This window comes from Paenibacillus kobensis NBRC 15729 (assembly GCF_004000825.1).
Taxonomy (GTDB): domain Bacteria; phylum Bacillota; class Bacilli; order Paenibacillales; family Paenibacillaceae; genus Paenibacillus_T; species Paenibacillus_T kobensis.
The window spans coordinates 1-57671 of the sequence record NZ_BILZ01000034.1 but is presented as its reverse complement, the minus strand read 5'-3'; the positions used below and the strand labels follow the sequence as shown (position 1 = coordinate 57671).

Below are 57671 nucleotides of genomic sequence, written 5' to 3'. Positions count from 1 at the left end.
CTAATCAGTAATTCGGAATCGGAATCAACGATAGTAAATACGTGCTACGAGAAAGCTGTATTCGGGGCTTTCTCGAGGTTATTAGGAGCGCATATGGATGGAATTATACTCTAGCTTTATATTTGGGGACATTGCTGTTCAATATTGGAAGGAACCGATCAATGGGCAAGTCGGATTGACTCTTATACCAAGCACGTTAGTCGAGCAGGTATCCTCCGAAAAAATATACGCTATAGATCCATTAGTGCAAATAAAGCTGATTGGCGATGATTATTCCGGCGGGTTCGCGCAAGGGATAACGATGAGGAACTCCGCGTCGGTATCCCATTTCCGGATGAAGCAGCAAGTGGTGCTGAGCAATGAAGCCGGGGATCAGTTCGTCGTCTCGAGATTCGGTCATGAGCATATCCTTGGGCTTGAACTGGAGCATAAATTGAGCTTCTTTAAAGGCTGCGCTGCGTTGGAATCGCAAACGGTCATGATGAACGACAGCCGGGAGAGCGTACAGCTGGAGATGATCTCCAGCTTCTCGATCGGGGGAATCACTCCATTCGACCAAGGGGATGCTCCCCATACTCTTCTTATGCATCGAATGAGAAGTAAGTGGAGCACGGAAGGAAGGTTGGAGTCTCGTACGATAGAAGAGCTTCAGCTGGAACCATCCTGGTCCAAACACGGGGTGAACAGCGAACGCTTCGGCCAAGCCGGATCGATGCCCGTACGCGGTTTTTTCCCTTTTGTGGCCATTGAAGATAAGACTCGGCAGGTCATTTGGGCGGCGCAGCTAGCTCATCCGGCCTCATGGCAAATGGAAGTCTATAGACGGGATAACGCTCTCTGTCTGTCAGGCGGATTGGCAGACCGCGAGTTCGGACATTGGGTAAAGCGACTCGAACCGAAAGAAAGGTTCTCCACCCCGTCCGCATACTTGACCGTCGCCGAGGGAGATATCGATAACGTATCGCAGAGACTTACGCAGCTGCAAGCCCGGGCACTAACCGGCCTTCCTGAGCGCGAAGAAAAGTTGCCTATTGTATTCAATGAATTTTGTACGACATGGGGTGAGCCATCCCATGACAATCTCGTTCGAATTGCCCGGCAGTTAGAAGGCTTGCCCATTGAATACTTTGTTATCGATGCAGGCTGGTATGCAGCGAAAGGAAAAGGCTGGGTGGGGAATGTGGGGGACTGGGTGATTTCACCTGAGTTATTCCCTTCAGGACTCGAGGCAACGGTAAATGAAATAAAAAAATGCGGTATGATCCCAGGCATTTGGTTCGAACTGGAAACCTGCGGTCCGCTTGCCGACGCCTATCATTGGAAAGAGCATTTGCTGCAAAGGGACGGTATTCCGATAACTTCGGGGCAAAGAAGGTTCTGGAATTTTCGTGATCCATTCGTAATCGATTATTTATCGGAGAAAGTGATTCAGTTCCTTAAACGTTACGATTTCGGATATTTGAAGATCGATTACAATGAAACGATAGGGATTGGCTGTGACGGAGCCGAGTCGCTTGGCGAGGGATTGCGCCTGCATTTGGAAGCGGTTCAAGATTTCATAAAGCGAATCAAGAGGGAGCTTCCTCATCTTGTGATTGAGAACTGTTCGTCGGGCGGGCATAGATTGGAGCCCTCGATGATGGGCATTACGTCCATGGCTTCATTCTCGGATGCCCATGAAGAGCTTGAAATTCCGATCATTGCCGCGAATATGCATCGCGTTATTTTGCCAAGACAAAGCCAGATTTGGGCCGTTTTGCGCAAGGATGATACGATAGCCAGGCTGCGTTATTCGATCGCGAATACGTTTCTAGGCCGAATGTGCCTTTCCGGAGACGTTTGTGACTTGAATGTTGAACAATGGCGAGTCGTTGAAGAGGGCATAAGCTTTTATCAACGAATAGCAGACCTTATTAAGGAGGGGATCAGTTATCGATACGGGACTCCGATCGATAGCTACCGCAGCCCTCTTGGCTGGCAATGCATGGTGCGAATGAATGATGAAGCGACGAAGGGGGTTGCGATCTTTCATACCTTTGGCGGAGCACTGCCGGAGCGTGTGGACATCGAATTGCCAGCGACTGCTCCGTTCCATATTGAGAGTATTTATTCTGATAGCAACGGTGATGTCGAGATGAAGCACGGTATGCTCTCGTTTCGTGTAAGAGGGAATTTCACAGCAACCGCTGTATGGTTGAAATCTTCTTAATATAATGATAGATCAATTTTCGCTTTGGATACATCATTGTTTTGAATGCGGTAATAACATATGATCTCAATATGTAAACGCTGTCACTAGTTTGGGCTCCTTGGATAAGAGAGAAGAAAAGTTCAATTTTTGTTAGTGAATTTGTATGGACGATACATTGCCAAAAAGTTTGAAAGGTGATGCGGTGCATATGAAAAACAGCAGCAGCTTGAAAAGGTTGTCCGTTCGGAAATTTCTTTATATCCTTCCTTTTATGATTCTACTCGGTATCTTCGCTTATTATCCGCTTTACGGATGGGTTTATGCTTTCTTCGACTATAAGCCGCCCATTCCTCTATCCCGTTCTGAGTTCGTTGGTTTCAAGTGGTTTCATTCCTTGGTAGAGAATCAGGTCAAAATCGATCAGTTGCTTCAGGTCATCAAGAACACGTTCGGCATGAGCGGCATGACTTTGCTCTTTTCTTGGCTTCCTATGATTTTTGCAATCTTCCTGACCGAGATCAAAGCTGTCCGGTTTCGGAAGTTCATTCAGACGGTCACCACTCTTCCGAATTTTATAAGTTGGGTTCTGGTCTATTCGCTGGCGTTCTCCATGTTCTCCAGTGAAGGGATCATCAACGGATTGTTGAACGAATTGGGATGGATCGATTCTCCGATTCTATTCCTGCAAAAGTCGGACCATGTGTGGTTGACGATGTGGATGTGGACCACATGGAAGGCTTTGGGTTGGTCGGCCATCCTATATATCGCAGCGATTATGGGAATTGACGATTCGCTTTATGAAGCTGCCCATGTAGACGGCGCAACGAGAATGCAGGTGATACGGCATGTGGTATTGCCGAGCATGCTCCCAACCTATTTCGTACTGTTGATGTTGCAAATCGCAAGTTTCCTGAACAATGGCCTTGAGCAATACTTCGTATTCCAGAATGCATTTAATAAGGAACACATTCAGGTTCTGGACTTGTACGTGTACAACCTGGCAATGGGTGGCGGCAGTTACTCTGTGTCCGTCGCGGTCAGCATGCTTAAGAGCTTGATTAGTGTCGTTCTTCTCTTCTCAGTGAACGGGTTATCCAAATTGACAAGAGGAGAGAGTATCGTATGAGGACCTACCGGCTAGGAACAACCGACAAATTGATATCCGTATTGGTTTATACTTTGTTTTCCTTGTTCGCTCTCGTCTGTCTGTTTCCGTTCTACACCATCATCATTAATACCATTAGCGCTAACGATATTAGCGCTAGAGGCGATGTGTCGTTTTTTCCGAAACACATCCACTTTCAGAACTATGTAGATGTGTTCAAAATACCGGGACTTTGGGACGCTGCTCTCATATCCTTGGGAAGAACGGTGATCGGAACGACTCTAACGGTAGGGGCTTCGGCTTTTCTCGGCTTCATGTTCTCCCAGGAGGATATGTGGAAACGGAAATTTTGGTATCGATTCACGGTTATAACGATGTTTTTTAATGCGGGGATCATTCCGTGGTATTTGACCATGAGATCCCTTCATCTAACAAACAATTTTTTGGCCTATATTCTGCCGACCATCGTCGCTCCCTTTTTTATCATCTTGGTCAAGACATTCGTAGAATCGACGCCGAAGGAATTGCAACAGGCGGCCAGCATCGATGGCGCCGGGACGATGACGGTCTTCTTTAGGATCATGCTGCCGATATGCAAGCCGATATTGGCGACGGTTGCCATATTCGCGGCGGTAGACCAGTGGAATTCGTTCCAAGATACGTTGTTGTTGATGACAGACAGCAAACTCTATAGTTTGCAGTTTATTCTCTACAACTACATCAATCAGGCAAGCTCGTTATCGACAATGGTCAATCTGCAAAATGCCGGTTCTACGGCCTTAACCAGTCTTGCGACCAAGCAGACGACGACTTCCATCCGGATGACGGTAACCGTTATTGTCGTCGCGCCTATTTTGCTGATCTATCCAATATTCCAACGGTTCTTCGTCAAGGGGATTATGATCGGTGCAGTGAAAGGTTGATTGCGCCATTATAATAGTTTCACCGTTTAGATCAACTCTGATAGAATCTTGGGGGGATTACGAATGATCAATATTGGAAAATCAGGAAAGAAATCCATGTTGGCGTCGGTGGCAGGTCTTCTCTTAGTGTCAGTCGCAATAGCCGGGTGTAATAGCGGATCCGACGATAAGTCGACGTCATCCGGCGAGCCGACAAGCTCCAATACGGGAGCTTCTGCATCCGGGATCGATCACAGTAAGCCGCTTACCATTACCGTGTTTGACAATGCGGCGAACTATCAAGGGGAGCAGACGGGGTGGTACGGCAAGTTAATTAAGGACAAGTTTAACATTACGTTGAACATTCTCGCTCCTCAGGTAGCCGGCGACCAGCTGTACAAGACAAGATCGGCTGCGGGAGATCTTGGTGATCTTCTCATTGTGGATAACAGTCAGTTAGAAGAACTGATTCCGGCCGGACTGGTCATGGATTTGACGGATAAGCTCAAAAATACGACCTACTTGTCCAAATACGTAGACAATCATTTCAAACCGTTCAATGCCGCCTTCGATAAAGTGAATCCGGAAGGCAAGATTTATGCGATGCCGACGTTCGAAGCGGACACTTCGCCTACGACCTTCTCGGAAGAAATTCCTTACTCCAGCCCGATTATGCCATGGGATTACTATAAGGGTGTAGGGGCTCCAAAGCTGAACAATTTGAACGATCTTCTGAACGTGCTGAAGCAGATGCAAGAGAAATATCCGAAAACCCCGGACGGAAAGCCGATCGTACCGATCACCCTGTGGAAGGATTGGGACGGCGGCACCGGCGCCATGGAAAACGTTCGCTGGCTCAGCAACTGGTACGGCTATGAGAAGCCGGACGGCACAACGACGATCCAACTGAACGCGAAGGGCGATATCGTGCCGATCATCGACGACAACAGCATGTACAAGAAGATTCTGCAATTCTTGTTCGACGCCAACCAAATGGGATTGGTCGATCCCGACTCTCCATCCCAGGATTGGAACAAAGTCGCCGAAAAACTGACCAATAAGCAGGTTCTTCTCTTATGGTACTCCTGGCAAAGAGGTTTTTATAACTCCATTGAGAGAGGCCAAAACGGCGACGGCAACGTATCCGTTCCGATTGCGGACTCACGAATCATTCAGACCAGCGATGCTTACTACGGAAACGGCAGAGTATTCGCCGTCGGTTCGAAAGCGAAGAATCCTGAGAGGATCGTAGAGTTCATGGACTGGCTCGTTTCTCCGGAAGGAATGCGTTACTATACGAACGGCTTCGAAGGTTTTAACTATGAGAAAACGACGGACGGCAAATTCAAGCTGACCGAGGTCGGTCAAACCGCATTCCAGAAAAATACCCCTGTTCCGGATCAGTACGGAGGCGGCGGATATCAGGACGGCCAGAGCAAGCTTAATACGATGATCATGAGCGATTTTTCTGTAGATCCGGATACGGGAGAGTTCTATAACAGCACGTACTGGAACTCAACCCTTGAAGCGAATAAGACGGCTCTGACGAAGGATTGGCAACAGACCTATAATGCAACGAACGCTACCGATTATTACTTGAAAAACAAGATGATCGATATCGTGCCGAATATTAATACGAGTCTCGGATCCGATTCTTCCGACATTAAAGACAAACGCAGCCAGATTTCGGATTATGTTAAGAACACGTCCTGGAAAATGGTATTCGCCAAAAACCAAGGGGAATTCGACCAGCTGTGGACGAAAATGCAGAAAGACGTAACCGGCCTCGGTTGGAATGAGGTTTTAGCCGTGGATACGGAAAAAGCGCAGAAAATCGTTAAAATGCGCGCGGATGCTTTAGCCAGCAAATAATAGTATAGGTTAGATCCTATAGCCATGAGGGATATGTATTCTCCACATATCCCTCTTTTTTTAATTCATACTCGGAGGAAAGCGGCTAAGCAGGATTAGAATCGTATCGGTTCTTCTGGCGAGGCATTTCTATGAGTGACGTGAGTTTTGAACTTTTTGGGTGTGAATCCGGTCGTTTGTTTGAATTGCCGACAGAAGTGTTCAACATTGTGGTAGCCGCATTGAAAAGCGACTTCCGCGATGCTTTGGGTGCCATGAAACAAGTATTCTTTAGCCAGTCGAATTCGGCCGTTAATGACATCTTCCATGCAGGAAATTCCGAATTTTTTTTTGTATAGGATCTGCAAATAACCTGGGCTAATGCGGAGAATATCCGCCATCTTCGAAACCGTCCAAGAGTCGCTTGGGTTATTCTGAATGGCTGAGCGAAGTCTTAACAGACTGTAATATTGGGACGTAAAGCCGTTATGAAAATAAGATTCCAAAAGCTTGTTGAACAGCGTTCGCAGCAAGCTATCAATGGAAGAGTTCTTATAGTCTCTGTTAAAGGTATGCTCAATGACCAGAAGCTCGAATAGCTTGTGGCAATAGTCGGGATCATCCAAAGAAAACGGAACGCCGAAAGGCAGAGAGGTTTTCGAAATATAAGGTTCGTCGGATTCGAATCGAATCCAGTTATTGATGTACGTATCAGAGCAAGCCCGATAATAAATCTTTTGATTCGCTTGATAGAGAATAGCGCTGTGAGCTGGATATTCCTTCAGTTCTCCATCGACCCAGAATTGGGCTGGCGTCTTGGTGCAGACGAGGAGCCAGCAATGATGGCCTTGAGGAATGTCGAATACAAAATTGTTCGCGTGCGCAGCATCGCATTCCACATAGTAAATATGGTTCATCCGATACGCTCCTTCTCTCCTGCGATTACATCTTATTGCTAATTATAATAGGAAGAGGATAGAGATGCGAGATCGTTAACATACGCCTGACAGCAAATGCGGAAGGAAGGGCTCTAATGGAATGGATTTCGCAAGCGTTCGACGGGATTTCAATCAAGAACAAAATCTTTATTACGAACATCGCGATTATCGTCATTGCGGTCTCCACGCTTGCCGTATTTGCGAATGTCGTTTCACAGAAAGCGATCATTCAGAAAGCGATCAATATCTCGTCGAGGGAGCTCGTTCTCATCAACAACAACCTATACACGTTGATCACGACTGTGGAAGACTATTCCAAAATATTGGCGACCGACTTTCGTCTGCAGAGCGAGCTTTACAACGATTTTCTCGCGAATAACGAATTGTCCGATTCGGGGTCGACGAAGGATTTGCAAAATTTATCGATGAACAAAACGCTATCTGAAGTCATCAGCAACATCGTCGAACCTAATACCAACATTAAGGCGGCAAGCGTGCTTACCTCGAACCATCAGTGGGTCGACGTTGGATTTGCCGACAACGATTTTGCGTCGAGCGTATTCGGCTCCGGCCTTGAACTGCCGGATCGAACGAATCTGCCGGTCTGGACGGATTTGATCCATTTCAAGTTTCGCTATGAAGGGTTTCACGACATATTCGCCGTGCGTAAATCCGTCATTCATAAGGACTCTGGCAAAACGGTAGGCATGGTCGTTCTCTATATCAAAGAAGCCGTAATCGCATCAATATACGAGAGGGAAATGAATTACAAGGGCGGGGAATTTTTTATTCTGGATGACAAAGGGACAATCATTTCCTCGCAGAACAAAGCGAACCTGTACCATGACTTCATCGAGGTTTCATCCATCGCGAATCTGGACTTGAAGGGCAAGAACGAAAGCTTTATCCGAGAAAGCGGCAGCGAGACGGTGCTCATATCCACGCAGCGGTTCGAACCGTTGCAATGGACGATCGTAAGTGTGATTCCGATCGATGAGATCACGGCGGAACGCAAGAAAATTAACGAAGTGATCCTGCGCGTCGGCTTGCTATGCTTGCTGCTTGCGCTTGTCGTCTCGTTCCTATTGTCGCGTTCCATCACGAAACCGATATTCCGGCTTTCCAAGACGATGAGGGACATTCGTACCGGACGCCTGAACGCCAGAAGCTCCTACCATTCCGCGGATGAAATCGGCTATCTAAGCGAAGGATTCAATAACTTGATGGATCAGATCGAGGCGTTGATGGCCGAGAACGTGGAGGAACAGCGGACGAAGGCGGAGATCGAATTCAAGTTGCTGCAAGCTCAGCTTAAGCCGCATTTTCTGTACAACACCATCGAGACGATCATCTCGTTAGTCAAGCTGAATATGAAGCCGGAAGCTATGGCTGCCGCGAGAGAATTGGCCCAATTCTATAAGATTTCGCTAAGCAAAGGCAGCGATATTATCACGATAAAAGATGAGATGCAGCTAACGCAAAGCTACTTGCAAATTCAGCAGCTGCGGTATGTGGAATATATGGAATCCAGTATGTCCATCGACGACGAGATTCTGGAATGCCCGATTCCGAAGCTAACGTTGCAGCCGATCGTGGAAAACGCCATCTATCACGGTCTGAAGCGGAAGACGGAAAAAGGCTCGTTACGGATAACGGGATACCGCAGCAATGGGGAAGTGCGAATCGAAATATACGACGACGGAGCAGGAATGGACGAATCGCTAATCAAGGCCATATTCAGAGATACCGGCGGTCCGGGGGGGCAGACGGGCTTCGGCGTCAGAAGCGTGCATAATCGCATCAGAATGCTCTACGGAGATCAGTACGGCTTGGAAATGGAAAGCGTAGTCGGCTCTTATACGAAGGTTATTATTCATTTGCCGTTCATCAAACCGTCCTAGGAGGTTCGTGATGTTCAAAGTGATGATCGTTGACGACGAATATTATTTCAGGCAAGCGTTGAAAATCTCGCTTCCGTGGGAGGAGTTGGGCTTTCGCATCGCGGGTGAAGCAAAGAACGGAGAGGAAGCGCTGGCGCGATGGGACGAAATCGATCCGGATATCGTATTGGTCGACATCAATATGCCCATCATGGACGGCATAGAACTGTTACAGAATGCCAAGCAAAGGGAGCATGCGGCGAAATTTATCGTACTGACGGGTCATAGCGAGTTTACATATGCCAAGCAGGCGATGCAGCTCGGCGTGTTCAATTACGTGCTCAAGCCGATCGACGAGAACGAGCTCAGGAGCTCCCTGATCGACGTGAAGAATCTCATTTACAAGGAGCGCGCGATCCGGCTCGAAATCGAGCAATTAAAACAGCAGGAACAACAATATATCCCCGTGCTGAAGGATCGGTTTCTGAACGAATGGCTTCAAGGCGGCGCCTCGGATCCTTCTTCAATTGATGAGCGGATGCGCCATTTAGGTATCGAGCTGAATGCGCCGGGCTATGCGGTCGTTGTCATCGACATCGATGCTAGCGAGGGGCCGGCGTCCGAAGAAGAACGGAACATTCGAAAGCTCGCCATTCGGGATATCGCCCAACAATTTATGCAAAGCTGCTTTCCTCATGCCAGCTGTTACGATCCGCATGATCGGCTAGTCCTTATTATTGGCTGCCTGGACGGATCCGCCGATAAGCTGCACGCGCTTCTGGCAGCTGTCAGGAACGCGGTGCGGACGACGCATAATTTTTCGGTTACGATCGGCGTCGGCAATGTATGCCGGGACTTCGAATCGATTTCGGTATCCTACAAGGAAGCGGTTGTCGCCCTGAAGCATCGGTTTGTTCTGGGAGGAAACCAAGTCATTCCTCATGCGATGATCGCAGATTCGGGGATGAAGCGAAGCTTATTCTCCGTCGAGAAGAGAAGCAGTCTCCTGATGTACATGCGGGTCGGGAACGGATCCGAGACGGAGGAATGGCTCGCGGCTTTCTTTCGCGATGCCCGGGCCAAGAACGCGTCCATGGAGATGCTCCTTGTGGCGGGACTTGAAATCGTATCCACTTGTTTGGAGTTTCTCGCGGAGATGTCACATTCTATTGATCAGGTATTTCAGGATGCAGCTCAGCCCGATATCATGCAGCTTATTCAGCAGATGAACACGTTCAGCGAACTGGAGAGTTGGATTCGCAGTCTGGTCCTCAGGGCAATGGAGAATGTGCACGGCAATAAAAAGAAGAGAGCCGGCAAAGTCGTCGAAGAGGTAAAATCGTATATTCTAAACCATTATTTCAATGATGAGCTTAGAATCGAGGATATCGCGAGAAACGTGCACCTGAACTACAACCATCTCTGCTATGTGTTCAAGAAAGAAACCAACATGACCATCAACGATTATTTGACCGAGGTGCGCATGGCCAAAGCGAAGGAACTGTTCGACCGGGGAGAGAAAGTTGTCCAAACGATCGCCAGTCAGGTAGGATATGCGGATGCCAATTATTTCGGCAAATGCTTTAAGAAATATACGGGGATTTCCCCCAGCAAGTACGTGAACAACATCGGCTAGTTCTCTTCGCTAGACGCTGGGAGCCTCGATCAACAGCTCTCAGCGTTTTTTTATATTTCCCCTACAATATTCCTGCTGGACCGAGAAACGTCTCTGTATTAATCGTGCCGGTCAGCCTACAATGAATTCAAGAAATGATACCGCTTACAAAAATAATCAGGAGGTCAACAAATGAATAAGGCTATCAAGGTACTCGGTTATTCGGCTCTGTCCGCAGCGCTGCTAGTTGCTTCGGCGTGCAGCAAGAAAGAGGAGACTTCAGAGTCGCCGTCCCCTGCTAATACGGCGACTCAAGAGGTTGCCAAAGAAGACGTCAAGCCGGCAAGCGACAAGAAAGTCAAGCTGAGAGTTATCACGATCACGACAGACGAGAACCGCAACAAGATTATGGAGAATTACATCAAGCCAGGAGTCGCCGAGGCGTTCCCGAACTATGAAATCGAGTTCGAGCCGGGCGGCGGCGGGGAAGATATGGCGAATAAATTGAAAACGTATAACGCTTCCGACGACATGCCCGACGTCTTCTGGAACGACGCCGGCTACTTCACGCCGTTGAAGAATACCGGCAGCATTATGGACCTGACTTCGGCGATCACCGCGGACGGCTTCATCGGCAAGTATGCCGTGCCGGATGCCCTTAAGCATATCGACGGGAAAATTTACAGCCTGTCTTCCGGCGCGGACACGTATTTTACGCCGGTCATTTTCTACCACAAGGACATGTTCGAGCAAGCCGGCGTTCAAGTGCCGACAACGTTCGATGAGCTGATTGCGGCAGCGAAGACGCTCAAAAGCAAAGGCATGGTGCCGGCGGTCACGCCAGGCAAAGACGGATGGGGACCAAAGCTGTTCATGCTGCAGCAGATGATTCAAATCGGCGATCCGCAAGCAATGATGGACCTCGTCGCCAATAAAACGGATTTCGACAATCCGGCGGTTAAGGCAGGGGTAGCGCGCATCGAGCAAATGGCCAAGGAAGGCGTCTTCCCGGATGGGGTCGCCAATCTGGATTACGGCCCGGCTAACGAGATGTTCACGTCGAAGAAGGCCGCCATGTACTGGATGTTTACGTGGGAGCTTCCGAACTTGGCTAAAGACGACTCGGTCGACTTCTTCCCGTTCCCTAGCGCAAGCGACAAGTACGACTCAAGCAAGTTCGTTCAATTCTGGGGTTCGCCTCTTAACGGATATGCGGTCAGCGCGAAGACGAAGCATCCGGAAGAAGCCGTCAAGCTGGCAGAGTTCCTGGCTATGGCCGACGCTAAATTCTTCGAATCTACAGGCGCGCCGATCGCTTTGAAGACGGGCAATTCGACATCCGAGCCGGGACCGCTGATGAAGAAATTCGTAGATTGGTACAATCCGATTCCGACGAAAATCGCTTCGCTTGCTCTGAACTCCCTCGATGCACGGACTTCGGCGGAGCTTGCGACGCAAGGCGCCCGACTGCTGACGGGACAATACTCCGCGGATGACTTCGCCAAGGAAATGAACAAGTTGTGGAAAGAAAACACATGGTTTAACCAATAATGCGTGATCGACGCTGACCCGAACCGGAAATCCCCCAGGACCTCATCCTGGGGGATTCTAAACAAAAAAACGAAACTATGGAGAGAAATATGAACAAGTACTTCAGCACAAGGATGTCCATATTCGTGTTTGCCGCCCCTGCGCTGCTGTTGTTCAGCGTCTTCTGTGTGTACCCGCTGTTGCCGCAGCTGTGGATGAGCTTGCACGATCATGACGGCTTTCGGAATCTGGGGTTCGTCGGCTTGGATAATTACCGTGAGGTGCTCGCGGATTCGTCTTTCTGGACCGCCCACAAAAACACTTATCTAATCGTAGGCATTTCCGTCTTTCTCGGATTGCCGCTATCGATGATTCTCGCATTGATTATGGATTCCCAGACGCCGAATTTGCGCCGTTTCTTCAAATCGGCCGCCATGTTTCCCGCCATTCTGTCGGTTACGGTCGTCGCCCAGATCTGGGTCGCTTTCTACGAGCCCAATTGGGGGTTGTTCAACGGTATCCTGCGATCGATCGGACTCGATTCCTGGACCCGTTCCTGGCTGACCGATCATCGAACGGTTATGCCCAGTCTCGGCTTGACGTTCCTGTGGCAATATATCGGGTTGAACGCCATGCTGCTCTACACGGGAATTAAGACGATCCCCAAGCAATATTACGAGGCGGCTTTGCTAGACGGCGCCAGCTTCGCACAAGTAAGCCTTCGGGTCACGATTCCCTTGCTGCGGTACGTCATCAATTATGTCGTTATCCTGTCCGTGCTAGGGTCGATGGCTTTCTATTCGCATGTGCGCGTCATGACGTCGGGAGGTCCAGGCGATTTATCAAGAACGGTCGTGTACCAGATGTACTACACCGCATTCGAAACGTCGCAATTCGGCAAAGGTACGGCAATTGCCGTGCTGTTCGTACTGGAATGCCTAGTGATCTCCTTCATCATCCAACGGTTCGCCGCTAGAGAAAAACTGGAGTTCTAGGAAGGAGAGAGACCAGGTTTGAAACTCATCACCCGCGCATTTTGGCTTGTTGTCGCTTGCACGTTTTTGTTCCCCTTGTACTGGATGTGCTCGATGTCGTTCAAAACGAAGAGCGAAGCTTACGATAACCCTTTCGGTTTCCCCCGGACTTGGGATTGGCACAACTTTAGCGAAGCGCTGTCGAAGTATCACTTCTTCGTATACTTTAAGAACAGCTTGATTTATGCATCGGGGACGATCATCGTTACGCTGGTGACAGGGGCCATGCTCGCCTATTGCTTGAGCCGAATGCAATGGAAATTAAACGCGGCGGTTCTTCTTTATGTTTCGCTCGGCTTGATCGTGCCCATAGAAGTGGTCGTCATTCCGCTATTCCAATTGATCAAGGAGCTTCATCTCAAAGAAAGCTATTTCGGTCTCATCTTGCCGTACGCCGGATTCTCTCTCTCCTCTTGCGTGCTGATGCTGTACGCGTTTCTTCGTACGCTGCCCAAGGAACTGGAAGAGGCTGCTTGCATCGACGGCACCAACGTGTATCAAACGTTCTTCCGAATCATCCTGCCGATCGTCGTTCCCGCGCTCGTGACGCAAGGCGTTCTGGTGTTCATGCGCATCTGGAACGAGTTTCCTCTTGCCTTCATTATTGCCTCCAAGGATGACTTCAGGCCTCTCACCGTTGGATTGCTCGGCTTTTTCGTCAATGTCGGCGTTTCGGATTGGGGAATCATCGGGGCATCCATGCTGCTGTCGAGCTTGCCTACGCTGATCATCTATCTCATCGGCAACGAGAAGATCGAGAACGCTCTGACGGCAGGGGCAATTCTGAAGTAACGATTCGGCGTTGCTTGCATACAGACACGTGAGGGGGGATTCATGAACGAATTAGCAGCGTATGCCGATTGTGTATAGCTTCGAACTCCAGATCATTTAGGAGGAGAACGAATGTTGTCTAGCATGTTGGCAAAGAAAAAATGGGCGTCATGGTTGGCGCTGCTTCTCGTCATTGCGATGTCACTAGCTATCGTGTCGGTTCCCGCCCCGGCCGCGGCTGCAACGCAAGCGGTCTATTACATTGCGCCTAACGGCAACGATTCCAATCCGGGCACGCTGGCCGCGCCATTCAAGACGCTGCAGCGCGCAAGGGACGTCGTGCGAACGATCAACGGCAGCATGACAGGTGATATCATCGTGTATCTTCGCGGCGGCAATTATCCGGTGATGAGCACGATCGATTTTACACCAAGCGACTCCGGTACCAATGGGTATCGTATCAGCTATCAAGCTTACGCGAATGAGACGCCAATCCTCAGCGGCGGCGTCCAAGTCACCGGCTGGACGCAGCATAGCGGCGACATCTGGAAAGCGCCGCTGAGCCGCAGCAACAAATTGCGTGCGCTTTACGTGAACGACAAAAGAGCGGTAATGGCTTCCAAAACCGTCAATTCCGCAGGCTGCTACGGCACTTATAGCATTACGGCAGGCCAAGCATCATGGGCGTGGGAATCGGGTTCCCAATGCGACGGCGCCAAATACAGCCTTACCGATTTTCCGGCAATCGCGTTGAATCAAGACGATATCGAGATTGAAACGCGGACGACCTGGACGACGTCCATCGTCGGCGTTCGCCAGGTGACGGTCAACGGCTCGGACCGCGTAGCCTTGTTCCAGCAACCAGGAGCGGCGATTGCCCAAGGCGCATTCAACGGTAACTTCCAAATCGGCGGAAACCATAAACTCATGAATGCGTACGAGTTTCTGGATGCGCCGGGAGAGTTTTATTTCGATAAGACGAACCAGATGTTGTACTACTATAAAAACTCGTCCGACAATATGACGACAGCAACAGTATTCGCCCCGAGCAACGTCCAAACGATCCTGAACATCAAGGGCAATTCCACGAGCAGCCGCGTTCGCAACCTGACTTTCTCAGGTCTCTCGCTGCAGCACTCCGATTGGGGCTTGACCAACGTCGCCGGTTCGGTGTTCAAGCAGGCGCAGCAAGGCAATCTCGTGAACACCGCCTATGCCAAGCAGAACTTCCACGTCTATCAATACCGCAATGTGGATCTAATGCCCGGAATCGTTCAAATCGCGAATGCAGACGGAATTATAATGGAGCGCAATACCGTGAAACATACCGGCGCCGACGGCGTCAGCCTGGTCAACGATGTCAGAAACTCGCAGTTGATCGGCAATGCGTTCAACGATATGGCCGGATCGGCGATAAATGTCGGTCATCCTCAGCACGTCTATATTGGAGACTATACGTCGTCGAATCGGGAGAAATTTACAGTCGGCGAAGAAGGCGTTCCTTATAATATCGCGATCCAGAACAACTACATCTATGACTCCGCGGTATTGTTCAACGGAAGCGCCGCCGTCTCAGGCTATTTTGCGGACACGCTGAACTTTCAGCACAATGTGATCGATAAAACACCTTGGGCAGGCATCTCTCTGGGGTGGGGGTGGTGGAACTTCAACGGATCGTCTGGTTCCATTCGTCCGGGCGTTCCAACCACGACGGCTAAGAATAACACCATCAGCGCCAACCAATTTATCGATACGGTGCAGGCGCTGGATGACACCGCTCCGATCTATACGCTCGGCAGCCAGCCTACAACCACGATCAGCAACAACTACATACGAGGCGTACCTGCCGGTCATAAATACGGTCTGCATCCAGACGAGGGATCTGCCTTCATCACGATGCAGTCCAACGTATTGAACATCAATCCGGGCATAACTTGGACGCTGAACTCCGATGATTGGGGCAGCAAGCATGACCTGACCTTTACGCAGAACTATGCGACGGTTAATAAAATCTCGAACTTCAATTTGCCCGGCAGCGTGATTAACAATGCAGACGCTTACTCCGATAACGTGTGGCCTGTGGCTGCCTATAACATCGCTTTGAACGCCGGATTGGAGGAGTCTTATCGAAGCTTGGCGACGCCGGCGCGCGTTGCTTTGCAGGATTACGTTCTGCCTGCCAGCGCATTCACGAGCGGCGCAGCGGTGCTCGGCATAAGGCCTGCCGGGGACGCAAGCAAGACGGTCTGGCTGGCGCCGTCCGGAACGACGGCATTCGCCGAAGGCGCAACGATGACGAAAGCCGGGGGGACCGCAACTTCGATAACGGTTCCTCAAACGGCTGGCAGCTACAAACTATATATCGTTGATGCCCAAGGCAACCGCTCTACGGAATCCGCAGCCCTCGTTAGAGTGAATGCCGGTTCCGCCGGATATGTCCGAATCCGCAATGTCGCGACGGGACTTTATATCGACGGCACGGGCTCGACTTCGAATGGCGCCGATGCTGCCCAGTGGAGCTCCAGCAATTCCAACAACCAACAATGGACGATCGAAACCTCGGGAAGCTATGTGCTCATTAAAAATCGTCAAACCGGATTATATCTGGACGGTATGGGGCTGACCGGAAATGGCGTCAATTGCGGACAATGGAGCTATAGCGGCAGCACCAATCAACAATGGACGATGGAAGCAAGCGGCAACAACGTCCGCTTCAAAAACCGGCAGACAGGACTGTATCTAGACGGCATGGCAAGAACCGCTAACGGCTCCGCATTGGGTCAGTGGAGCGATAGCGGCAGCAGCAATCAACAATGGCAGATTCAGTGACAGATCATTGTCCACAAGAAGACGGTCCGGAAACCGGACCGTCTTCGAGTTGAACCGCTGCGACAAGGCGATTTAAACTTTCGTTGAATGGTAAAGCCAAGAACCAAGTCCAATGCCGATAAAGGAGAGAGCATACTATGCTTAAAGGCATTCCTTCTATCTTGTCCCCGGAGTTGCTTAAGATTCTGATGGAGATGGGCCATGGAGATGAAATCGTATTGGCTGACGCCAACTTTCCCGCTGCCAGCCATGCTCAACGATTAGTCCGATCCGACGGTCATGGGATTCCGGAAATTTTGGACGCTATATTGCAATTGTTTCCGCTGGATCCTTATGTCGATAAACCGGTTGCGCTCATGCAAGTCGTTCCTATGGATCCGGTCGAGACGCCGATCTGGGACACTTATGCATCGATCATCCAGCAACAAGCCGGCTTAAACGAAGCATGCGAAGAAGTGGAGAGATTTGCCTTCTACGAACGCGCGAAGCAAGCCTACGCGATCATTGCGACAGGTGAAAAAGCGTTATACGCCAATATGATCTTAAAAAAGGGAGTCATCGTATAATTTGTTATTACCGGAACGCCGGCAGCCAACTGCCATGCGATTCGATCAAATCGTCGCACAGCGCGACGATGTCGTCCAAAGACAGTTCCGCAGCCGTATGAGGGTCCAGCATTGCAGCATGATAGATGTGCTCTTTCTTGCCCGTCATGGCGGCCTCGATCGTAAGCAGCTGAGTGTTGATATTCGTCCGGTTGAGCGCCGCGAGCTGCGGAGGCAAATCCCCGACAAACGTCGGAGTGACGCCGTTGCGGTCGACGAGGCACGGCACCTCGACGCACGCCTCGCGCGGCAGATTCGTAATAAGGCCAGTGTTGCTGACGTTGCCGCCGATCTTGAACGGTACGTCCGTCTCCATCGCTTCCATGATATAGGAAGCGTATTCATGAGAGCGCGAATGCGCAAGATTCGTGTTGTGGACGAGCTCGGAGCGCATTTGCTTCCAGCCCTCGATTTGTTCGATGCAACGGCGCGGATATTCATCTAGCGGAATATTCAACCGTTCGATCAGCTCAGGGTAGTTCCTTTTAATGAAATAAGGATGATATTCAGCGGTATGCTCGGAGGACTCGGTGTTGTAATAGCCGAACTTGAACATCATCTCGTAGCGCACCATGTCCCAATGTTTCTCTTTCTGCTTCTCTGCCGCGCGGCGTTTGATTTCGGGGTACAGATCGACGCCGTTCTTCGATACCTCGAGCAGCCATGCCATATGATTGATGCCGGCGATCTTGGCTTTAACGCCCGACTTGTCCATGTCAAGGTCTCTGAACAGTCTTGGAATGCAGTCTTGCACGCTGTGGCACAGCCCGACCGTATTAACGCCGCCGTACGTATTCATGACGTTCGTAAGGACAGCCATCGGATTCGTATAATTCAAGAACAGAGCGTTCGGGCAAACCTCGCGTATGTCCGCCGCGAAGTCGAGCATGACCGGAATCGTGCGCAAATTTCGGAAAATGCCGCCGATGCCGATCGTATCCGCGATCGTCTGGCGCAACCCGTATTTTTTGGGAATCTCGAAATCTGTAATCGTGCACGGATCGTATCCGCCGACTTGAATCGCGTTGATGACGTATTTCGCGCCGCGAAGCGCTTCTTTGCGGTCTGTGTAGGCTTTGACCTTACAGGTACTGCTTGCCGTAGATTTAAGGTTGAGCAGCATGTTCTCTGAATCGGAAAGCCGTTCATGATCGATATCGAACAGAGCGATTTCGAAGCCTTGCAGCGCCGGAGTTTGCATAACGTCTCCAAGCACGTTTTTCGCGAAGACAGTGCTTCCTGCACCTAGGAACGTGATTTTGGACATGGCGGATTCTCCTAATCGTAGATTGAATTTACTATTACTATAGGGCTTAACGTTGAAGAATCCTATGGAGAAAATGCAGATCTGTATGGATGAATGTAGGCCCTTTAATCTCATGTTTTTTTAGGAGATACTTCGCTCGCTGGCTCATGTGTCAGCGGGTTATTGCTGTATTTTCGGATAATGAAGAATAGGCTTTCAGAATTCGGCATATTGTAGTTTGTTGAAGGGAGGGGAGCGGGATGGAGTACCAGTTCTCGCCGCGGGTTCAGCAAGCGAGTTCGTATGCGGCGCACGAAAGACGAAGGACGGTGCTTGGGCGCAACGTGATTTCGTTCGTTGATGAGTTGCCTGCTGGGGCATTGCTTCCAAAAGAAGCGATTCGCGAAGCGGAGATGAAGGCGGCAACTGGTTGGGGGGCTGGTACACCGTTGCATCGTGGCGTCGGTTCTTACGGCTATGAGCCGTTCCGGGAGACAATTGCGACGCGAATGGCTGCAAGAGGAATGCCGACTTCCAATGAGCAGGTGATCGCGACGACGGGAGTGCAGCATGCGGTCGATGCGGCAGCACGCGCGCTTACTGTTCCAGGCGATGCCGTACTGGTCGAGACACCGACGAACCCCTCTGTATTGCGTACGTTCGCCATGAACGGATTGCATGTAATTGCGACTGGAATCGACGGCTCAGGGATCGACTTAGAGGATGCGGAGAGGCTCATTCTATCACACCAGCCGAAAATGATCTACACGGTGCCGACGTTCGGCGCACCTGCCGGACAGTCATGGAGCTTGGAGCGTCGTCAGGGATTGATCGACCTTGCTCGCACGTACGGCGTTCCTATTATTGAAGACGATTCGAATAGAGATCTCAGTTATCAGGAGCAAGTCCAATATCCGGCGCTGTATACGTTGGCTGGAAGCGCTGGGGGCGTGCTTTATTTGAACACGTTCGCGGGGGTACTGCCGGAGCTGCGAATCGGATGGGCAGCAGGGGATAGCGGGTTAATTGCGTCAATGAGCGATGTCATCGGTTCGTCCGGTACTGGAGCAAGCGTCTACGAGCAGCGGTTGCTATGTGGACTGTTGAAGAGTATAGACTTGGACGCCCATATAAGGAAACTTGCTTTCTGCTATAGTCAGCGTATGAGCCGGCTGACTCGTCTGCTGGAGGAGAACGGACCGGCGGGTTTAGAATGGGACGTCCCTCTAGGCGGAAGCAGTCTATGGCTTCGGCTGCCGGACGGCCTCGAAGGCGAAGCGCTGTTGCGCGGTGCGCTGCGCAAAGAGGTTGCGTTCGAGCCGGGGACCGCGTTCTTCGCGGGCAATCCGCAATGCAATACGGCGAGGCTTAGCGTCTCGTCAATAGCGGATAATCAACTGGAGCGGGGCGTGAAGCTGTTCTTGGAGACGATCGGGGAGTTTACTGCGAGGAGCTAGAGGGGATCTTCGTGTTGCAGTGCCGTTAGGAATGGCGGAAGTGATATGCTGAGCAGAATGGGGATTATGGGCGAGTACGAGCAAATGAATCAGCTGGTTGTAGCACTGGCGACGGGGACGCTCCGCTTGTTATGCTTCGCGGCCCATCCTAGATTCACTCTGTCTCTTCGTTGTAATTCGTACAATGATATCGGATTATAAAGCTTGTCCAGTGCGGTTTGATTGTATTCCATACAATTGAATGGTGTGTGTAAATGTGCAAAATGGACTTGAGAGGCAATAAGGGGATTTTCCTGTTGTACAAAGTGCAATGAGGGTGGGAGATCACACAATTGGGCCTATTCTCGTTGTACAGAATACAATGAGCGGCGGTTAGCGAAGCGGGGAATTGTCCCATACGTCTAATAAAAATGCCTCCACTCCCATGGAATCCATAGAGTGGGGGCATTTCTACAACAAGAGCTAATCGACCGCCGTCGTCGCATTCGCTGCAGCCTTGGCGCTATTGCGGCGCTTCTTCGCCAGTGTGCTCGGCTTGTCCACGGCAGCAGCCGCGCTTTCCAAGACTGCCGCGCTCGTCTTGGCGCTCTTGCCGCGCTTCCGTTTGCCCGCCTTGCCCGCTGCTCCGGCTTCCGCTGAAGCCGCAACACCCTCCGCCGAAGCTGCAACGCCCTCCGCCGAAGCCGCAACGCCCTCCGCCGAAGCCGCAACGCCCTCCGCCGAAGCCGCACCTGCGCCGGCTTCGCTGCCGATCTCCGCCTTCGGCCAACGCGCAATAATGTCCGCGTGTTCGGCGAGCGCGGCATGGCCGGCGGCGGTCAGCCGGTAGATGCCGCGCTCCGCCCGCTCGAACCAGCGGTAGTAGTTCGTGCGCAGCATTTCGCCGGCTTTGGGCACTGCCGTCTGGCGGGCGATCGCGGCCGGCGACGAAGGGCCGCTGCTGAGCGTCACAGCCATGCGCAGGCACTTCTCGCGGTAGGCGGTCATCAGCTTGCGCTTCGTGCTGCCGCCGACGTTGTAGTCGCCGGAGCGCTCTCGGAACTCGCGCAGCAGCCGCTCATGCCGCTTGGCGCGGTAACGGGCGCGCGGCGGGTCGCCGGGCTCGCACAGCAGCTCGATGAGCGCCGGCTTTGTTTTGAACAAGGTGACCGTCATCAGACCAAGGCCAAGCATCCGGCACAGCTCCGTAATTTCGCCGAACCGCTGGTTGACGGCGCCGCTCTTCTTCCGGTTGCGCTCCACGACGAGCGTGACGAGTGAGTTCATCCGCAGCCGCTCCACCCCTTGCAGCAGCAGGGCGAGATTGAACGTCCGCTTCATTTCTACAATAATAATTTCTTCCGAATCGTCATTCGCCGAAGCCGCGTAGAAGTCATCATTCGCAGCTCCGCCATGTATATTCCGTCTCACCGCGACCAGATCGCAGTGCAGCACTTCGCTCTTAACCTCATATCCCCGCGATTCGTAGAACCGTTTCACCGGCTCGTACAATTCGGCTTCTTCCTTCACGGCCATGACGAACGTTCCTCCTCGTCCCATCGTGTCCGGACCGCTTCTTGCGCTCGAACACTCATTCGCATCAATCGGTTTCATTATAGGAGAAGCGGTGCGGCGTGTCGAGTGGTAGCGAATAGTCGTCTAAAAAATTGGTCAATTTCCTGCTCGGCTACGCATAGGAATGTAATACTTCAACATCAACAAACAGATCTCGGCGGGCGGAACAGAGAAATCCCAAGGCTGATGAGCAGGGATAGGGCAGAAGCGCGAGTGATGGGAGGAGGCAAGGCATGGATATATTCAAACGGTTATCGGAGTATCGGCAAGAGAGTGATAAGCTTGCCTGGACGGGGACGTTTAAAGAGTATATTGATCTGCTGAAACAAGATAATGCACCAGCCATGACGGCACATGCCAGAGTGTATGACATGATCGAATCCTACGGCGTCGAGGAAACGGGCGGGAATAAGCGATACCGGTTTTTCGAGCAAGAAATATTCGGCTTGGACCGGGCAATCGAGAAGCTGGTGGAGGAATACTTCCATTCGGCTGCAAGACGTCTCGATGTCCGTAAAAGGATTCTATTGCTGATGGGACCCGTCAGCGGCGGCAAATCCACGATTGTGACGATGCTCAAGCGCGGTCTCGAGAAATATTCTCGCGAACACCGCGGTTCCGTATTTGCGATCAAAGGCTGCCCGATGCATGAGGATCCGCTTCATCTCATCCCGCATGAGTTGCGGCAAGAGGTCGAGCGCGAGCTCGGCGGCGTACGGATCGAAGGCAGTCTGTGCCCTTCCTGCCAAATGAGGTTGAAAACGGAGTTTAATAACGATATCGAGAATGTATTGGTTGAGCGGGTCGTCATCTCAGAGGAGAATCGGGTCGGCATCGGTACGTTCAGCCCATCGGATCCGAAATCGCAGGATATCGCCGATCTGACGGGCAGCATCGACTTCTCGACGATAACGGAATTCGGCTCGGAATCCGATCCGCGTGCTTACCGGTTCGACGGCGAGCTGAACAAAGCGAACCGCGGGCTGATGGAATTCCAAGAGATGCTCAAATGCGACGAGAAGTTTCTATGGAACTTGCTGTCGCTGACGCAGGAAGGCAATTTCAAGGCTGGCAGATTCGCGCTCATCAGTGCTGACGAGTTGATCATCGCGCATACGAATGAATCGGAGTATAAAGCGTTCATTAGCAACAAGAAAAATGAAGCGCTTCAATCCCGGATGATCGTCATGCCGATCCCGTACAATCTTCGCGTCACGGACGAAGAGAAGATATATGATAAGCTGATTGCGCAGAGCGATATGAAGCATATTCATATTGCGCCGCACGCCCTGCGGTCTGCAGCTATTTTCTCCATACTTACCCGTCTCAAGGAGACGAAGAAGCAAGGCATCGATATCGTCAAGAAAATGCGCATGTACGACGGCGAAGAGGTCGAAGGCTTCAAAGAAGCCGATCTGAAAGAAATGCAGAGCGAGTTCATCGAGGAAGGCATGTCGGGTATCGACCCCCGCTATGTCATCAACCGGATCTCCAGCGCGCTCATTAAGCAGGATCTCCAGTGCATCAACGCGCTGGATGTGCTGCGGGCGCTGAAGGACGGCCTCGACCAGCATCCGTCCATCACGAAGGATGAGCGGGAGAAGTATTTGAATTTCATCTCGATCGCACGCAAAGAGTATGACACGCTCGCAAAGAAAGAAATTCAGAAGGCGTTCGTCTACTCGTTCGAAGAGTCCGCCCGTACGTTGTTCGAGAATTATCTCGATAACATTGAAGCATATTGCAACTGGGCGAAGATCAAAGATCCGCTGACTGGCGAAGAGCTCGATCCGGATGAAAGATTGATGCGTTCGATCGAAGAGCAGATCGGGGTATCCGAGAATGCGAAGAAAGCGTTCCGCGAAGAGATTCTGATCCGCATCTCCTCTTACTCGCGCAAAGGCAAGAAGTTCGATTACTCGAGCCACGAGCGTCTGCGCGAAGCGGTGGAGAAGAAGCTGTTTGCTGATTTGAAGGACATTGTCAAAATTACGACGTCGACGAAAACACCGGATGAAACGCAGCTCAAGCGGATTAACGAAGTGACGAAGCGTCTTATCGACGATCATCACTACTGCCCGGTGTGCGCGAATGAACTTCTCCGGTATGTCGGCAGCTTGCTGAACCGGTAACAAGCATCCCTACTGTGCACCAATAGATGCAATCGCCCTGCTCGCCTTATTCGCCCTGATATGGCCTAAGCGCCTATCAGGGCTTTTTTTTGCGTTTTTTGCGCTGTCGTAACATCCGCCATCTACTGCCATAACATCGCCCATCGTCTTTGCCGTTAATCTAGATATGATAGAATGAAGGAATACCGGCAATACGACAATTAGGCTCATAGACTTCATCGATAAAGGAAGTGGCCGGATGCGCCCAGTACTGTCCAACCTTTCTATGATGCGGCGGTTCCTGCTGCTGTTCTTCTTATTCGTAGTCATCCCCGTTATCTTCATGTATTTATTCGTTACACGCAACGTATCAAGCATTACCGAGAAGCAGGTCGGCTCGGCGCTGCTCGAGCTTGTGAAGACGAACCACGTAACGCTCGACCGTTCGATGGCCCATATGGAAGAAACGATGAACAAAATTATGATCACGCCCGAAATTCAGAACATGGTGTCGCTGCCTACCGTCTCGATGTACGAGCGTGTGCGCCGGTATAACGAGTTGGACCGGACGCTGACACTGACGAATTTATCGGCTAATGCCGTCTCCTATTCGTTCGTCCTGCAGGACGACAACCGGCTGTTCTCATTCGTGCCGGGTTCGGAAATTCAATTGCGCGGCATTTTCTTCTCCGACAATATTACGACGCAGCCCTGGTACGATTCCGCCTTCAAAGCGAAAGGCCGAGCAGTGCTCAGTCTCATTCCTTCCTTCGGCGGCCCGCAGACGCTAGCGATGGTGAAGCAGATGAACGACATCTATGACGGGGGAACACCTTCTCCCGGTTATCTGATCGTCAGCGGCATGGAATATTTGTTGAAGAGCGATATGGCCCCCGTTAGTGATTCCCGTGAGGGAGAGCTGCTCCTGCTCGACGCGAACGACCGGATTATTTCGTTGACTGGCACGGACCGGCTGCCGATGGGCGGCTTCATCGAATTGCCGGCGAATGTCGCGCAAGCAAATGAAGGCGTTTTCCATGTGGAGGTGGGGGGCGAGAAATGGATGTATGCCCTTCACCGAAGCGGGGACAGCGGCACGATGCTGCTGTTCCGCACGCCGCTGAGCGCCGTGATCGGCGAGCATGTCGCGATTAATCGTCTCGTTTCTTATTCCATGCTGATCTATTTCTTGCTGCTGGTGCTCGTCAGCTTCTATTTCATCCGCTCTATCGTTCGTCCGATTGCCAAGTTTGCGCGCTTCAGCCGCTCGTACGAGCCGGGCAAGCCGCTAGCCATGCAGCGCCAATCGGATAAATCGAGAGACGAGGTCGCGATTCTGAACAACCGTTTCGTGGACATGGTGTACCGGCTTAATCAGACGATTCATGATAAGTATGAGCTAGAGATTAAGCAGCGCGAAGCCGAGCTTGCCATTTTGCACTCCCAGATCAATCCGCACTTGCTGTACAACACGCTCGAATCGATCTACTGGAGGATGCTTGTAGAAGACAATACGGAATCGGCCGAAATGGTCATGGACCTGTCGCTCGTGATGCGGATCGGACTGAGCCGAGGCAAGGAGCTTATTACAATAGAAGAAGAACTGCAGCATGCCGAAGCTTATATACGACTTCAGTCGAAGCGGCATGAATATTCGTTCCGTGTCCATTGGGAGACGGACGATGCGGCGAAGCCGTTTTTGATTCCGAAGGTCGTGTTGCAGCCGCTGATTGAGAACGCGATTTTTCACGGTATACGGCGGATGAACGAGGACGGCGAGCTGTGGATAACATTGCGGATGGAGGGCTGCGAGGTTGTCGTCATCGTCGAAGACAACGGCTTCAAGACGATAGCGGCCGAGGCCATTCAAGAAATCGTCGAGGGCCGCAATACAGATGCCGGATACGGCATACGCAATGTGAACCGACGGATCAGGCTTCATTATGGAAGCGGCTACGGACTGCGGTACGAGGATCGTGAAGGCGGCGGCATCCGTGCGGTTCTTCGCCTTCCGGCTATGACAGACAGCGCGAACAGCAAGGAGGACGACCATGTATAACGTGCTCGTAGTAGATGATGAGATTATGGTGTGCAAAGGGATTTCAATGATTCTAGGGAAGTCGCCGCTGAAGCTTGGGGAAATTTTTATCGCCGGCAACGGGTTTGAAGCGCTCGATATTATTCGGTTGGAACGCGTCGATCTCGTCATTACGGATATTCAGATGGAGCAGATGAACGGCATTGAATTGATGGAGACGATTTTTCTCGAAAATCCGTCGATTCCCGTGCTCGTCCTGTCGGCGCACGGCGAATTCGAATATGCGCAGAAGGCGATGAAATTCGGGGCGCGGGAATATATCGTCAAACCGGTCAGGCCCGATCACTTGATCGGCATTGTCGGCAATGCGCTCAGTGAGCGCGAGTCGAGAAAACGTTCAATAGGCGTCGAGGAGCTGAGCCGCAAGTTCAATCTTCACGATCTGGCTGCAAGCCAGAACATCGTCTTGCAGCAGTTGGCGCTGGAAGGGCTCGAGGAGCAGGAAGCGCGCGAGCTGCTTGGCGGTTTTGGTTATGAGCAATTGGAAACCGGTTTCACGATGATGATCGTCAAGCCGGATTTGAAGAAAGGCGGCCGTTCCGATGCGCTAATCACATCGCTTCGGGACCGCAACTTGTTCCGGTACGCCTGCCGCAATGTCGTAGAAGAGACGGTACACGATTGGACGCCGATCGTCTTCTATTTGCCCAGCGGTTCGCTAGCTGCTGTCTTGCAGCTTACGGATGAGGAAGCCGCATCCGCCACGGAATCGGCCGAGGGCAGACGGGCGGCAACGATTGCCCAGAAGGTGCACAACAACCTCGCGGACTACCTGCACGTCGACAGTGTCATTGGCATAAGCGGCGTCGGTACCGGCATCGCAAGTTGGCCGGAGCTTCACCGGGACGCTACCCGCGCGCTCGAGCGGCATACCGTGCACCCCGACCATTATGTGTTTTATGCGGGGGATTTCGATGCTGCAGACGGAATCTCGGATGCGGCCGGCTTGCCGAATCCGGCGGCCTCTGCATCTGCTGCGGGCGGCGGGAACCCGGCTTCTTCAACGGCAGCGCCGACTGTCGCATCGCAAGCGAAAGCGTATATCGACGAGCATTACCGGATCAAGGGATTGAAGCTTCAGGATATCGCGGGCGCAGTTCATTTGAGCCCGAACTACCTTTGCTACTTGTTCAAGAAGGAAATGGGCATGAACATGTGGGACTACGTCACCCAATGCCGGATGGAGGAAGGCAAGCGGCTGCTCCTCACCTCCGACAAGCGCCGCTACGAAATCGCCGACGAAATCGGCTACGAAACGCCTGAACACTTTAGCAAAATCTTCAAGCGCTACTACGGCATCAGCTTGACGGAGTATAAGAGTGAGCTGTAACTACGCCACTCCGTGAATCGAATGTTCGAGTAAGGTGCTGTAGCCACACACTCCGTGAATCGAATGTTCGGGTGAGGTGCTGTAGCCATGTAACTCCGCAAGACGAATGTTTCTACGATCGCTGTGGTATTCGGATTCCTTCTGAACAACTAGTTTTTTGTTGGAATCCGAATACCAAGGCGACCGCTCCGCTTCTCCGAAATCATTCGTCCTGCTCCGCTCCCCGTTACAGCATAGGGGGAGAGTGTGGGCCGCTCCTGCTGGCATAGCCGCAGTCGCTAGTTCTTGACGCTAGTCGCTGCTGAACGGCTCGGCTAAAGAATCGTAGAGGCGCTATTTGAGACAAATCGGCCGGTTTGGACTTCTAACGAATCGAGGCGACATTAATAGCGTCGCTCAGATTCATTAAAGTTTACATATATTACTACTGGTGCAGACGAGCGACAGTAGGTTGCTGATGTTACGCTTGATGCGAACGGATGAATGTTAGAGGTAACCCATGTTACTGCTGATGCGGACGAGGAGCGGCTGAGTTACGGATGTCCTGGTGCGTGACGGTCGTGACAGTCGCCGGTCGGTTAACGAATCGTAGAGGCGTTATTTAAGACAAATCGGCTATTTTGAACTTCTAACGAACTGAGGAAGCGTTATTCGTGCAAAAAACGGCACTAATCAGCCGCTTCGGCTTAAATAGCGCTTCCTGGGTTCGTTACAATTCCGGCAGTATGTTTTCGAGCCAAATAGCGTCGCTCAGATTCGTTAAATCTCACGAAGCCGCATTCGGGCCTAATCATCTGAGGCCGAACCGCCCGCATAGCGGGCTTTTTTAATACATATAGAGGCGCGAGCTTGAGGAACGAGCGAGCGCCTCCAGCATCTCACCCCCGGCTGTAACGGGGAACGGAGCGGGACGAATGATTCCGAAGAAGCGGAGCGGTCGCCTTGGTAATCGAATTCCAACAATAAACTAGTTGTTCAGAAGGAATTCGAGTACCACAGCGATCGTAGGAACATTCGTCTTGCGGAGTGGCGTGTTCCATCATCAGCATCATCAGCATCAGTCACCCTGCCCCAAGCTCCGTTCTCCTTAACATCGGATACCTCAACCGTAACAAGCGCCATCGGCTAGCAGGGCGATACATTCTATACTTGGTTCATGAGCAACGAACACATCTGAAGGGGAGTTCGATACGAGATGAAGAAGCTTACAGCAATTGCATCCTGCGTGCTGCTGACGTCGATGCTGGTGACGGCATGCGGCTCTGGCGGTGACATAAAAGAACCGGCGAGCAATAACGTCTCATCGTCGACAGCGGCAACGTCGGAGACGAACACATCCGGCGGCGATACGGCGGCAGCAGGCGAGACCGAGGCGAAGCAAGAGCCGGTCACGATCACGGTGCAAGGCCAGAAGCCGGATAAGAAAGAAGCGATCGAGCAGCTCAACCTGAAGATCGACCGTTTCAAGTCCGCGAACCCGTACGTGACGATCAAGACGGACGACTGGGAATACAACCCGAACGAGATCGGCATCAAAATGGCAGCGAACAACGCGCCAACCGAATTCACGTCCTACCTGACGGAAGGCCGCACACTCGCCGAGCGCAGCTGGGCAGCGGATCTGACGACGCTGATCAATAACTGGACCCACAAGGATGACCTTAACCCGATTATGACGAAGCCGGTGACGGTGGACGGCAAAATCTATGGCGTACCGGTTGACGCATACGTCATGACGATTACGCTGAATAAGAAAATTTTCGAAGAGAAGGGCGTTCCGCTTCCTCCGCTGGATTGGACATGGGACGATCTGATCGATGCAGCGAAGAAAGTGAACGATCCGGCCAAAGGCATTGCTGGCTTCATCCCAATGGGCAAAGGCAACGAAGCGGGCTGGAACTGGACGAACTTCCTGTACGCGGCAGGCGGCGACGTGCAGACGATCGCGGACGGCAAAGTGACGGCAGCGTTCAACAGCGAAGCGGGCCTCAAGGCACTCCAGCTGTACCAAAGCTTGAAAGACGCAGATGTTCTGCCGAAAAACTGGGCGCTCGGCTACGGCGACGCGCTGAACCTGTTCAACCAAGGACGCGGCGCAATGGTAATGTGCGGCAGCGGCAACGCAGCTGACGCGGCGATCAACACGGGCGGCATCAGCAAGGACGACATCATCGTCTATCCGATCCCTTCGATGACCAAAGGCGGCAAGCATACGGGCGTGCTCGGCGGCAGCTTCAAGGTCATTAACCCGAAAGCTTCCGAGCAAGAACAGAAGACGGCATTCGACTGGATTACGTCGGAATATTACACAGACGATTTCGTCAACGCGATCGACAGCGAAATTACGACGCGCAAGAACGAGAACAAAATCTACGTACCGCAGACGATTTTCTACTGGAAGCCGGAATCCGAATTCGGCAAGAAGTTCACGGACATGCTGGCGAAGCACGACAACGTGTTCACGTATGATCCTGCGCTGTTGAGCCTGCTCGAAGGCAAGCCGGAAGCGGAGTATGAAGCCCAGCAGACGTACGCGGAGATCTCGACGATCGTCCAGAAAGTGTTCACGACCAAGAACCTCGACCTGCAAAAAGTGCTTAACGACGCAGCAAGCAAAATCCAGTCCGAAGTGTACGACAAAATCCAAATCAAGCAATAGCAGAATGAAGGAGGGTCAATGCCGACGAAGATCTGGTATTGGCCCTTCCCTTATGAAGGAGGGATGGCTCAATGAGTCAAGAGGCAGTCGCGCGGTCTGCGGCGATCGCGGCGAAGAAGAAGTTCAACTGGCAGCTGTGGGGATTGCTGTTCGTGCTGCCGGAGATCATTATTTTTCTCATGTTCTTATGGATTCCCATCGTGAAAGGCGTTGTGTACAGCTTCTACAACGTCGATTTTGTTAACGGCAACTCGTTCGTCGGCTTGCAAAATTACCGGGACGTCGTATCGTCCGAGGACTTCTGGATGGCGATCCGAAACACGCTCTACTACATGTTCCTGTGCGTCATCATCGGATTCTGGGTGCCGGCTGTCGTCGCTATCGCCGTGTCCGAGCTGAAACGGTTCCAAGGCCTCGCCCGCGTCGCAGGCTACTTGCCTAGCGTTATCCCGGCGATCGTGCTGTATGGCATGTGGGTCTGGTTCTACGATCCGATCGGCCCGATCAATACGATGCTGACATCGCTTGGCCTCGAGCAGATCGACTTTTTCAGCAAGGGAATGTCCATGGTGTCGATCGTCATTATGGAGACGTGGCAAAATTTCGGCGGCGCTGTGCTCATCTACATTGCGGCGATCGTCGGTATTCCGAAGGATCTGTATGAGGCAGCCGAGATCGACGGGGCGAGTGTCTGGCAGCGCATCCGCAGCATTACGCTCCCGAGCATGAAGCCGCTGCTTATTCTTATGTTCCTGCTTCAGATCATCAACACGTCGCAAAGCTTCCAAGCGCAAATGGCGATGACCGGCGGCGGTCCCGACAACGCGACGCTGACGTACTTGCTGCTGATGTACCGGGAAGCATTTACTTACTTGCACTTCGGCAAAGCAACCGCGATGGGCAGCATGCTGTTCGGCGTCATGGTTGTCCTGTCGTTCTTGTATCTTAAATTGCAACGAAGGAGCGAAACCGCATGAAGCCGTCCGAACGAGGCATTTTGTCCGAATATGATTTCAAGCGCACAGGTGTAAAAGTCGGCTACGGCCTCATGTGCCTGCTCATTGCTCTAATTGTCGTATCCATGCTGTATCCGTTCGTCAATACGTTCTTGAACTCGCTGAAGACGACGGAAGAATTTTTCGCTTTCCCGGCGCCGTTCTTCCCGAGCAAGTGGTTGTGGCACAACTATAGCGAGGCGTTGACGCTGATCCCGATCTGGACCTTTCTGAAAAATACGCTCATGATCTTCGCCGGCACGGTCGTATTCGCGCTGCTGTTCATCGGCATGGCGGCATTCGCGCTGTCCCATCTGCGGGTGCCGTTCAAGAAGTGGGTGACGCTGTTCTTCCTGTCCACGCTCATGATCCCGTCGGCGACGTATCTCATTCCGAACTATTTGAATCTGCAGGAGCTAGGCTTGTTGAACAGCTATTGGGCGTTCTGGCTGCCGGCCGGCGCCAACGCGTTCTACTTAATGCTCATGAAGACGTTCTTCGACGGTATTCATAAGGAGCTGTTCGAAGCGGCGCGCATCGACGGTGCGAACGAGTTCCAATGCTTTGTCCGTCTGGCGATGCCGCTGTCGACGCCGATTGTGATGACGCTGCTTATTTTCTACTTCTCGGCGACTTGGAACGATTTCTACTGGCCTTCGCTCGTCATGCTGGACAAGAGCATGTATCCGCTGGCGACGGGCATTTACAAGTATGTGGTCTATCCGAACTCGACCATTCAATGGAACGTGAAGTTCGCGCTGCTGGCGCTGTCGATGCTGCCGCCGCTCGTGTTCTTCCTCGTGTTCCAAAAATATATTACGCGCGGGCTTAACGTGTCCGGCGTCAAAGGCTGATTGCAGAAGCGAAACTGCGTAAGAACGGACACGATCTTGCGTAACAACGCACATCGTCAGCCGCTGAGCTTTTCCTATAATGGAAGTAGAGGAACGGGTCAATACCCATGCGGTATTGGCCCGTCTCTGATTGGCTGGCACAATCCATCCATGCGCATGCGACTTTCGCAAGGAGCGGCGCAACTAAACATAAAGGAGAGCAACCATGCTGAACAGTGAAACGATTCATCCGGATAACCATATCGAGAAGCGGGCGGAAGGAGACCGTCCGCTAGGAACAGTGAGCAACGTAATAGAGAGGGAGAACGGCGCCATTCGTCTGCAGTATGCTCAGGGCACGCTCGATATCGCCTTCTTCGGCACTGATTTCGTGCAAGTGACGCTGCAAGGCGCAGGCGACATCGATGCGGCGGCAGGAACGAATGAGGTCGAGCTCCCTCCGCAGCAAGCGGCGACCTGGGAGACGGATGGCAGGCTGCTTACGATTCGCGGCGGCAAGCAGACTGTTCAAATGGATCTGCACACGTCGTCTATCGCATTCTCGGCTGCAGATGGCAGCGTATATGCCAACCAGACGGGATTGGCTTGGAACGATAAGTGGAAAGCTTGCGCTTACTTCTCCCGCTCCTCGTCGTCCCGGTTCTATGGTCTTGGCGAGAAAGCTGGATTCCTGAACAAAGCCGGCGAGCGGTACGAGATGTGGAATACGGACGTCTATTCGCCGCACGTGCAGGATATCGATGCGCTGTATCAGTCGATTCCGTTCGTCGTGCACGATAACGGGGAGTCGTGCAGCGGCATTTTCCTCGATAATCCGGGCCGTACGTTCGTCGATATGCGTTCGTTCACGGACTTGTTCAGCCTCGGCTGCGCGACCGGCGCACTTCGTTACTACGTCATTACAGGTCCTGACATGAAATCCGTCGTCAGCCGCTACACGGAATTGACGGGACGGATGGCAATGCCGCCGAAATGGTCGCTTGGCTACCATCAATCCCGCTACAGCTACATGGACCAAGAGGAAGTGCTGACGCTCGCGCGCACCTTCCGCGAGAAGGGCATTCCTTGCGACGCTTTCTATCTTGATATTCACTATATGGAAAGCTATCGCGTCTTTACGTTCGACCCGGTCCGTTTCCCGGATCCGAAAGGGATGATCGCCGAGCTGAAGGAGATGGGCATTCGCATCGTGCCGATCGTTGATCCGGGCGTTAAGAAGACGGCGGCGGATGAGACATACCGGGAAGGGATCCGCAGCAATTATTTCTGCAAGTTCTTGGAAGGCGATCTGTTCTCGGGCAAAGTATGGCCTGGCGAGAGCGTGTTCCCGGACTTCTCCAATCCGGAAGCGGCCCAGTGGTGGGGCGATCTCCATTCGTTCTATACCGAGATGGGCATCTCCGGCATCTGGAACGACATGAATGAGCCGTCGGTGTTCGACAGCGAGAACAAGACGATGGACATCGAAGTGATGCATCATAACAACGGCGTGCCGAGAACGCACGGCGAGCTCCACAATCTGTACGGACTCTGGATGTCCAAGGCGACCTATCTTGGACTGGAGCGGCTGCTGGAAGGCGAGCGTCCTTTCGTCTTGACGCGCGCAGGCTATGCCGGAATTCAAAAGTATGCAACCGTATGGACAGGCGACAACCGCAGCTATTGGGAGCATCTGGCGCAGTCGATTCCGATGATTATGAACTTAGGACTGTCGGGTGTAGCTTTCACGGGCGCGGATGTCGGCGGCTTCGCCAGCCACAGCGGAGGCGAGCTTCTGGCACGCTGGACGCAAGCGGGCTCGCTGCTGCCATACTTCCGCAACCACAGTGAGCTGGGCTCGATTCGTCAGGAGCCATGGGCGTTCGGTGAGGCGGTTGAGGATATTTGCCGGACCTATATCAGCCTGCGCTATCGGTTGATGCCGACGATCTACAGCCTGTTCCGCGAGGCTCATGAGACGGGCATTCCGCTCGTTCGTCCGCTCGTGCTGGAGTATCCGAACGATCCGAACGTATCGAATCTGAACGACCAGTTCATGCTCGGAACGGATATTCTCGCCGCGCCGGTTACGAAGCCTGGCGTTCTGTGCCGGTCGGTTTATTTGCCGGAGGGCGAATGGTTCGATTATTGGACGGGCGAGCGTCTTGAAGGCGGCCGCTATGTCTTGGCGGATGCGCCGCTTGAGACGATGCCGCTCTACGTACGCGCCGGATCGGTTATTGTGCAGCAGGCAGAAGCGGTGCAACATACGTCGGCTCCGGCAGCCGTTTCGCGGCATCTTGAATTGTTCGTGCCGGCATCCGGCTGCAGCAGCATGCAGCGCCATTACGAGGATGACGGCTTGACGGACGAATACCGGATCGGCAAGTTCAATCAGTTGGAGCTGGCGCTGCAGGATGAAGGCGACACGGTTATGCTGTCGACGCAAGTGCTGCACCAAGGCTTCGGCAGCGAGGGGCCGCTCAGCGTCACGATCCGCGGCTTGCGCAGCGGCATGACGCAGGTTCGCGCTTGGTCGGCTGACGGCGAGCGGATCGCATTGTCCGGCAGCATTGAAGCAGCGACGGCAGCAGGCTACGGTATCGTCTCGGCTAAGTTTGAGCAATGGCCGGCACGCATCGAATGGACGGCTGGCAGTACGAAATAGTTTAAGCGCGATAGCGGCGCCATGGGGAAAATAGCCCGGCGCCTGGGGCGATCTGTACGTAACCTTGTACGGATCGGTTCAGGCGCCGGGCTTTTGGTTTGAAGCCAGTCTGAATACAAGGTGATGAAGTATACCGTAAAAGAATGCAGCACGTTACACCCTAGCCAACCGCAGCAACCGGTTCCGGGTATGAATGTAAGCGTCTTTGAAATGTTTCCGCTTCGCAGCGGGAGTCGAGGTCTTTTTGTTAGATTGATAGGTTGTAGCTATAAATGAAATAGGTTTTATATATTTTATTAATTACAAAGCTCGTGGTATAAATGGATTAATAACTTACACCTAATATTTGCAAGAGAGGGAGTGGCTGTAATGACCAACGTGAACGGGCAAACGGGAGAAGCGAAGCAGCAGCAAACGTGGAGGCCGGAGAGCTATGACTCGGATATGGCATTCGTCTCGGCGTATGGCGCACCGCTGGTCGATCTGCTGGACGTAAAACCGTATGAGACGGTAATCGATTGGGGCTGCGGGACAGGAGAGCTTGCTTCGGCGATTGCGGCAAGAGGGGCGGTCGTTACGGGCATCGACTTCTCGGCGGATATGATCGCGAGCGCGAAAGCCAAGTATCCTTCGATCGCATTCATGACGGCGGACGGCCAGAAGTACCGCGCAGAGCGTCCGGCGGATGCTGTATTCAGCAACGCGGCGCTTCATTGGATGAAAGATGCGGAAGGGGCGGCAGCGAGCATTGCGGCTTCGCTGAAACCAGGCGGAAGATTTGTTGCCGAGTTTGGCGGCAGCGGCAATGTCGAGGCAGTCGTCGAAGGGCTGCGCGAGTCGTTCGCGGCGCTGAACGTCAGCAAGCCTTTCGTTAACCCTTGGTATTTCCCGACGATTGGGGAATACAGCGCCGTTCTGGAGCAGGCAGGCTTCGAGGTGCGGACGGCAACTTTGTTCGACCGTCCTACTCCGCAGACGGGGGGAGAACAGGGCGTTCGGGGCTGGCTTGCGACGTTCGCGGACGGCATTCTGTCCGGTCTCAGCGGCGAAGAGGCGGAAGCGGTTGTCCGAATGACCGAGGAGCGTGTCCGGCCTTCGCTGTACCGGGACGGCCAATGGTTCATCGATTACAGACGGCTGCGCGTAACGGCGGTTCGGCAGTAATGCATCTAAGCGCCGATAACGTCAAGAATGGCAATATTAGCAGCAACAATGCATATTGACTTGCCCTAAGGCCTCCTGCACAATTAAGGACAACTTGTGCAGAAAAGAGGAGCATCATGATTCGCAACTGGAAACAAATTTTGATGTTGGCGATCCCGTCTCTCGTCGCTTTCGCGAGCCAGACGACGACCGCCACCATCAACCTCGTTATTGTCGGCAAGCTTGGTTTTCTGTTTATTGCAATCGTCGGCGTTGTTAACATCATTATGTATAATGCATTCGCCATCTTCTCCGGCATTGGCCATACGGTCAATTACTTAGTGGCCCAGAACGACGGCGCGGGCAATATGCGTAAAGGAATTGAGAGAACGTACTTCGCGTTCTACCTATGCGGCATATTCGCAGTACTGCTCGCCTTATTCGGCTGGCTGTTCGCAGATGATCTGCTGCGGCTGACCGGCGGCTCTGATGAGCTCGTCTCGACCGGCACACTGTATACGGAGCTTCGATTCTATGCGATGGCTTTCGGTATATTCAACTTTGCTTTTCATGGCTTTCTGCGCGGCATCGGCGCTACGAGAATGTCGATGATCGTCTCGATGATCGCGAACGGTCTAATGCTGGCCGGCACATATGCGCTGACTTACGGGCACTGGGGAATGCCGGAGCTCGGTCTGAAAGGCGCAGGTCTGGCCATCGTTGTCGGCGAGGTCGTTCAAACAGCCGTCTGCGGCTATGTATTCTTCTTAATCCTGCACCGGAAGTATGGCACACGCATCCTTCCGCGAATCGATTGGCGCGAAATGCGTCTGATCGTCTCGGAGAGCGGCAAGCTCGGCGTGCAAGAGTTCTCGCTGAGTCTGGCGATGTACCTGTTCACGGCCTTCGTGGCGCGGCTCGGTGATCAAGCGCTAGCTGCGAACGAAGTCGCGCTTAGCATTATGTCGTTCGGCTTCATGCCGGCATTCGCATTCGGCTCGACGGCTACGATACTGGTCGGCAGGTATGTCGGGCAGAGCGAGCCGAAGCTGGGCCGCAGGGCGGGGACCGACGTTGCCATACTTGGATCGTTGTTCCTGCTGTTGCTTGGCACGTGCGAGCTTATCTTCGCCGTACCTATCGCACACATCTATACGAGCGATCCGGATGTCTACAAATTAGCAGCCCATTTGATCAGCATATCCGCTTTCTTGCAAATATTCGACGGTTTGCTCAACGTCTATGCCGGCTGCATGCGCGGATTAGGCGAGACGACGTTCTTGCTTCGGATCTCGGTTATCTGTTCCTGGGCGCTGTTCGTACCGCTAGCGTACTTATTCATCTTCGTATTCGATATGGGAAGCATGGGCGCCTGGCTTGCGCTGTACTCCTACTTAACCGTATTCGGTCTGTCCGTCATGTACCGTTTCTATCGAACCAATTGGTCGACGATCCGGGTGAAAGAGGCAGCCGCTCATTAATCCATAAGCTAACTTGCCGCTGGGATGGCGAGCAGGGGAATTGCGTCAAAATTTTGCATTATTCGATAGGCATATTTCGTTAAGCTCGAGCATATACTCCAATAAGGCGTTCTCTGCCAAACAAAAGATTCGTTGGACGACCTCGGACACTAGGAATCGAGGATTATACGACGAATAGTTATGGATAGACGCGCGTGGATAATAGAAGACAGGGTCCCTCAAGGATCCTGTCTTCGTTGTTACCGCAGACCTACTACATTGTGTTAAGAAAGTTGACACGTGTGGCGTGAATATAGTAGGATTTAAATAAATCCATTAACAATTTGCGGCTAATATGTAACAATTCGTGACACAAACTTGCGTAACGGCGGTTGGCACGATTGGGCAGGTTGCTGCAGCACCTTGGAGGAGGCGGTTGACATGTCGACGGCCAGGCAGTCGCAGACCCATTATTACGATTCGCATTCGTTCTATGACGAAATGTTTGACTCGGACTATGCCGTTCGTCCGCACTATGAACCGGTTCACCGGCTGTTCTCCCGCATGAAGCCCGCAGAGCAGGCCGCAAGGCAGCAGGCTCTGAATCAGCGGATGCTGGAGGAAGGGATCACTTTTACCCTTTATGAGCCGAACCAGTCTGAGCCTCTTGAACGAACGATTCCTTTCGATTACATCCCCCGCGTCATTCCCAAGCATGAATGGGAAGCGATCGACCGGGGCCTCCGCCAGCGCATACAAGCGCTTAACGCATTCATCCACGACATCTATCATGAACAACACATTATAAAAGATGGCATTATTCCGCGCCGGATGATCGTCTCGAACCCTTATTTCCGTCCGGAGATGGTTGGAGTAGACGTACCTGGCGGCGTTTATATTACAGCTTCGGGCATCGATCTGATCCGGGACGAGAGAGGCCGATATTTGGTGCTGGAAGACAATTTGCGCTCGCCTTCCGGGTTCTCTTATCTGTATAAAGGCAGGACCATGATGAGCGAGCTGTTCCACGACTTATATTTGTCTTGCTCGGTGCAGGATATCGAGCGGAGCTTGAACATCTTTCTGGGTTCGCTCAAGTCGCTTGCTCCTTCGGGCAAGAAAGATCCGGTTATCGCGCTGCTCAGTCCTGGCGCGTATAATTCAGCCTACTTCGAGCATACATTTCTTGCACAACAGATGGGACTGCATCTCGTCGAAGGGCGGGATCTTGTCTATAAAGATCATAAAATATATATTCGCACTTTAAGCGGGTTATGTCAGGTCGATGTTATTTACCGCCGCATCGATGACGATTATCTTGATCCGCTGGCGTTCAATCCGAGCTCGCTGCTTGGCGTACCGGGCTTGATGAACGCTTATCGGGCAGGCAATGTCGCGATCGCGAACGCACCGGGAACCGGTGTAGCCGACGACAAGGCCGTCTATGCGTTCGTGCCGGATATGATCCGGTATTACTTAGGGGAAGAGCCGATTCTGAGCAATGTACCGACTTATATTTTGTCGCGCAAAGAGGATCGGGAGTATGTGCTGGCTCATCTGGATGAGCTGGTGGTGAAGGAAACGTCAATGTCCGGCGGTTACGGCATGCTGATCGGCCCGAAGGCAACAGCCAAGGAGATCGCATTCTTCGCTGACGCGATCCGCAAGACGCCGGAGAAGTATGTCGCGCAGACGACGATGCGGTTATCGAGGGCGCCGATCATGCTCGACGGCGCTATGGTGCCGCGTCATATCGACTTGCGTGCATTCGTGCTCAAAGGAACGGAATCTCATGTCATCCCAGGCGGGCTCACACGAGTTGCACTTAATGAAGGCTCGCTCGTCGTCAACTCGTCGCAGGGCGGCGGCGTTAAGGATACGTGGGTGCTGAATCGTTAGCTCAGAGATTGCGGATGGAGCACATGGTTAACGAATGGAGGGATTAACGTGTTGAATCGAAATGCCGAAGCGCTGTTCTGGATCGGCCGTTATATGGAACGCGCGGAGAACCATGCGAGGCTGATTGACGTCCACTATCATTTGCAACAGGATGAGCTTCGTGCCGGTGCAGGGGATGAGCCTGTCGAAACGATGTGCAAATGGGCGCGCATCGTTGATGCGCTGGGCAGCAGGCATGCATTCGAGCAGCAGTATGATTCGTACGAGGAGCGGGAAGTGCTCATGTACGTAACACTCGACCGTGATAACTCGAATTCACTCGTTTCATGCGTTAATCATGCCAGGAACAACTTAAGAACGCTGCGGGAGAAAGTACCGGGCGAGCTGTGGGATGCGATCAACGGCTTTTACTTATGGCTTCGCGAGAAGCAGCCGGACGATCTGACCCGCAATTCGCCGCACCAGTTTTTTGGACAGACGAAAGATTGGACCGCCTTGTTCCAAGGCTACTGCCAGTCGGTTATGCCGCGCGAGAACGAATGGCATTTTATCGAATGCGGCCGGTACTTGGAGCGGGCGGAGAACACGCTTCGGATTATGCAGGCAGTTGAGCATGCGGCGGAGGGCGAAGGTTGGAACAATGCCAATGCATATCCTTACTTGCATGCGGTGTTGAAGTCGGTGAGCGGCTACCAGTCGTTTCGCCGCAATTATTTGGACAGCGTCGCGGTAGAAGCGATTATTGAATTCGTCGTGCTTAATCCGACGTTTCCGCGTTCCGTCCATTTCGCCCTGCAGCAGCTCGTCGAGCATATGAGGGCGATCGATCTGCAGGATAAGACGCTCCGAGTCTCGCATGAGCGGATCGTCCGGCAGGTCGGCAAGGTGATCGCAGACATCGGCTGCTTGGAGACGGATGATCTCGTATTCGACCGGGACGGGCGGATAACGGCGCACTTGCTTAGCGCGTGCGAGTCGTTAGGGACGACGTTCGCCAAAACGTTTTTCCGGATGGGGGAGGCCAGCGCATGAAGCTGTATATCTCGCATATGACCCAATATAGCTACGCAGAACCGATTACCGACAGCATCAACGAAATTCGGTTGACACCAAGCACGAACGAACGGCAGTCTTGCTATAACCATTCCATCTCCATCGAGCCGAATGCACCGTTGTTCACATACGAGGATTGTTTCGGCAACCGGGTGCACGCCTTTTCCGTTAACCAACCGCATACGAAGCTAACCATTCGTACGAATATGACCCTTGTGACGACGGAATCGTACACGAACGAAGAAAGTCTGCTCAAGCAGCAGTTAAAGCCCGCGGAGGCATGGGCACGGCTGATGTCGGATGAATTGGTGGACCGTTTCATCGAGTTCCTGCTGCCGACCTCTTATACGGAAGTAACACCGGAAATCGTCTCCTTCATGGGACAGGTGCCAGTTGTCGGCACCGTTCACGATTCATCGGCTGCGGCTGAAGGGGGCGGAGGGGTAACCGTCGATGTTACGCCGGCTGTCGGCGTATACGATTGGCTGGCCGTGCTGAGCAAGCATATCCGCACGAGCTTCATCTATGATCCGAGCGCGACGAACGTGAAGACGAAGGCATCCGAGATGATTACGATGCGGCGCGGCGTATGTCAGGATTTTGCTCATCTGATGATTGCCGTATGCCGAGCGCGAGGCGTTCCTGCGCGTTATGTGAGCGGCTATCATTTCGTTGGCGATCTGCAAGGCGGCAGCGCGGACTTCGAGCAAGCGTCGCATGCTTGGGTCGAAGCCTATGTACCGAAGCTCGGCTGGTGCGGGTTCGATCCGACGAACGAATCGCCGATCGGCGAACGGTACGTAAAGCTGGCGCATGGACGTGACTACAAGGATATCGTGCCGGTGAAAGGCATCTATCAAGGGACGGGCGATCAGAGTTTGCAAGTAACAGTAGACGTGAGGAAAGTGGAAGAATAAAAATAAGAGCCCGCAATAGGCATACGAAAGCGCAACATGCTGCGCCTCCTAATACGATAAAGCAATTCTGCTTGTGGGAGGCATTACTTGATGCGTACATTAAAAGCCAGCAAAGCGGCGATTTCCAAGTGCAAACGGCGGGTACAAACGCATGTCCACGAATTTACGTCCAGCACGCGGCTGGCGGAGGAAGGCAACGACCGGCACAATCACCGTATCGCAGGCGTTACAGGGCAGGCAATTCCTTTTGGCAGCAGCCACATCCACGAAATCAAGTTTTCGAACACGGACTTTTTTGACCATTTTCATCAATTGAAAAAAGTATTCACCGGTCCTGCCATATCGGTCGGCAACGGCAAGCATGTCCACCTGGTTAAAGGCATGACGACGCTGGTAGACGGTCACGTTCACCCGTTCAAATTCGCGACGCTGATTCAAAGCCCTCTTACGAAGAAGTAAAAGAGCAGACTGCTGCATAGTATGCCAGTTCTTCTGGTGTGCGGTGCAGCTTTTTATTTTGCACGTTACTGGTATAAGGCTTGATGCGGGCGCCTCGTCGTACCAAAGTTTGCACGTTGTGCAGGCTTTTTTTCTGTCACAATGTTTCGACGATTTTATGACCAATAGATGATGGTATGCCCCATACTGAGAAATATCGATTAGACTGGAGTTCGACATGTAAAGTTGGCCGTAATCGGCAACGATAAGGAATAGCGGCATGGAAGGAGAACAAGATATGACAGCAATAGATCGGGGTAAAAGAAACAATCGGACAGCGGGCTTTATTTCCTTGGTGATGATCATCATGTTAGCGGTTATCGTATCGGCCTGTTCTTCGTCGAAACAGGATGGAAACGGCACTGCCAATGAGGCGGATGTAAAAGTCGATTTCTCGACGAACCCGGCTGTGGTACATACAGGTAAAAGCGTAACGCTGCAAAGCGTTGTGACGGGGCTCCCGACGCTGGAAGGCGCTCAATTCGCATTCGATATCCGTAAGTCGGATTGGAAGCGTCTGCCTGAGCTTATCAATGCGAAGCTAGATGACAAGACGGAGACATTCGTTGCAGACACGACATTTACGGAGCCTGGGCGTTATTATGTCTATTTGCATTTGTATCAAGGCGAACTGCACATTACAAAGAAAAAAGAAATTATGGTCGAGTAATAGCTGTATTGGAGAATGAATGGAGCAGCCGGGAATAATTCGGAAGCGTGACGGGCAACATGAATGAAAAAAAGGGTGACCCACATGCCAGTTCGTACTTGGCTCGCCGCTGCGGCATGCGTTTTACTGCTCGTACCGGCTGTACCGCATCAGGCTGACGCTGTTCCAGTAAAGAAGGACCGGTATTATTACGAAAGCCGCGGCGACGTCATATGGGAAGTAAAGACGAACCATCCGCTCATCGCACTGACGTTCGATGACGGTCCTGATCCGAAACAGACGAATCAAATATTGGACTTATTAAAGCAATATGAAGCACGCTGCACGTTCTTCGTCGTTGGGAAACGGGTGGAGGCTTTTCCGGATACGGCACTCCGCATCGTAAAAGAAGGCCATGAAATCGCGAACCATACGTACAACCATACGTACTTTCAGAACAGCTCGGCTCAGCAAATTCAAACCGAATTGAAACGGACGGAGGAAGCGATAAGGAAAGCGACTGGACAGCATTCGGTTTTGTTCCGTCCGCCTGGCGGAATGTTTAATGAGCGGCTTGTCGCAACAGCCAACGGCATGGGCTTAAAGCCGATTCTGTGGTCGTGGCATCAAGACACGCGCGACTGGGTCCGTCCCGGCGTCTGGCAGATTACGAACAAAGTGCTTCGCAATGCGCATAATGGCGACATCGTGCTGTTTCACGATCATGTCGACGGCAAGACGCAGACGATTACCGCGCTTGAGACGATACTGCCGGAACTTCACCGCAGAGGCTTTCGTTTTGTTACGGTCTCAGAGCTTATGAAGGATTCTGTATCCCGAACGCCGCCGTCGCTAACGCCTCCGCCATTTCCGTCATCGGCACCCAACTGAACAATCAACTACCAGATTAACGGACGGGCGTTCTTCGCACTATAATGGGCGGAGGTGATTTGCTTGCGCAAAAAAACAGGCGCATTGCTGCTTACTGCAACGTTAATGGTGTCGATGACGACAGCTTGCGGTGCTTATCGGGACAATAATAAGGTCGATCAGTACAGAACGCGTAACATTAGCGAGCCCGCTCCATATCTGAATCAATCCCGACCTTATTCGACTCCTTACGGCAGCAGAAGCTTTACCGGATATAGCAATAATACCGGCGCCCGTTATTTGAATCATGATGGAGATGCGGCGAAGACCGCGTCCAACAAGGCGCTTGCAGATCGCATTGCCAAAAAAGCAACGACGGTCCGAGGCGTAGACAAAGCGACCGTATTCGTCCATGGCAACAACGCGCTCGTCGGCTTAGACATCAAGCGCGGCATGGCCGCCCGCTCGGTGGAGACGAAAGTTCGCAACAGTGTCAAAAACCTGCAACCAGGCTATAACGTCCACATTACGAGCGACAAAACACTGCATGGGCGTATTCAGCAGCTTCAAGCCCGTTTGAATGGTACAACGGGTACTGGCACTGGCACTGGCACTGGCACGACCGGTACGACTGGCTCGTACAATACGTACAGCCTGAACGGGCTTAACCATACTCCGTCCGGCAGCCGGCTTAATTCGTACAATAATAATGCCATGCGCCCGTATGCATTGAACAACGGTTCGTACAACATGCATGGCGCTAACACTCCGGGCATGTACAACCAATATTACAACAACAGCTACGGCACAAACGGCACGTATCGAGGGACGGGCTTGGATGATGCGACCCGAGGCATCGATCTGAATGGGACGTTCGATAACAATCGCTCGTACCGCGGCCTCGGCCTTGACGGAACAAGTCGCGGCTTTGGCCTTGATGGTACGAACCGCGGCCTTGGTCTAGACGGAACGAATCGTATGTTTGGTTTTGACGGAACGAACCGCGACGGTGTCGGCTTCGGCAACAACTACTCGCAGAATCATCCGATCCGTTCTATGGCAGACGACGTTGGCGACTTGATCCGCGACATTGGCAACACGATCACGTACCCGCTGCGTTAATAAGTAACTAAGTCAGGAGCAGAGAGGAATCAATCTCTGCTCCTTCTTACATAAATCAAGAAACGGAGCAACTAATGATCTTCACATTACTCGCGAACGAAACGGAGCATGCGAATGATTCTGAAGAAACGAAGTGGTCGCCTTTGTTTTCGGATTTCCCCATAGACTAATTGTTCAGAAGAAATCCGAAAACAACAGCGATCGTAAGAACATTCGCATGCGGAGTGCCCAACAGCGGTCGTAAGAACATTCGCTTGCGGAGTGTTGAACAATCCGAAAACAACAGCGTTCGAAAGAACATTAGCATGCGGAATGAAGGTTTGTTATCTCTTCTTCCGATAGGCGCCCGGCGAGATGCCGTATTGCGAGCGGAACAGCCGATGAAAATAAGCGTAGCTGCCGAGTCCGGTATCTGCTGCAATCTGCTCGAGCGACAGCATGCTGTGATCCAGCAGCTTGACGGCACGGGCAAGGCGAAGTTGCTGCGCATATCCGATAATGGAAACGCCGAAGTGCGTTTTAAATAAATGCACCGCTCTTGAGACGCTCAGCCCCGTATGCTGCGCCACGTCGTGAAGCCTCAGTTCTCCGTAAGCATGCTCCTCTACATACTGGCGCATCCGCAGCGCATGGTGCGCGGCAGGCGACTGCTCGTCTGGCGTCTCTTCGATGGCGCGGTCGATTAACAGCAAGAGAGACCAAACAAGCGACGAGGCGATGGCGGGCGTGCCGCCGTCAAGTCTTCTTTTCTCCATGACGATCTGATGCCATACCGATTTGATCCGGCTGTCCTCTACGATCGTCGTTAACGTCGGCCGCTGCTTCTGCTCCCACCATTCCCGCATTCCCGGTCCGTTGCTCATAAAGTAATAGTCCCCGGACATCACATTTCCTTCTTCGCTAAGTCCAATGCGCAGATCGTATATATCGCCAGGTTGGAACAGCAGCAGATTACCCGGCCGGATTGTGACGATTTCCCCCTCGACGAGCGCCTGGCACATCCCTTCCACTTGAAGTCTTACGATAAAGGTGTCGAGACCGCCTTCATAGTACTGGCGAAAAGGGTTTTGATGCTTCGAGTATTCGCTGAGGTCGACATTAATTTCATTCATTCCAACGTTTTCCTTTCTCTGTAAAAAATATAACTTCAATCAGATCGTTGATGTTTTCAGTTATATTGTTTCTTCAAGCTTCGGACTGGCTCCTATTATAATAAATGCATTACAGAACTGGAAGGGGAACTACTTACCCATATGAACGCACGCACAATTCGCATCATTCAGACTTCGCAAGGAACCCAAGACCGGATGACCGAGACGGCATCGCTCGAGCTTCTGGACGATGTACAAGGCATCGAGAATAAAATCATTAACGTGTATGACGATATCGAGTTCCAATCGATCCTTGGCTTCGGCGGCGCAATTACGGAAGCGTCGGCTGTTACGGCATCGAAGCTTAGCGACGCGAACAGCACTCGTATTCTAAGCGCATATTACGATGCACAAGATGGCATAGGCTACACGATCTGCCGCTCGCATATTAACAGCTGCGACTTTGCACTAGGTAACTATACGTATGTGCAAGACGGAGACGAAGCGCTGGAGACGTTCGATATCAGCCATGACCGCGAGCTGATGATTCCATATATTAAGCAAGCCAAAGCGTTTGCAGGTGACGGATTCACGTTCTACGCTTCGCCTTGGAGCCCGCCAGCTTGGATGAAGACGACTGGCGAGATGAACAACGGCGGCAAGCTGAAGCCGGAATACCGTTCGGCTTGGGCACGTTATTATGTGAAGTATATCGAAGCATATGAGGCGGAAGGCGTGCCCGTATGGGGCCTTACGGTTCAGAACGAAGCGAAAGCCGTTCAAATCTGGGACTCCTGCATTTATACGGCGGAGGAAGAGAAAGATTTTGTCCGCGATTATCTGGGACCTGAGCTGCACCAAGCAGGCTATGAAGATGTGAAAGTCATGGTCTGGGACCATAACAAGGAACGCGTATACGACCGTGCGAAGATGGCGTTCGACGATGCGGAAGCGTCCAAATACATTTGGGGCATCGGCTTCCATTGGTATTCCGGCGACCACTTCGAAGCGCTGCAAGCGGTACAGAAGCGTTATCCGGACAAAGCCCTCATCTTCACGGAAGGCTGCCATGAAGGCGGCGTACAGCTGGGCTCTTGGAAGAGCGGCGAGCGCTACGCGCATGACATTATGGGCAACTTGAACAACGGCATGTCCGGCTGGACGGATTGGAACATCGTGCTCGACGAGCAAGGCGGACCGAACCATGTCGGCAACTATTGCGACGCTCCGATCATCGCGGATACGAAGAACGATTCGCTTACGTTCCAATCGTCGTACTATTACATCGGCCATTTCAGCAAATACATTCGTCCGGGCGCAGTGCGCATCGGCTGCACGAAATATACGGAGAGCTTGTCCACGACTGCATTCCGCAATCCGAACGGTGAAATCGTCGTTGTCGTACTGAACCGTACGGACGAGCAGCATCCTTATGTCGTTCGCAACAATGAGCAAGTGGCAGAAGGAAGCATCCCGGCGCACTCGATCCAAACGCTGCTGTTCCCTAGCGCGTAATATAGGAGGTTTATCGATGATCTCAACGGAGAAGGGTTCATGGTTAACGCCTGCGATTAAGTCGCAAGCGGAGCAACTGCTGTCCCGCATGACGCTGGAAGATAAGGTCGGTCAAATGACCCAGTACGACTGGGGCTTCAACCCTATCAACCCGGAGACAGGTGTATCGCAGCGCGATCTGCTGCGGGAAGAAATTCGGCTAGGACGCGTTGGCTCGATCTTCAATCTGTCGGGAGCCGAGGAAGCGAATGAGCTTCAGCAGCTCATTCAAGACAACACGGAACTGCGTATTCCGCTGTTGATCGGCCGCGATGTCATTCACGGGTATAAGACGGTATTCCCGATCCCGCTTGCGCAGGCTTCGGCTTGGAATCCGGAACTGGCGCGCAAGACGGCGGAAGCGGCATCGCGCGAATCCATGGCAGATGGCGTCGCATGGGTATTCGCTCCGATGATCGACGTCAGCCGCGATCCGCGTTGGGGACGCATCGCCGAGAGCATCGGCGAGGATCCGCTGCTCACGTCCGACTATGCGAAGGCGTGGGTAGAAGGCGCTCAGGTGGACGATGGCCCGGGTCTTGCTGCAGCTAGCTGTCCGAAGCATTTTGCCGGCTATGGACTGGCGGAAGCAGGCCGCGACTACAACACGGTGGACTTGTCTGACCGCGTGCTGCGTGAAGTTATTCTGCCGCCGTTCAAGGAAGCGGTCGAATCCGGCGCGCTTAGCATTATGGCATCCTTCAACGAGATTAACGGCGTTCCGGTTTGCGCGAACCCTTACTTGCTGAAGACGATTCTGCGCGGCGAGTGGGGCTTTGAAGGCATCGTCGCAAGTGACTACAACGCGCTGCAAGAGCTCATCACGCACGGCGTGGCGGGCAGCGAAGAAGAAGCTTGCGAACGAACCGTGCTCGCAGGCTGCGACATGGACATGCATTCGGGCATCTTTATTCGGCATCTGCCGAAGCTTGTACGGGAAGGCCGTGTGCCGGAGTCGGTCATCGACCAGTCCGTTCTCCGCATCCTCGCGGTTAAGATCAAGCTTGGCTTGATCGAGAAACCGTTCGTTGAAGCGGTGGCTCCAGAAGCGGCTGCGGTTGCGCGCGCCGGGTTCACGGAATTGGCCCGCGAAGCGGCACGCGAATCGATCGTCCTGCTGCGCAATGAGAACTCCCTTCTCCCGCTGAGCAAGGACGGACAATCTATTGCTGTTATCGGTCCGCTTGCGGACAACAGCAAGGATCCGCTCGGCTGCTGGGCATTCGACGGCAAACCGGAAGATGTCGTCAGCATGCTGGCGGGCATCCGCCAAGCAGCAGGGGCATCGGCTATTCAATTTGCCGAAGGATGCGCTATCGCAGACGCGTCCGAGGAAGGATTTGCGCAGGCGCTTGAGGCAGCCCGCCAGGCGGATGTCGTCGTCATGGCGCTTGGCGAATCGCTCGAGATGAGCGGTGAATCCCGTTCCCGGACTAGCCTCGATCTGCCAGGCGCTCAGCGCCGTCTGGTCGAAGAGATTGCCGCACTCGGCAAGCCGGTCGTCGCCGTGCTGCTGAGCGGCCGACCGCTTGCGCTGCCATGGCTCGAGGAATATGCCGATGCTATCGTGCAAGCATGGCATCTCGGCGTTCAGAGCGGCAGCGGGATTGCCGACGTTCTGTTCGGCGATTATAACCCGGGCGGCCGTTTGCCCGTTACGTTCCCGCACAACATCGGACAAGTGCCGATCTATTATTACCGGAAGAAAACGGGACGTCCGCCTGCCGGCGTATATTCGTCCTATTATATCGATTCGACGACCGAGCCGTTGTATCCATTCGGCTACGGTCTAAGCTATACGACCTTCTCTTACGGTCCTGTCGTCACATCCCGTACGACGATGAAAGCCGATGGCGTACTGGTTGCTTACGTCATGCTCGAGAACACGGGCTGCCGTGAAGGCGAAGAAGTCGTACAGTGCTATGTGCGCGACGAAGTGGCCAGCGTAACCCAGCCGCTGAAGAAGCTGATCGGCTACCAGAAGGTGAAGCTTGCGCCGGGTGAATCAGCAGTCGTGTCGTTCAGCATTGGAGCGAAGGAGCTCGCAATTCTGGACGGGGATATGAACTGGACGGTGGAGCCGGGCGACTTCACGCTGTGGATCGGTCCGAATGCGAGCCAGGGCGAATCGGTGTCGATCAAAGTAGAGCGTTAATTCCGGCGTTAACTGAGCTAGTCATACATTCATTAACGGCATTGACCTCGATGCGAATCGATCGTCAATGCCGTTTTATTTTGTATCAGACACAGATTTATTAGGAGGTTACATCATTCGACAATGGCTTGCAAAGGAATGGAAATTGTACAAGATCAACGTCGCATTATCGTTAATTATGTACAGTTTTCGTTAACCAGTGTTCTAGAACGGGGGGGTATTCTGACTTACTATTAAAGCACTAAGACAATAAGTTGGTGAAGAGATGAAGCAAGCGGCTAAAGAAGTATTTCGTTCAAACGCTGTACCGGAAGCGGTGAGCAGCCCTGCCGAGATGCCATCGGTGTGGGTACGATTCGTCAGGCAGTGGGATTTTCAACTCATGATCCTGCCTGCGGTCGTGTTTCTGCTTATTTTCAACTATGCTCCGATGTACGGCATTCTACTAGCGTTCAAGGAGTACAACCTGTTCAAAGGGTTCGCTGACAGCCCTTGGGTTGGTACGATGCATTTCCGGATGTTTTTTGAAGCTCCTGAGTTTTGGGAAATTATTCGCAACACTTTCGTTATAGCGTTGCTGAAGCTGATCATCGGCTTCCCGGCGCCGATCATTCTGGCGCTCATGCTGAACGAGGTCGGCGGATTGTTCAAGCGGGTTGTTCAAACGATTACGTACATTCCGCACTTTATGTCCTGGATCGTCATTTCCGGTCTGGCCTTCTCGATGCTCGCCGTCGATCATGGCGCCGTGAATGGATTGCTCGTGAAGCTGCACATCGTCAAGGATCCAGTTAACTGGATGTCGGAACCGAAATATTTCTGGGGCATACTCGTCGGGTTAAACGTCTGGAAGGAGATCGGATTCGGATCGATCGTCTACCTGGCAGCCATTATCGGCATTGACCCATCACTGTATGAATCCGCATCGCTCGACGGTGCGAGCCGCTTCAAGCAAATTTTCTTGATTACGATTCCGAGCATTATGCCGATTATGATGATCTTCCTCATTCTTGGGGTCGGCAACATTCTAACGGCAGGCTACGAAGACATTCTCGTCCTTACGCGGAATTTGAATAACGGTATCATGCTTCCGATCGGCAACGTTCTAGATACCTATGTCTATCAGATGGGCATATTGAATCAACGGTACTCTTATGCATCGGCAGTTGGCTTGTTCAAATCGGTGCTTAGTGTAGTCCTTCTCGTCATTGCCAATGCTTCCGCAAGAAGATTCGGCAAGACAAGCCTATGGTAGGATCTAGAATTCAGATTGAGGTGAAACAACGATGAAATTGTCTTTAAGCGATAAGGTAATGAAAACGATCATCTATTCCCTGCTTCTCGTGCTCGCTTTCATTACGTTCTATCCGTTCTGGAACTCGCTCGTCCTCTCGTTCAATGTCGGATCGGACGCCGCTGCCGGCGGCATCACGTTCTGGCCGCGCAAATTCACATTCGAGAACTACGAGCTCGTATTTAAAGAAAAGTCGATCTACCACGCTTACTTGATTACGGTTCTGCGTACGGTGGTCGGCACGCTCGTCGCGATGTTCTTCACGGCTTTGTTCGCTTACGCGATGTCGAAGAAAGGGATCGTGTTCAAAAAGTTTTACACGCTGTTCGCGATCTTTACGATGTTCTTCCAAGGCGGTCTGATTCCGTACTTCGTCGTTATGTATAACGTCCATTTGTACAACACATTCTGGTTCTTGATTCTTCACGGCATGATCAGCGTGTACAACATGATCATCTTCCGGACGTTCTTCATGGAACTGCCGGACGGACTCGAGGAATCGGCCAAAATCGACGGTTGCTCCAACTTCGGCGTCTTCTTCCGAATCGTCGTTCCGATCTCGGGGCCGGTCATTGCAACGCTGTCCTTATTCACGGCCGTGTTCTTGTGGAACGACTGGTTCACGCCGTCTGTGTTCATTAACAATCAGAATCTGATTCCGCTGCAGACGACGCTTGTTCAGATCATTAACGCCGGAGCGACAGCATCGCTTCTGACGAACGTCAACTCGCATACCGCGTCCATGCTCCAGAATACGGTCACGGTTAAGACGCTGCAAATGGCAACGATGATGGTTGCAACGCTTCCGATTCTTGCAGTCTATCCATTCCTGCAACGATTCTTCGTTAAAGGTGTGCTCGTCGGCTCCCTGAAGGAGTAGGGCGAATCCATTGGGTTATAGATCAGCTCGACTAAATGAGGCGGGCCGATTGGATAACATATATAAAATAATATTTGCTAGTGAGAGGGGTATACGAATGCTTAGAAAGAAATCGCTTCATTGGCTTTTGATTATGACGGTTGGCGCGACGATGGCACTGTCGGCGTGCTCCGACTCCAAAGACGAGCCTAAGAAAGATGAGACGGCAGTACAGACAGAGAATGCTGCTCAAGGCACGACGGAAAAGGCTGCTGAGGGAACGACCGACACGGGCGCAGAGAAAACGGCTGCTGAAAAAGTAAAACCGGTCACATTCTCGAACTTCGTTAACTACGACTGGTATACGGCACCAACGTGGAACGAGCGTCCTCATGCCAAATGGATTACGGACAACCTCGGCGTAACGATGGATTCTGTTCAATCGAACGGCGCTGCAGCAACGAAGCTGAATTCGATGATCGTATCGAACCAGCTCCCAGACGTTATCGTAACGGACCGCGGTAAAGACGTTGAGCGTCTTGTAACCGCTGGCAAACTCGTTGCGCTTGATCCGTACCTCGAGAAATATCCGGAGTTCGTGAAGACGGTCGGCGAGCAAACGCTGAACATGCTCCGCAGCTCCGACGGCAAGCTGTATCAAATTCCGAACTGGTTCATCAACGGTACGAACGGCAACGGCAACGGCGCTTACATCGTTGAGAAAAAAATCTACTCCGAGCTCGGTTCCCCGGCACTCGAAACGTGGGATGACCTCGAAGCTTACCTGAAACAAGTCAAAGCGAAATATCCGGACGTTACGCCAATCGACTTCGGCGAAATGCGCGGCAGTGAATCCCAGTACATCGGTATGCTCTACAGCGGTTCCGCTGACGGCCGTACGCCTGCATTCGCTTCCCCAGGCACGGGCTCCGTATTCGGCGTACCGCAAGGCGACAAGCTGACGTCGGTATATCTTGACCCTGCATTCAAGGATACGGCGCTGTTCGCAAGCCGCCTGTTCCGCGAAGGGTTAACGTCGAAGGACGCATTCACGCAAACGCGTGACCAAGTAAAAGAGAAGCTGATGAACGGTAAAATCGCTGTATTCGCTGCGTATGACGCTACGGTTGAAGGTCTCGGCCGCGAATCGAATAATAACCTGAAGGCGAAAGATCCGAACGATGGCTATACGGTTATTTGGCCAGTGCACAAAGCAGGCGTCGATAAGAACAAAGTATATCCTTCCGGCTACAATACGCTTGGTTGGAACGTGAACGTCATTACGACGAACGCGAAGGATCCGGAAGCCATCTTCTCGTACATGAACTGGGCAGTTAGCCCTGAAGGCCAACAAACGATCTTCTTCGGCCCTAAAGGACTGTTCTATGACAAAGTAGAAAACGGCGTTCCAATTCCGAACGACGCTTACATCAACCGCGATCTGAAGAAATACGATGAGCTGAAAATCGGCGAGTTCAACTGGTACGGCAACACGGCTTATGTCGACGGCACGAAAGCAAAGCGTGAGCAATTGCTGCCGGAAGAGGCGCAAGATTGGACGACGATCGCTCAATCGACGGTCGCATTCAAAACGTCCCTTGACGTAACGCAGTACTCCAACCTGTCGCCGGTTCCGAACTCGGAAGAAGGCATTATCTTGCAGCGTCTGGACGACTACTACAAAACGCTCCTTCCTAAGCTCGTATTCGCGAAGAGCGACGAAGAAGTGACGAAGCTGATTGACGATGCACAGACGGATTCCGTCAAGTTGGGCTATGACAAGCTGCTTGAGTGGAAAACAGCACAATGGCAAAGTAATCTTAAGATCATGAGCGGCAAATAATAGCGGCAGCAATAAGAGAAAGAGGGTATACTAGCAGAGTATACCCTCTATTCCTATTTCACTATCAAGGAGTCCGAACGAGATGTATAAAGCGATACTAGTAGATGACGATAACTTCGATCTCATCGGTATGCAGCAGCTTATTCCTTGGTCATCTTTGCAAATTGAAATCGTTTACAGTACAACAAAGCCGCTAGCGGCACTAGCATATATCCAAAACAATGAAATCGATATCCTTATCTCTGATATCAAGATGCCCGTCATGACCGGCCTGGAGCTTGCGAAGAACGCACTCGAACGAAATCCGGAACTTAAGGTATTGTTTATTAGCGGGTACCAGGATTTTGAATACGCTAAGCAAGCGTTATATATGAAAGCGGACGGCTATATCCTGAAGCCGGTGGATGACGACGAGATTATCCGAACGCTGCAAGGTATCGTTCAGTCACTGGACGAGCGGGCTCGCGTCGAATTGCCTGACATTCCAATGGAATCGATACGGTTCATCAAGCAGAACTTTGTCCAGCAGCTAATGGAAGGCCCGGTAGACGCAGCGTCGTTGCAAGCGTTCATGAATCAATATCCGCTGGAACTTTCGTCCAGCAGCGTCGTTGGCGTCATCGTCGAAATTGACCGGATAACAGGCAAGAAGCCGGAGAGCGATGCCGCACCGGATAGGCAAGCGGAGACGGCGCGTCTCGTTGCGGAGTGGATCGATTCTCAAGGGATCGGGATGTGGAGCAAGCTATCTTCCAGCCGGATCGGCATGATTTATGACGGCGGCTCGGAAGAGGCTGCCCGTGATTTGAATGCGCTGCTAGGCTACGTCCGCGCGAACGGCGGCGGCATGACCGTTACGGTCAGCTATGGACAGGCTGTATCCGATCCGGCGCTGCTGACGGGATCGTTCAAAGAAGCGCGCGAATTGATGGATTGCAAAATGTTCATCGGGAAGAACAGGATCATTCCGCCTGGCGCGTTGATGACGACGGCCGTTCGGGATGCGAAGGATATGAACTCTATATTGGATCAATTGTTTACGGCGATATCGAATTACGCGCTTGTTGCCGTATGCGACTGTATAGAGGAGCTATTTGACATCATCCGGACGTTCGCGGAGCCGGTCAAAGTCTATCACTTCTCTACCCATATCGTCTCCCGTCTGGAGGGCTATTTAAGTGATTCGGGCACTTCTTCCAATGTTCTGGCTGCATGGAAAGAAGAAGGCTTCGCAGCCGTTCAGCAGTTCGAGACGATTGATGATATTAAGTCATGGCTTCGCCGTACGGCATTCGAGTTGTCGGAGCTCATCTACACGCGCAGCCAGAAGCCGGCATGGAGGCTGTACACGGACATCGAGGAATACGTGACGACGCATTTGTCCGAGGATATTACGCTGAAGGAAGTGGCGAGCCGCTTCTCGTATTCGCCGAATCATTTTGGAGTCCTATTCAAGGAGCAGGTCGGCGTCAGCTTCAATGACTATGTCGTCAATCGGCGGATGAACAAAGCGAAGGAGATGCTTCTGAACCCGCATTTCAAAATATATGAGATCGCGGATCAAGTCGGCTACAAGAGCCTGACCTATTTCAGCCGCATGTTCAAAGAAGCGTTCGGCATGACACCTGGAGACTATAGAAAGCAGGGCTGATGCGAACATGAAAAGATGGAAACATAATTATTTGCCCTTCCACTATAAGTTGTTTTTATCGTACTTTTTCCTTGTCATTACGCCTATTACGGTAATCGGTACTTATTCATACCTGACATCTGTTCATACGATGGAGAACCATACACGAAACAGCCTAGAAGTAAACATGAAGCAGGTGAACAGCAACATTCAGTACCGGGTGGACGACATTGTCCGGGTATCGGACGAGATCTTTAAGGATCAGCTGCTGTCGGCCTATTTGTCGGGGAAATACGTGGATTGGGAACGGTATAAAATTACGACGCAGTACGTGCTGCCGCGGCTTGATACCGCTATTCATTTGCCGAAATTATCGATTAATCTGACCTTATATTTAGACCAAACGGACATGCCCGAGTACTACTATAACAATATGGAGACATCGCTTGCTCTGAATGAAAGGCACTTCGAAATTCGATATACGGAGCGGATCAGCGACGAGGCGTGGTATAAAAATTTGAAACTTGCCTACAACGATGTCGTATGGCGCCAAGTTGGGCAGGATGCGGAGTTTGGCTTTATCTCCATGCTTCGGCCGCTTATGGATTACGATTCGCTCAAGCCGATCGGCCTTATCCGTCTAACCACGAGATTATCCGATATATTCGAGGACGTCGATCTTAACCAATTAGGCGCAGGGTCCAAAATGTTCGCGATCGATTCGAAGCAGCAATTGTTATACGCGAATATGCCGGGAACTGATAAGCAGGATCCGACTGCTCTGCTTCAGGATACTAAGAAGTATATGCAAATTACGAAGACGATTAACAATATGCCGGTAAGTCTCGTTGCTTTAGTGCCGGAAGCCTCCTTCAAGGAAAGCTCGAAGAAGGTGCGGGACGTTACGATACTGCTGTGCGTCATCAGCTTCGTTGTGCTGACGTTAATCAGCTTATTCGTCGCCAGGATGCTGTCGAAGCGGATTATGAAGCTGAAATTATCGCTAAGCGCCTTCAAGGAAGGTGAACTGCATCGCCGGATTCATTACAGCGGCAAGGATGAGTTCGCCGAGATCGCCGAATCGTTCAACGACATGGCGTCAACGACTCAGACGCTAATTGACGAGGTATACATAAGCAAGCTGGAGAAGAAGGAAACCGAGCTGCAAATCCTCCATTCTCAAATTAATCCGCACTTTCTGTATAACACGTTTTCTTCGATCAGCCGGATGGCGAAGCTGGGCGAGATTGAGCTTTTGCACGAAATTATTAGAGAGCTGGCCAAGTTCTATCGATTGACCTTGAACAAAGGCGAGATGCTCATTCCCGTCGAGAAGGAGCTTCAAATCATCGAGGCCTATCTTTCCATTCAGAATATGAAGAGTGCCGGCCGAATCAAGACCGACATTCAAATCGAAGATGATCTCATTGGCTATGAGACGGTTAAGTTTATTTTGCAGCCGTTCGTCGAGAATGCGCTGGAGCATGCTTGGTACGACGACGAAATCGCAATTCACATTTCCGTTTACCGGAGCGGTATTTATTTGATTATGGAAGTGAACGACAATGGCCTGGGCATGAAGCAAGAGACGATTCAACAAATATTTGCACCAGGACCGGAAGCGGTCGGCTATGGCATTCGCAACGTCGACCAGCGAATCAAGCTGCATTACGGCAAAGATTATGGCGTTTCGATTACGAGCGAGGTCGGCGTCGGCACGAGCGTGAAGCTCACGCTTCCTTTGATTGAGCATAGAAGAAATATGAAGCAAGGACAAGATTAATTCCACATATTGGACCGGATGGCGGCTGCTGGCTGCCATCCGGTTTTTTTTCTTAATAATTTGTTATTGATCTTGAATTAATGACACTTTTCGTTAGTTTGAATAGTGTTTTTGAAAGCGCCATCAAACTAGAATATGGGTTGTAAATTGAACGGAGGGGGAAGACGAATGGGCGGACGCAAGACGATAGGCACGCGCACGAAGCAGTTGGCATCGATGGCGCTGTGCGTATTGATGTTGAGCTCGTATTTGCCATCGGCAGCGGCGGCTTCAGCACCGGCTGAAGCGGCGAACGATGACCTGCAAGGCCATTGGGCGGAGAACGAATTCCGCGATTGGAACGGCAAAGGATTAATAAAGGGGTTCGAGGACGGCACCTACCGGCCGGATCAAGTCGTGACGAGGGCGCAGTTCGCGAAGCTTGTGAACGGGCTGTTCGGGTTTACGGCACGGTCGGCGGACGCTGTGGCGTTCAACGATATTGCAGCAGATGTATGGTATTACGAACCGGTTTCGGCTGCGAAGCAAGCGGGCTATATTAACGGTTTCCCGGACGGATCGTTCAAGCCAGGCGCTCCAGTAACGAGACAGGAAGCAGCCAAGATGACCGCTTCGCTGTTCCATCTGCAAGCGGCAGCGGGCGATACGCTTAGCGGCTTCAAAGACGGTTCGAGTGTAAGCGCATTCGCTAAGGGGGCAATGAGCAGCATCGTTGCGGGCGGATATTTGAAAGGGTTCGCTGACGGAACCGTTCGTCCGGCCCAGCCGATGACGCGGGCGGAAGCGGTTGTCCTGCTGGACAGGCTTGCAGGCGAGGTGCTGAATCAAGGCGGGAAAGTCGACGGATTGTCTGCGAAAGGCAATCTGATGATCACGGCCAAGGACGTTTCCCTTAGCGATTCGTCGGTTGAAGGCAATCTGCTTTTGACGGCAGGCATCGGCGAAGGGGATGCCCATCTGGATGATGTAACGGTCAAAGGCACGACGTACGTGAACGGCGGCGGAGCGCACAGCATCCACTTCAACGATTCTACGATCGGCGATTTGGTTGTCAACAAGCCGGACTCGCCGGTGCGGATCGTCTTCACGAGCTCCGATCATGCGGGAACGCTTCAAGTGGAGACGAATGCGATTATCGAGTTCGAATCGGGCAGTTCGGCCTTAGAGGTTGTCATCGGCCCGAATGCAACGGGAACGTCGATTACGGTTAAAGGAACGATAACGAAACTGACGGTCGGCGCAAGCGGAGTAACGGTGAACGGCCAGCCTGTGCCGGTCGGTTCGACTTTAACCGTCGTGAATGGACAAGTCACGGTGCAGCAGGGTGGCGGTTCGACAGGAACGACGGGCACAACCGGCACCACCGGTACGAACAGCGGATTGGGCAAAGACATGTACGATCCGGGCACCATCCCAGGCGAAAACCCGGGCAGCAACCCAGGCGAGAATCCAGGAAGCAATCCAGGAGAGAATCCAGGAGGCAATCCGGGTGAGAATCCAGGAGGCAACCCAGGGGAGAATCCAGGAGGCAATCCGGGTGAGAATCCAGGAGGCAATCCGGGTGAGAATCCAGGAGGCAATCCGGGTGAGAATCCGGGTGGCAACCCAGGGGAGAATCCGGGCGGCAATACCGGTGAGAATCCAGGAGG

Annotated in this window: 39 protein-coding genes and 1 pseudogene; 36 read left to right on the top strand and 4 right to left on the bottom strand. The window is 52.3% G+C overall.

Annotation, left to right across the window (positions count from 1 at the left end):
* The first annotated feature begins 97 nt into the window (after nt 1-97).
* From PKO01S_RS18670 to PKO01S_RS18655, 4 genes are all read left to right on the top strand, one after another.
* The gene (locus PKO01S_RS18670) at nt 98-2209 is read left to right on the top strand and encodes a glycoside hydrolase family 36 protein (protein WP_127532958.1); all 2112 of its coding nucleotides are present in this window, start codon (nt 98-100) and stop codon (nt 2207-2209) included.
* 190 nt (nt 2210-2399) lie between these two features.
* On the top strand, nt 2400-3317 hold the full coding sequence (locus tag PKO01S_RS18665; RefSeq protein ID WP_127532957.1) for an ABC transporter permease subunit: 918 nt from the start codon (nt 2400-2402) through the stop codon (nt 3315-3317).
* The gene (locus tag PKO01S_RS18660) at nt 3314-4219 is read left to right on the top strand and encodes a carbohydrate ABC transporter permease (protein ID WP_127532956.1); all 906 of its coding nucleotides are present in this window, start codon (nt 3314-3316) and stop codon (nt 4217-4219) included. Before PKO01S_RS18665 ends, PKO01S_RS18660 begins: the two co-directional genes overlap by 4 nt.
* Nucleotides 4220-4282: 63 nt before the next feature.
* The gene (locus PKO01S_RS18655; RefSeq protein ID WP_127532955.1) at nt 4283-6070 is read left to right on the top strand and encodes a type 2 periplasmic-binding domain-containing protein; all 1788 of its coding nucleotides are present in this window, start codon (nt 4283-4285) and stop codon (nt 6068-6070) included.
* A gap of 95 nt (nt 6071-6165) precedes the next feature.
* On the opposite strand, the gene PKO01S_RS18650 is transcribed toward PKO01S_RS18655, so the two are convergent.
* On the bottom strand, nt 6166-6966 hold the full coding sequence (locus PKO01S_RS18650) for a helix-turn-helix transcriptional regulator (protein ID WP_127532954.1): 801 nt from the start codon (nt 6964-6966) through the stop codon (nt 6166-6168).
* A 116-nt stretch (nt 6967-7082) separates the two neighbouring features.
* On the opposite strand from PKO01S_RS18650, the gene PKO01S_RS18645 reads away from it, so the two are divergent.
* From PKO01S_RS18645 to PKO01S_RS18615, 7 genes are all read left to right on the top strand, one after another.
* The gene (locus PKO01S_RS18645) at nt 7083-8888 is read left to right on the top strand and encodes a cache domain-containing sensor histidine kinase (RefSeq protein ID WP_127532953.1); all 1806 of its coding nucleotides are present in this window, start codon (nt 7083-7085) and stop codon (nt 8886-8888) included.
* A gap of 10 nt (nt 8889-8898) precedes the next feature.
* Nucleotides 8899-10503 carry a response regulator transcription factor gene (locus PKO01S_RS18640; RefSeq protein WP_127532952.1) on the top strand — a complete coding sequence of 535 codons (1605 nt, stop codon included), beginning with the start codon at nt 8899-8901 and terminating at the stop codon, nt 10501-10503.
* A gap of 171 nt (nt 10504-10674) precedes the next feature.
* Nucleotides 10675-12033, top strand: a complete 1359-nt coding sequence (locus PKO01S_RS18635; RefSeq protein ID WP_127532951.1) for an ABC transporter substrate-binding protein — start codon at nt 10675-10677, stop codon at nt 12031-12033.
* Nucleotides 12034-12122: 89 nt separating this feature from the next.
* Entirely contained in the window at nt 12123-13007 is an 885-nt protein-coding gene (locus PKO01S_RS18630) for a carbohydrate ABC transporter permease (RefSeq protein ID WP_127532950.1), read from the top strand.
* A gap of 18 nt (nt 13008-13025) precedes the next feature.
* The gene (locus PKO01S_RS18625) at nt 13026-13838 is read left to right on the top strand and encodes a carbohydrate ABC transporter permease (protein ID WP_246070633.1); all 813 of its coding nucleotides are present in this window, start codon (nt 13026-13028) and stop codon (nt 13836-13838) included.
* 111 nt (nt 13839-13949) lie between these two features.
* Complete coding sequence (locus PKO01S_RS18620) at nt 13950-16646, top strand: RICIN domain-containing protein (protein WP_218031487.1); 2697 nt, start codon at nt 13950-13952, stop codon at nt 16644-16646.
* A gap of 137 nt (nt 16647-16783) precedes the next feature.
* Nucleotides 16784-17212, top strand: coding sequence for an RbsD/FucU family protein (locus tag PKO01S_RS18615; RefSeq protein WP_127532949.1), 429 nt, complete (start codon nt 16784-16786; stop codon nt 17210-17212).
* Between the two features lie 7 nt (nt 17213-17219).
* On the opposite strand, the gene melA is transcribed toward PKO01S_RS18615, so the two are convergent.
* The gene (melA, locus tag PKO01S_RS18610) at nt 17220-18518 is read right to left on the bottom strand and encodes an alpha-glucosidase/alpha-galactosidase (protein ID WP_127532948.1); all 1299 of its coding nucleotides are present in this window, start codon (nt 18516-18518) and stop codon (nt 17220-17222) included.
* Nucleotides 18519-18757: 239 nt separating this feature from the next.
* On the opposite strand from melA, the gene PKO01S_RS18605 reads away from it, so the two are divergent.
* The gene (locus PKO01S_RS18605; RefSeq protein WP_127532947.1) at nt 18758-19954 is read left to right on the top strand and encodes an aminotransferase-like domain-containing protein; all 1197 of its coding nucleotides are present in this window, start codon (nt 18758-18760) and stop codon (nt 19952-19954) included.
* A gap of 765 nt (nt 19955-20719) precedes the next feature.
* Here the strand turns inward: PKO01S_RS18605 and PKO01S_RS18600 are convergent.
* Nucleotides 20720-21469: pseudogene (locus PKO01S_RS18600) on the bottom strand (DUF2161 family putative PD-(D/E)XK-type phosphodiesterase); the annotation flags it as partial.
* Between the two features lie 272 nt (nt 21470-21741).
* Here PKO01S_RS18600 and PKO01S_RS18595 point away from each other — a divergent pair.
* From PKO01S_RS18595 to PKO01S_RS18520, 16 genes are all read left to right on the top strand, one after another.
* On the top strand, nt 21742-23640 hold the full coding sequence (locus tag PKO01S_RS18595; protein WP_127532945.1) for a PrkA family serine protein kinase: 1899 nt from the start codon (nt 21742-21744) through the stop codon (nt 23638-23640).
* Between the two features lie 238 nt (nt 23641-23878).
* Entirely contained in the window at nt 23879-25678 is a 1800-nt protein-coding gene (locus PKO01S_RS18590) for a cache domain-containing sensor histidine kinase (RefSeq protein WP_127532944.1), read from the top strand.
* The gene (locus PKO01S_RS18585) at nt 25671-27047 is read left to right on the top strand and encodes a response regulator (protein WP_127532943.1); all 1377 of its coding nucleotides are present in this window, start codon (nt 25671-25673) and stop codon (nt 27045-27047) included. The genes PKO01S_RS18590 and PKO01S_RS18585 overlap by 8 nt, the downstream gene beginning before the upstream one ends.
* Before the next feature lie 1195 nt (nt 27048-28242).
* Nucleotides 28243-29706, top strand: coding sequence for an ABC transporter substrate-binding protein (locus PKO01S_RS18580; RefSeq protein ID WP_127532942.1), 1464 nt, complete (start codon nt 28243-28245; stop codon nt 29704-29706).
* 71 nt (nt 29707-29777) lie between these two features.
* Complete coding sequence (locus PKO01S_RS18575) at nt 29778-30683, top strand: carbohydrate ABC transporter permease (protein ID WP_127532941.1); 906 nt, start codon at nt 29778-29780, stop codon at nt 30681-30683.
* Nucleotides 30680-31555, top strand: a complete 876-nt coding sequence (locus PKO01S_RS18570) for a carbohydrate ABC transporter permease (protein WP_127532940.1) — start codon at nt 30680-30682, stop codon at nt 31553-31555. The genes PKO01S_RS18575 and PKO01S_RS18570 overlap by 4 nt, the downstream gene beginning before the upstream one ends.
* Before the next feature lie 205 nt (nt 31556-31760).
* On the top strand, nt 31761-34202 hold the full coding sequence (locus PKO01S_RS18565; protein ID WP_127532939.1) for a glycoside hydrolase family 31 protein: 2442 nt from the start codon (nt 31761-31763) through the stop codon (nt 34200-34202).
* Between the two features lie 369 nt (nt 34203-34571).
* Nucleotides 34572-35366, top strand: a complete 795-nt coding sequence (locus tag PKO01S_RS18560; protein WP_127532938.1) for a class I SAM-dependent methyltransferase — start codon at nt 34572-34574, stop codon at nt 35364-35366.
* Nucleotides 35367-35482: 116 nt separating this feature from the next.
* Entirely contained in the window at nt 35483-36826 is a 1344-nt protein-coding gene (locus tag PKO01S_RS18555; RefSeq protein WP_127532937.1) for an MATE family efflux transporter, read from the top strand.
* Nucleotides 36827-37246: 420 nt separating this feature from the next.
* Nucleotides 37247-38704 (top strand): circularly permuted type 2 ATP-grasp protein, encoded by a 1458-nt coding sequence (locus PKO01S_RS18550; RefSeq protein ID WP_127532936.1) that lies wholly within the window; start codon nt 37247-37249, stop codon nt 38702-38704.
* A gap of 48 nt (nt 38705-38752) precedes the next feature.
* Complete coding sequence (locus PKO01S_RS18545; RefSeq protein WP_127532935.1) at nt 38753-39736, top strand: alpha-E domain-containing protein; 984 nt, start codon at nt 38753-38755, stop codon at nt 39734-39736.
* A complete protein-coding gene (locus tag PKO01S_RS18540; RefSeq protein ID WP_127532934.1) occupies nt 39733-40674 on the top strand; it encodes a transglutaminase family protein in 942 nt (313 codons plus the stop codon). Before PKO01S_RS18545 ends, PKO01S_RS18540 begins: the two co-directional genes overlap by 4 nt.
* A gap of 90 nt (nt 40675-40764) precedes the next feature.
* Entirely contained in the window at nt 40765-41133 is a 369-nt protein-coding gene (locus PKO01S_RS18535; protein ID WP_127532933.1) for a YmaF family protein, read from the top strand.
* Between the two features lie 277 nt (nt 41134-41410).
* On the top strand, nt 41411-41842 hold the full coding sequence (locus PKO01S_RS18530) for a hypothetical protein (protein ID WP_127532932.1): 432 nt from the start codon (nt 41411-41413) through the stop codon (nt 41840-41842).
* An 84-nt stretch (nt 41843-41926) separates the two neighbouring features.
* Nucleotides 41927-42712, top strand: coding sequence for a polysaccharide deacetylase family protein (locus PKO01S_RS18525; protein WP_127532931.1), 786 nt, complete (start codon nt 41927-41929; stop codon nt 42710-42712).
* A gap of 63 nt (nt 42713-42775) precedes the next feature.
* Entirely contained in the window at nt 42776-43813 is a 1038-nt protein-coding gene (locus tag PKO01S_RS18520; protein ID WP_127532930.1) for a YhcN/YlaJ family sporulation lipoprotein, read from the top strand.
* Nucleotides 43814-44136: 323 nt separating this feature from the next.
* Here the strand turns inward: PKO01S_RS18520 and PKO01S_RS18515 are convergent, their stop codons facing one another.
* On the bottom strand, nt 44137-44925 hold the full coding sequence (locus tag PKO01S_RS18515; RefSeq protein ID WP_127532929.1) for an AraC family transcriptional regulator: 789 nt from the start codon (nt 44923-44925) through the stop codon (nt 44137-44139).
* Between the two features lie 141 nt (nt 44926-45066).
* On the opposite strand from PKO01S_RS18515, the gene PKO01S_RS18510 reads away from it, so the two are divergent.
* The 8 genes from PKO01S_RS18510 to PKO01S_RS18475 all read left to right on the top strand — a co-directional run.
* Nucleotides 45067-46419 (top strand): glycoside hydrolase family 30 protein, encoded by a 1353-nt coding sequence (locus PKO01S_RS18510; RefSeq protein ID WP_127532928.1) that lies wholly within the window; start codon nt 45067-45069, stop codon nt 46417-46419.
* Nucleotides 46420-46435: 16 nt separating this feature from the next.
* Nucleotides 46436-48613, top strand: coding sequence for a beta-glucosidase BglX (gene bglX, locus PKO01S_RS18505; RefSeq protein WP_164779668.1), 2178 nt, complete (start codon nt 46436-46438; stop codon nt 48611-48613).
* A gap of 334 nt (nt 48614-48947) precedes the next feature.
* Entirely contained in the window at nt 48948-49868 is a 921-nt protein-coding gene (locus tag PKO01S_RS18500) for an ABC transporter permease (RefSeq protein ID WP_174818593.1), read from the top strand.
* Between the two features lie 31 nt (nt 49869-49899).
* Nucleotides 49900-50787 carry a carbohydrate ABC transporter permease gene (locus PKO01S_RS18495; RefSeq protein ID WP_127532925.1) on the top strand — a complete coding sequence of 296 codons (888 nt, stop codon included), beginning with the start codon at nt 49900-49902 and terminating at the stop codon, nt 50785-50787.
* Nucleotides 50788-50884: 97 nt separating this feature from the next.
* Nucleotides 50885-52609 carry an extracellular solute-binding protein gene (locus PKO01S_RS18490; protein ID WP_127532924.1) on the top strand — a complete coding sequence of 575 codons (1725 nt, stop codon included), beginning with the start codon at nt 50885-50887 and terminating at the stop codon, nt 52607-52609.
* An 82-nt stretch (nt 52610-52691) separates the two neighbouring features.
* On the top strand, nt 52692-54260 hold the full coding sequence (locus PKO01S_RS18485; RefSeq protein WP_127532923.1) for a helix-turn-helix domain-containing protein: 1569 nt from the start codon (nt 52692-52694) through the stop codon (nt 54258-54260).
* 7 nt (nt 54261-54267) lie between these two features.
* Entirely contained in the window at nt 54268-56022 is a 1755-nt protein-coding gene (locus PKO01S_RS18480) for a cache domain-containing sensor histidine kinase (RefSeq protein WP_127532922.1), read from the top strand.
* 168 nt (nt 56023-56190) lie between these two features.
* Nucleotides 56191-57671 (top strand): S-layer homology domain-containing protein (locus PKO01S_RS18475; protein ID WP_164779667.1); only part of this gene is annotated, 1481 nt, incomplete at its 3' end.

Coding starts and splice junctions, on each gene's coding strand:
- PKO01S_RS18670 (WP_127532958.1), top strand. CDS start 98: ATGGAATTATACTCTAGCTTTATATTTGGGGACATTGCTGTTCAATAT.
- PKO01S_RS18665 (WP_127532957.1), top strand. CDS start 2,400: ATGAAAAACAGCAGCAGCTTGAAAAGGTTGTCCGTTCGGAAATTTCTT.
- PKO01S_RS18660 (WP_127532956.1), top strand. CDS start 3,314: ATGAGGACCTACCGGCTAGGAACAACCGACAAATTGATATCCGTATTG.
- PKO01S_RS18655 (WP_127532955.1), top strand. CDS start 4,283: ATGATCAATATTGGAAAATCAGGAAAGAAATCCATGTTGGCGTCGGTG.
- PKO01S_RS18650 (WP_127532954.1), bottom strand. CDS start 6,966: ATGAACCATATTTACTATGTGGAATGCGATGCTGCGCACGCGAACAAT.
- PKO01S_RS18645 (WP_127532953.1), top strand. CDS start 7,083: ATGGAATGGATTTCGCAAGCGTTCGACGGGATTTCAATCAAGAACAAA.
- PKO01S_RS18640 (WP_127532952.1), top strand. CDS start 8,899: ATGTTCAAAGTGATGATCGTTGACGACGAATATTATTTCAGGCAAGCG.
- PKO01S_RS18635 (WP_127532951.1), top strand. CDS start 10,675: ATGAATAAGGCTATCAAGGTACTCGGTTATTCGGCTCTGTCCGCAGCG.
- PKO01S_RS18630 (WP_127532950.1), top strand. CDS start 12,123: ATGAACAAGTACTTCAGCACAAGGATGTCCATATTCGTGTTTGCCGCC.
- PKO01S_RS18620 (WP_218031487.1), top strand. CDS start 13,950: ATGTTGTCTAGCATGTTGGCAAAGAAAAAATGGGCGTCATGGTTGGCG.
- PKO01S_RS18615 (WP_127532949.1), top strand. CDS start 16,784: ATGCTTAAAGGCATTCCTTCTATCTTGTCCCCGGAGTTGCTTAAGATT.
- melA (WP_127532948.1), bottom strand. CDS start 18,518: ATGTCCAAAATCACGTTCCTAGGTGCAGGAAGCACTGTCTTCGCGAAA.
- PKO01S_RS18605 (WP_127532947.1), top strand. CDS start 18,758: ATGGAGTACCAGTTCTCGCCGCGGGTTCAGCAAGCGAGTTCGTATGCG.
- PKO01S_RS18595 (WP_127532945.1), top strand. CDS start 21,742: ATGGATATATTCAAACGGTTATCGGAGTATCGGCAAGAGAGTGATAAG.
- PKO01S_RS18590 (WP_127532944.1), top strand. CDS start 23,879: ATGCGCCCAGTACTGTCCAACCTTTCTATGATGCGGCGGTTCCTGCTG.
- PKO01S_RS18585 (WP_127532943.1), top strand. CDS start 25,671: ATGTATAACGTGCTCGTAGTAGATGATGAGATTATGGTGTGCAAAGGG.
- PKO01S_RS18580 (WP_127532942.1), top strand. CDS start 28,243: ATGAAGAAGCTTACAGCAATTGCATCCTGCGTGCTGCTGACGTCGATG.
- PKO01S_RS18575 (WP_127532941.1), top strand. CDS start 29,778: ATGAGTCAAGAGGCAGTCGCGCGGTCTGCGGCGATCGCGGCGAAGAAG.
- PKO01S_RS18570 (WP_127532940.1), top strand. CDS start 30,680: ATGAAGCCGTCCGAACGAGGCATTTTGTCCGAATATGATTTCAAGCGC.
- PKO01S_RS18565 (WP_127532939.1), top strand. CDS start 31,761: ATGCTGAACAGTGAAACGATTCATCCGGATAACCATATCGAGAAGCGG.
- PKO01S_RS18560 (WP_127532938.1), top strand. CDS start 34,572: ATGACCAACGTGAACGGGCAAACGGGAGAAGCGAAGCAGCAGCAAACG.
- PKO01S_RS18555 (WP_127532937.1), top strand. CDS start 35,483: ATGATTCGCAACTGGAAACAAATTTTGATGTTGGCGATCCCGTCTCTC.
- PKO01S_RS18550 (WP_127532936.1), top strand. CDS start 37,247: ATGTCGACGGCCAGGCAGTCGCAGACCCATTATTACGATTCGCATTCG.
- PKO01S_RS18540 (WP_127532934.1), top strand. CDS start 39,733: ATGAAGCTGTATATCTCGCATATGACCCAATATAGCTACGCAGAACCG.
- PKO01S_RS18535 (WP_127532933.1), top strand. CDS start 40,765: ATGCGTACATTAAAAGCCAGCAAAGCGGCGATTTCCAAGTGCAAACGG.
- PKO01S_RS18530 (WP_127532932.1), top strand. CDS start 41,411: ATGACAGCAATAGATCGGGGTAAAAGAAACAATCGGACAGCGGGCTTT.
- PKO01S_RS18525 (WP_127532931.1), top strand. CDS start 41,927: ATGCCAGTTCGTACTTGGCTCGCCGCTGCGGCATGCGTTTTACTGCTC.
- PKO01S_RS18515 (WP_127532929.1), bottom strand. CDS start 44,925: ATGAATGAAATTAATGTCGACCTCAGCGAATACTCGAAGCATCAAAAC.
- PKO01S_RS18510 (WP_127532928.1), top strand. CDS start 45,067: ATGAACGCACGCACAATTCGCATCATTCAGACTTCGCAAGGAACCCAA.
- bglX (WP_164779668.1), top strand. CDS start 46,436: ATGATCTCAACGGAGAAGGGTTCATGGTTAACGCCTGCGATTAAGTCG.
- PKO01S_RS18500 (WP_174818593.1), top strand. CDS start 48,948: ATGCCATCGGTGTGGGTACGATTCGTCAGGCAGTGGGATTTTCAACTC.
- PKO01S_RS18495 (WP_127532925.1), top strand. CDS start 49,900: ATGAAATTGTCTTTAAGCGATAAGGTAATGAAAACGATCATCTATTCC.
- PKO01S_RS18490 (WP_127532924.1), top strand. CDS start 50,885: ATGCTTAGAAAGAAATCGCTTCATTGGCTTTTGATTATGACGGTTGGC.
- PKO01S_RS18485 (WP_127532923.1), top strand. CDS start 52,692: ATGTATAAAGCGATACTAGTAGATGACGATAACTTCGATCTCATCGGT.
- PKO01S_RS18480 (WP_127532922.1), top strand. CDS start 54,268: ATGAAAAGATGGAAACATAATTATTTGCCCTTCCACTATAAGTTGTTT.